This window comes from Desulfomicrobium aestuarii, assembly GCF_055385525.1.
On the sequence record NZ_AP042427.1, the window covers coordinates 1126894 to 1182625 of the forward strand.

Below are 55732 nucleotides of genomic sequence, written 5' to 3' on the forward strand. Positions count from 1 at the left end.
GCATCGGCGGCCTTACGGTTCTGAAGGCCCTGACCGACGCCCTGCCGCGGGAAAGCTTCGTCTATCTCGGAGACACCGCGCGCCTGCCCTACGGCACCAAGAGCGCCAAGTCCGTGATTCGCTACTGCCTGCAGACCACGAGCCTGCTGAAGGAGCGGGGCATCAAGCTTCTGGTCGTGGCCTGCAACACGGCCACGTCCGTGTCCCTCGAAGCACTGCAGGAGGCCTACCCGGGGCTGCCCGTGGTCGGCGTCATCCGTCCGGGGGCCGAAGCCGCGTGCCGGCAGAGCGCGAGCGGGCGCATCGGCGTCATCGGCACCGAGAGCACGGTCAGCGGCGGGAGCTATGAGCGCGAGATCCTGCGCATCCGGCCCGAGGCCAAGGTCTTTTCCCGGCCCTGCCCCCTCTTCGTGCCCCTGGCCGAGGAGGGTTGGTGCGACGGCGACATCGCCGAACTGACCGCCCGGAGATACCTCGGCGGCATGGTGGGGGAGACGGGCATCGACACGCTGGTCCTCGGCTGCACGCACTTTCCCGTCCTGGCCGAGGCCATCGGCAAGGTCGTCGGTCCCGGCGTGACCCTGGTGGACTCGGCCCGCACCACGGCGGAGTTCGTGCAGGACATGCTGGAGCGGCGCGACATCTGCTCCACGACCACGGAGCGCCGCCTGACCTTCCTGGCCACGGACGGGGCCGAACGCTTCGCGCGGGTCGGCGGGTATTTCATGCACCATGCCCTGAGCCCGGCCGACGTCGAGATCGTGGACCTCTGATGTCCGCGCTGCTGGCCGTGGACGCGGGCGTGCGCACGGGACTGGCCCTGCTGGACCGGGACGGCCGGCTCGTGTGGTGCCGTTCCCACAACCTGGGCAACACGGCCCGCCTCAAAAAAGCGGCGGCCAGGGTGCTTTATGAGTTGCCCGCGCTGGAGTATCTGGTAGTGGAGGGTGGCGGGCAGACGGCGGGCATATGGGAACGCGCCGCGGCCAGGCGGGGCCTGCCCTGCATGGTCATCCAGGCCCATGACTGGCGGACGGATTTTCTTCTTCCCCGGCAGATGGTCAGCGGGAATGCGGCCAAGGCGGCGGCCTGCGCCCTGGTGACCGCGATTCTGCGCCGGGAAGGCTGGTCTTCGCCGACCACGCCCGGCCATGATGCGGCCGAGGCCGCCCTCATCGGGCTGTGGGCCGCCGTGCGGCTCGGCTGGCGGGCCATGCCCATGCTCAATACGTGAAGGCGGAAAACATGGAATCTCTCAGCTTCGACCTCCCGGGCATCAGTCCCGTCGGCCTGGACCTCATCGCCATGCTCAACTCGCCGCAGACCACGGTCAAGCAGATCGCGGCCCAGGCCAAGCTCGACCCGGTCATCTTCGGCAACATCATCGCCTGCGCCAACTCGCCCCTTTTCCACGAGGTCAACAACACCACGGACATCCTGACGTCCCTGGTCCGCCTCGGTCAAAGGGAGATCAAGCGCATCGTCTACCAGGTGGTCCTGCGGTCCGCCTTCTTCCACGAGTCCACGGAGATCAACGCCATCCTGCGGCGCGTCTGGCAGCAGAGCCTCACGGCCAACGTCTTCATGCAGAAGTTCGTTTCGGCGGTGCCCGAGGCCTACGTGCTGGAAAGCGAGGGGCACGACCATCTCGAATGCCTGGGGCTGATCCACAACATCGGATACGTGGTGCTGCTGGTCAACCACCAGGACCGCTTCCTGAAATTTTTCACGAGTAGTGCGAACCTTCCCCTGACGGAGTTTTTCGCCAGGGAGCGCAGCTGGTTCGACGGCCACGACCATTTTTCCGCGGGTAACGAGGTCCTTGCAGCCTGGAACTTCCCGGTATCCATCCGGGAGATCGTCGGGCAGTACGCCCTGCACAGCCGGGATTTTTGCGGGACGTATCCGGCCCTGCACAATCTGCTGCGGCTCTCACGGCACGTCATCATGATGACGGACTACAACTTCCACCCGCGCAAGCCGGCCGACTTCTGGCTCGAAGGGACGGAGATCCCGTCGGCCGAGGTGGATTACGACCAGATCATCAGCGACGTGCGCGAAACCGTCCGCAGCATCGAGGGGTCCTTCGCATGATGCTCGACCGCAGGGAGTTCCCGACCCGCCTGCGCTGCAGGAAATGCAGGGCCATGCTGCAGGTCCGCCGGCACTGACGCGCCGTGGAGCTGCGCTGCAGGTCGTGCGGCGCCGTTTACGGACTTCAGGAGTACAGCGCGAACCTCGACGACCTGTTGGAGGAGTTCCTGGCCCACGTCCCCTGCGACAGGGTCTAGGCCCCGCGCGCCGGACATGCGCAGCGCGGAGCCCGGGTCTTGCCTTTCCGACACCATGAGAATTGAGAACAGGATTTTTTTCGACCTATGACTTCAGTCATCATTTCCCGATCAGAACACACCGTCTCGCGGCAGAACATCCACCCCGACGCCCTGAAGGTCATGTACCGCCTGGTGCGCAAGGGTTTCACCGCCTATCTCGTCGGCGGCAGCGTGCGCGACCTCATCCTCGGGCGCACCCCCAAGGACTTCGACGTCAGCACCAACGCCACGCCCAGCCAGATCAAGAAGATCTTCCAGAACTGCTTCCTCATCGGCCGCAGGTTCCGGCTGGCGCACATCCGCTTCGACGACCACGTCATCGAGACCTCGACCTTCCGGCGCTGTCCGGAGCAGGACGAGGAGGGCGGCGACGACGATTTGTACATGCTGCGCGACAACTGCTACGGCACGCCCGAAGAGGACGCCCTGCGGCGTGACTTCACCATCAACGGGCTCTTCTACGAGGTCGAGCGCTTCACCATCATCGATCACGTGGGCGGGCTCTCGGACATCCAGAACCGTCTCATCCGCTGCATCGGCGACCCGAACATCCGCTTCCGCGAAGACCCGGTGCGCATGATCCGGGCCGTCCGCTTCGCCTCGCGCCTGGATTTCCACATCGAGCCGGCCACCTACAACGCCATCCTGCGGCACCACGAGGAGATCCTCAAGGCCTCGCCGCCGCGCGTCTTCGAGGAACTGCAGAAACTCTTCGCCTTCGGGGCCGGCGAGAAGGCCTTCCGCCTGCTGTACAAGACGGGACTGCTGCATGTGCTGCTGCCCGAGATCGCCGATTTTCTGGACCACGACCACGGCCAGGACTCGGTCCTGTGGACGTGGCTCGAAAACCTGGACGAGCGCATCCGGACCGTGGGCAAGGTCGAGCCGGTCCTGGTTTTTTCGGCCCTCTTCTCGGCCCCGGTGCGCCACGTGGCCGAACGCTACGAGGCGGCCGGGGAGCGGGTGGTCTACAACGCACTGCTGGCCGACCTGCTGCCGCCCATCTGCACGCGCATGAGCATGCCCAAGTGGATGTCGACGCGCATGATCCAGATCATGGCCAACCAGAGCCGTTTCGAGCCCGACAAGAAGAAGCGCTTCTCCAAGCGCGGCTTCGTGGCCCAGGACTGCTTCCCCGAAACCCTGGCCCTGTACCAGCTGGGCCTGCTCGTGGCCGGCGAGGACCTCGGCCCGGCCGAGATATGGGGAAGCCTGCGCAGCGAGGTTGAGGCCGAGACCCCGCAGTTCGTGCGCGGCGAGGTCAGGACAGAGCAGGGGCGGCCGCCCCGCAAGAGGCCCCCGCGCAGGCGAAGGAGATGATCTCCCGCGACGTCCTGACCACCTTCCCGACCTGCCCGGGCGTGTATCTGATGAAGAACGCCGCGGGCAGAATCGTTTACGTGGGCAAGGCCAAGCAGCTGCGCCGGCGGCTCGCCTCCTATTTCCAGCCCGAACACCGCCTGCCGCCAAAGGTGCGGGTCATGATGCCCCGGGTCGAGGCCATCGACTTCCTGTGCACGGCCACGGAGAAGGAGGCGCTGCTGCTTGAGGCCAGCCTCATCAAGAAGCACCGGCCCAAGTACAACATCGTCCTGCGCGACGACAAGCAGTACGTCCTCTTCTGCCTGTCCCGAAACCACCCCTTCCCGGCCCTGCGCCTGACGCGCAAGGTCCTGCGCGACGGGTCCGTCTATTTCGGCCCCTTCACCTCGGCCCTGGCGGCCCGTGAGACGAGGCGCGTCATCGACCGCCTCTTCCCCCTGCGCAAGTGTCGCGACACGGTCTTCGCCAACCGCACCCGGCCCTGCCTGCAGTACCACATCGGCCGCTGCCTGGGGCCGTGCTGCCTACCAGTGTCCGAGGAGGACTACCGGCAGGTGGTGCGGCAGGTTGAGCTCTTCCTGTCCGGGAAGTCGGGCGAGCTCCTGGACGGGCTGCGCGCCGAGATGCTGCGCCGTTCCGACGCCCTGGACTTCGAGGGTGCGGCGCGCCTGCGCGACAGCATCCGCGCCGTGCAGGAAACGGTGGAGCGGCAGGCCGCGGTGTTGTCCGACGGGCGCGACCTCGATGTGCTGGGGATCGGCGGGGGAGAGCAGGGGGCGGCCCTGTCCGTGGTCTTCGTGCGCCAGGGGCGGATCATCGATGGCCAGAACTTCTGGTTCGCCGGGGAGGCGCTCGAGACCCCCGAGGACGGGGTACGACTCGTGGAGTCCTTCCTGTCGCAGTATTACACGGCCGAGCGCTTCATCCCGGCCCGCATCGTCACGGCCACGGGTGGGGTGGACCCGGCCCTGGAGGAACTCCTGGGCGACATGCGCGGCGGAAGGGTCCATGTGGCCAAGGCGCGCGGCGACCAGGAGCGGCGGCTGGTGGACATCGCCTCGGCCAACGCCGCGGCCCACGCCGCCGGGCGCAGGCGGGCCCAGGCCGGCCCGGCAGAACTGGCCCGCGCCCTGGGGCTCGACGGCGAGGTGGAACGCATCGAGTGCGTGGACGCGTCGCACATCCAGGGCGAGGGCATGCGCGTGGGCATGGTCGTCTTCGCCGACGGCCGGGATGAGAAGGAGTCGTATCGGCTCTACAGCTTCCCGGAGCTGGAGGGTTCGGCCGACGACTATCTGGCGTTGGCGTCCTTCGTGCGCCGTCGTCAGGCCTCGGGCCCGCCCTGGCCCGACCTGCTGCTCGTGGACGGGGGCAAGGGGCAGCTGGCCGCCGTGGAGCGGGCCATGGCCGAGCACGGCCTGGATGGCGTCGCCCTGGCCGCCATCGCCAAGGGCGAGAGCCGCCGCGCAGGCGAACTGGGCGACGCTATCTTCCGCCCCGGCCGCAAGAACCCCATGCCGCTCAAACCCGGCAGCCCGGAACTTCTGTTCCTGCAGCACGTGCGCGACACCGCGCACCGCTTCGTCATCTCCCGCCTGCGCCGCCACAAGCGCACGGCCCAGCTGTCATCGGGCCTGGACGCGCTGCCAGGCGTGGGTCCCAAGACTTCCCGCCTCCTGTGGGAGCGCTTCGGCAGCCTGGAGGCCATGTTCGCCGCCGACGTCGAAGACCTCGCCACGATGCCCGGCTTCGGACCGCGCAAGGCCGCCGCATTACACGATACCCTGAGGACGCTCCAAAACGCAGGCGGGCCCGAACCGTCGTCTGAGCCGACCATTCTTCCGTAACGCCGCCGTTGCGGCTCCTTTCACGATTCGCCCGGAATGCGTCCGAAATGTTGTTTTCGGAGCGCAACAGTCCAATTTTCTAGGAATAAATGCCGGTCCTGATTGCATGAATTCGATGTTGTGGTATGCAATGGCAAACATGCATTCCATATTCATCAATCTTCGACCGCATGGAGGGTTTATGGACAAGACCTGTTGGAAGGCGGCCCTGGTACTGGCCCTCTGGCTGTGGCCCCTGTCGGCCATGGCCGCCACGGAGGAGGCACCGGGCAGGCAGCTGGCCCGGCAGACAGTCAAGGATGACGCGACCAGGTGGATCACCACGGACCACTCGAAGCACCCCATCCTCAAGCAGCCCTTCGAGAAACCCGAGGACGTGACCAAGGCCTGCCTGTCCTGCCACAGCGAGGCGGCGACGCAGATCCACAAGACCATCCACTGGACCTGGAAGGACCCGGCCGACCCCTCGGGCGAGACCGGCAAGGGCGGCCTGTCCGTCAACAACTTCTGCATCGCCGTGGGCTCCAACGAGCCGCGCTGCACCTCCTGTCACATCGGCTTCGGCTGGAAGGACAAGGACTTCGACTTTTCCAAGGCCGAGGCCGTGGACTGCCTCGTCTGCCACGAGACGACCGGCACCTACAAGAAGTTCCCGTCCAAGTCCGGCTACCCCGTGACCAACGCCACCATGTTCGAGGGCAAGACCGAGTTCCTGCCGCCCGACTACAACGCCGTGGCCCAGTCCGTGGGCCGGCCGGACCGCAACAACTGCGGCACCTGCCACTTCTACGGCGGCGGCGGCGACGGCGTGAAGCACGGCGACCTGGACTCGTCCATGGCCAAGCCCAACAAGCAGCTCGACGTCCACATGGGCGTCGACGGCCAGAACTTCCACTGCAGCCGCTGCCACACCACCGACGCCCACAACATCGCCGGCCGCATCTACGCCACCCCGGCCTCCAAGGACCGCAAGAGCCTGCTGGAGGACGACCTGACGCCCAAGATCATGTGCGAGTCCTGCCACGGCGCGCAGCCGCACAAGACCAACCAGAAGGCCAACGACCACGCCGACAAGGTGGCCTGCCAGACCTGCCACATCCCGACCTACGCCCGCGTCAACCCGACCAAGATGCACTGGGACTGGTCCACGGCCGGCGACAAGAAGCGCGAGGCCAAGAAGGACGAGTTCGGCAAGCCCGATTACGACCCCAAGAAGGGCGACTTCACCTGGGGCAAGAACGTGGTCCCGCGCTACGAGTGGTTCAACGGCTCCATCAAGGGCACCACGGCCAAGGACGTCATCGACCCCTCGGCCCCGGTGCGCATGTCCTGGCCCATCGGCGACGTCTCCGACCCTGCCTCGCGCATCTTCCCCTTCAAGGTGCATACGGGCAGGACGCCCTACGACAAGGTGCGCAAGACCATGGTCATCCCCAAGCTGTTCGGCCCCAAGGACTCTGGCGCCTACTGGGCCGACTTCGACTGGGACAGGGCCATCGCCGTGGGCCAGGCCTACAACGGGCTGCCCTACAGCGGCGAGTACGACTTCGTGGACACGGAGTACGTCTTCCCCATCACGCACATGGTGGCGCCCAAGGAGCAGGCCGTGGCCTGCGTGGAATGCCACGCCAAGGCCGGGCGCCTGGACCATCTGGGCGGCTTCTACATGCCGGGCCGCGACTCGGTGCGCCTGCTGGACATGGGCGGCTGGGCCATGGTCGGGGCGTCGGTCCTGGGCGTGGTTCTGCACGGCCTGGGGCGTTTCCTGAGTTCCGCCGGACGTCGCAAGGAGTAAGGACATGAAAGCCAAGAAGAAGATTTACCTGTACACGCGTTTCGAGCGCTTCTGGCACTGGGTGCAGTCGCTGCTCATCTTCCTGCTGCTGCTGACGGGCTTCGAGGTCCACGGGACCTTCACCCTGTTCGGGTTCCAGAAGGCGGTGGAGTACCACAACTTCCTGGGCCTGACGTGGATCGTGCTGTTCGTCTTCATCGTCTTCTGGGTGCTGACCACGGGCGAGTGGCGGCAGTACATCCCGACGACGAAGAAGCTCTTCGAGGTCATCGGTTACTACAGTTCCGGCATCTTCAAGGGCTTGCCGCACCCTGTGCAGAAGTCCAAGGAGGCCAAGCACAACCCCCTGCAGCGCCTGACGTACCTGGGCCTGACGGCGATCCTCTTGACCCTGCAGATGGGCACGGGCCTGCTGTACTGGCTCTACAACGACTGGGCCGTCTGGAACCTGACCTTCCTGAACCTGCGCCTGCTGGCGCTCATTCACCTGGCCTGCGCCTTCGCCATCCTGGCCTTCGTGGTGGTCCACGTCTACATGACCACCACCGGCCACACCCTGACCAGCCACATCGCGGCCATGTTCAGCGGCTGGGAGGAGGTCGAGGAAGGCGAGGTGGCCGAATGGGAAGTGCACGAGAAACGCTGAGTCATCCTCCCCTCCCGATACGGGGCCGCGGTCCGTCGCCTGACGGGCCGCGACTTTGCATCTTCTTGCTTTCGACATGAAGCGCAGGGGGGCGGACAATTCAATTTTCAAGGTCCGGTCCTTGTCCCGTGCAGTCATGCCTGTGGAATGTCGGTCATCATCGGTTCTTTGGTGCAGGTATGGACGAAAAATTATTCGCCCCTACGCGGAACGCCCGGAACGGTTGGATCTGCGGTGCATTTGGAATGGGCGGACACATAGGTTCGTCATTTGGAATGGGCGGACACATAGGTTCGTCGTTTGGAGTGGGCGGACACATAGGTTCGTCGTTTGGAGTGGGCGAACACATAGGTTCGCCCCTACGGGATGTGGCGCGGCGGTTCAAAACGATGTCTACCGGTCTGCGTTCGTGCCTCTCATGGCCGGCATGATGCCGGAAATCTCGGCAAATGATCAGGATCGAATGGCGACGGTAGGGGCGGACCTACGTGTCCGCCCTCCCATCGTCTGGAAATGGGCGAACACATAGGTTCGTCGTTTGGAGTGGGCGAATACATAGGTTCGCCCCTACGGGGTGTGGTGCGGCGGTTCAAAACGATGTCTGCCGGTCATGCATGGCCGGAGGGCTGGGCAGGTTCAGATCATCCCCGTCTTCCTGAGGGCCTTGGCGGCGAAGAAGCCGCCCACGGCGCCGCCTACGGCCTGGATCACGTTGGCCAGGATCTCGGCCGCCGCGCCCTGCAGGCCGATGTTGGGCATCAGCGTCTCCCCGATGAAATACGTGGCGATCATGGCCAGCCCGCCCAGGGCCAGCATGGCGTACTGCGTCGCGCCGGTGCGGCTCGCGGCTACGGCTGCCAGGGCTCCCTCGGCGCCCTTGGCCAGGAAGGTCAGGGGGGCGAAGACGGCGAAGCCGCCCAGGACGTCGGCCAGGGCCGAGCCCACGCCGCAGGCGGCCAGGGCCCAGAGCGCCCCCTGGCGCGGGTTCATGAAGCCCAGCACCAGGCCGCCGAAGACCACGGCCACGTCGCCGACGTTGAAGTAGCCCCGGCTGGGCAGGGGGATGCGCACGAAGAGGGTGGTCAGGCAGGCCAGGGCCGTGATGGACAGGGCGGCGATGCGGATATTTTTCATGGTTCCTTCCTCAGATGACGGGTTCGGTGGTCAAAAAGCTCCAATGTCTTCTCGGTCTGCTGGTAGATGCTGATGTAGGCGGCCACGATGACCCCGCACAGCCGCAGGAACCTTCCGCTGCGGCGGCCGGCGAAGTGCGGCGTCAGGTCCATGAAGAAGCGGTAGCGGTGCAGCAAAGGAGTACATTTTTCCATGACGGCCTTCAAGACGATGGCGTTGCGGCGGGCCCCCGGACGGAGCGGCAGGCCCATGATGTCGCGGAAGGTGATGGATTCCAGGCCGAGCTTCACGATCAAAAACGAGTTGGGGAAAACGAGGGCCTTGAGCAGGGAGTCGCTCAGCCAGTCCGTGCGACCCATGAGGCCCGCCCATTGAAAGGCCGCTCCGAAGGCCAGCAGGGAGAGAACGAAGGGCAGCACGAAGAGGATCGACCGCCATGCGGAGCGCAGGCCTCCCCTCCAGGCCGCGGTGGCCAGCAGCACGGCCAGCAGCGCGGCCTGCAGTCCCATCTTTCCGTACCATGGGCCGAAGACGAAGAGTCCGAAAAAGGCCGACAGCAGGGCGAGGATCGTCGCGACTTTCAGACCGGCCACAAGCGCTCCATGCCGAGGTGAACCTCCGGCCTTCCGGCGTCGGGCCGCTCGAAGGTGAGTTCGAAGCCGTCCGGCAGGTCCGGCCTGACTCCCGGCCTCTCCAGGTGCGAGACCTGCACGACCCAGCCGAAACGGCCCAGGCCCAGGGCGTCGAGCTGGGGGGCGGTCAGGTATTTGTCGAATTCGTCAAGAATCACGACCTCCCGGCAGCCGCAGGCCTCGATCCAGGCCGAGGCCAGTTCCCCCAGGCCCTGCGGCGCTTCGAGGCCCATCAGGGCCAGGGTGGCGCGCATGGTGTTCTGCTGCAGGTCCATGTCCTGGGCCAGGTACAGCAGGCAATGCCGGTCCCGCAGGTTTGGGATGAGCACGTGTTCGAGGAAGGTCGTCTTGCCCGCGCCGTTCTCCCCGCGCAGGCGCAGCCAGCTTCCGCGGGGTAGCCGCAGGTCGCGGGCGAGCTCATAGCGCAGGCCAGCGTTGGGGACGGGGTAGGTTCCGGCGTCAAGTTCAAGCATGGCTACCTGCCGGTAGCGGTTCTTTCCCGACCAGGGTGAAGAGGTCGGCCTCGGGCAGGACGGTCGCGAAACGGTCCAGGAGCAGTTCGCGGTTGCGCGGCGAGAGGGTTTCGAGGACGTGCACAAGCAGGATGCGCAGAGGGCGGCGCGGCAGCAGGGCCATGAGGGTCAGGCAGCAGATGATGGCCTGCTCCCCGCCGGAATAGGACGAGAGCAGCCGGCCGGGTTCGAGGCGGACGCCGAACAGGGCGCACTCCCGGCCGATGTCCGCGAGGGCTCCTTCCCCGGCGCCCAGGAGCAGGAGTTCGTCCTCCAGGGTGGTGCCGACGAAGAGGTTGTGCATGTCGATGACGCAGTGGTCGCGGCCGTGCAGGGTCAGGGGCGAGGCGTTCACGGGCGTCCTGCGCTCCTCGGATTTGTTTTGCTTGACTGGCTCGGGCGGTGATGCAATGGACATGCTCCATGATCAAATACAGTATCGAATGCTGGCTCTACAACGATCTCCAGGACCGCTTCCTGCTGCTGCGCTGTCCCGTGACGCACCGTCATGATGAATACTGGCAGCCTGTGACCGGCGGCCGCAACGCCGAGGAACCCTGCGTCGAGGCCTGCCTGCGCGAAGTGGAGGAGGAGACGGGGGTGAAGCTCGCCGTGGAGATGCTCGAAACCGTCATCCCGGAATTCTGCTTCTGCATCCCCGAAGCCCGCATCGAACTGCGCAAGCCCGTCTATCTGGCGAGGGTGCGCAGCGAAAAGGTCGTCCTCTCGTCCGAGCACATCGGCTACTACTGGTTCGACGCCACGGAAGTGGAGAGCCACCTGCACTGGGACTCCAACAAGGAGTCCTTCCGCCAGGTCCTGGCCTTCACCCGCCGTCAGTTCGCTCCCGCCCCCAGCAGCCCTTCCAGATAGGCGACGATCTCGTCGCCGTCCCAGCGGGCCATGCCCGTGTGCCCGAAAACCACCCTGCCCTGGCGGTCGAAGATGTACGTCGTCGGCAGCCCCTCGGCCTGAAGTTCCGGCGGGACGGGCGGGTCGAACACGTACAGCGGCATGTCGAGTTCCCTGGACATCGGGTGGGCGCGCACTTCATCCGCGGTCTCGGTGCTGATGCACAGCACGCGCAGGCCGTCGTTCCCCTCGAATTTCTTCCACAGATTCCGCAGGTACGGCATCTCGGCCCGGCAGGGCGGGCACCACGTGGCCCAGAGGTTCACGACCACGACCTTTCCGCGCAGGTCCGCAAAGGACGTGGCGCGGCCGTCCAGATCCGAGAAGGTCCCCTGCAGATCGCCCAGGCGGGTCATGGCAGGAAGTTCCGGCTGGCCGGCGTCGGCGTCGACGAAGCCGCCCATGATGACAAGGGCCGAAGCGGCTTCCAGCAGAAGCAGGGCGACGGCGGCGAAAAGGGCGCTCAGAGCCGGGTGTCGTTGGGTATTCATGCGGTTCCCCCGCCCTGGGTCAGGCCAAGGCTCGTTTTCAGGCTGCGGATTTCTCCGGGGCTCAGGTGACGCCATTTCCCGGACGGCAGGTCGCCCAGGGTCAAGGGCCCAAGCCCCACCCGCTTGAGGCGCAGGATGGTCAGCCCGAGGTCGCGGCACATGCGCCGGATCTGACGGTTGATCCCCTGGCGCAGGGTCATGCGCAGCAGGGTGCCGCCGCTGCGCAGCGTCCGCGCCTCGACGTCCACCGGGGCAAGCGTTTCCCCCTCCTCAAGCCGCATGCCCCGGCGCATGACGTTCAGGGCATCCTCCGGCACGGCCTCCCGCACCACAGCCTCGTAGAGCTTGGGGTGCTCGTGGCTGGGGTGGGTCAGGCGCAGGGTCACCTCGCCGTCGTTGGTCAGCAGCAGCAGCCCTTCGGACATGAAGTCCAGACGCCCCACGGGAAAGAGGCGCAGCGCACGTAACTCGCGCGGCAGCAGGTCGAGGACCGTCTGCCGGCCCTGGGGGTCGCGGACCGTGGTCACCGTGTGCGCGGGCTTGTGCAGCATGATGTACACGGGCTCTGCGCTCTGGCTGCCTCGCACGGGCTTGCCGTCGCAGGCCACCTCGTCGCGGCCCGGGACGACCCGCGTGCCGGGCTCGCGCTGGACCGCGCCGTTGACCTTCACCCGGCCGGCCTGGATCAGGGCGTCGGCCCCGCGGCGCGAGGCGATGCCGGCATCGGCCAGGTATTTGTTCAGACGCACTTCACTGTTTTCGGACATGGGCGAAGCAATAGGGAGAAGCCTGCCGCAGGGCAAGCAAAAAGGCGGCCGGCTTCCGGCTCAGTCCGTCTTTGCGGGGCGTTTCAGGTCGATATGCTCGGGTTCCTGATGCCGGCCGCCGCGCGTAATGCACAGGTCGTGGATGAGACCGTTGGAGATTGAGTAGATCCAGCCGTGCAGGTAGAGGGAGCGGCCCCGTTCCCACGCCTTGCGCACGATGCTGTTCAGGGCCAGGTTGCGGACCTGGAGCTTGACGTTGAGTTCGCACATGTCGTCCAGGTTCGGGGTCTGGTTGCGCTCCATGAGATCCTTCACGTTCTCCAGCCAGTGAGCCAGCAGGCCCGGCGTCTGGTCCTTGAGGACGGCGTCGATGCCGCCGCAGCCGTAGTGGCCGCAGACGATGATGTGCTTCACCTTGAGCACGTCCACGGCGTACTGAAGGACGCACATGAGGTTGATGTCGGTGTTGATGACCTGGTTGGAGATGTTGCGGTGTACGAAGACCTCGCCGGGCATGACGCCGATGAGCTGGTCCGCGGGCACGCGGCTGTCGGAGCAGCCGATCCAGAGGAACTTGGGCTTGTGCTGGTTCTCCAGCTTGCTGAAGAAGCCCGGGATGTTCTTTTCGACATTCTGGGCCCAGATCCGGTTGTTATCGAGCAGCTTGGCTATTTCTTTCATGTCTTTCATCCATTTGGGGTTTGGTCCGTACTGATTGTTTACTCATTTTGTCCGGATCGCGCAATGCATCTCACATAGCCGGAAACGATCGGGCCGCTCGGGTGGACCTGAATCGCGGGTTTGGCTAGAATGGCTCTCCGCCGGCCGGAACAGTCACCCGGCCCGGCAGCGCAGACGCCTCACCGCAGGCCGGCGCATCCCCTCCACGCCTTTGCATCATGCTCCCTTCCGCCGGCATCGGGCGTGGAACCCGTTCACTCCAATCCCTGTGAGGTAGCAATGATCCTTGACAGCTCACGCTGGTGCGCGCGCACCTTCGCCGCGGAACACGCCGGCATCCTCGACGTGGTCAGGACCGCCGACGACCTCGACGCGGCGCGCAAGGCGCTCTACCTTTTCGTGACCGAGCGTCAGTATCTGATCCTTTTCGACGACCGCGAGCATACCGCCTTCGAGATGACCGTGGCCCGTGACTGCGCACGCGTCCTGCGCGCTGTTCTGGCCAGAGGCTCCGACGCGCGCGCCGGCTTCAGCGTGGCCCAGGCCCTGTGGGACCTGGCCCGCGGCGTGGAGCGCGAGGACCTGACGGCCGGCTTTTTCGCCGAGCTGTCCCACCTTTTCCACGGCCTGAAAGGCACGCCCCTGGGTGTAACCCCCGAACCCTCGGCCCTGGACGAGGTCAGCGGGCGCGAGGCGGCCGTGGCCAGGTCCCTTGAACTCGACCGCATCTGGGAGGGCATCGAGCAGACCATGGCGCGCTACGAATCGGGTCTGGAACCGGCCTCCATGGACCGGCGCAGGCAGCGCAGGCAAGAGCTCCAGGCACTTTTCGGGGTCTCGGACCGCGAGTGGGATGACTGGCACTGGCAGGTGCGCAACATCATCGAGGACGCCGAAGGCCTGGCCGGGGCCGTCACCCTGCGCGATGACGAGCGGACCGCCGTCATGCAGGCGGTCCGGACGAAACAGCCCTTCGGGATCACGCCGTATTACGCCTCCCTCATGGACAACGACCCCGCAACCGGCCGCGACCGGGCCTTGCGCGCCCAGGTCATCCCACCGGCCTCCTACGTGGAGTGCATGGCCGCCCATGGCGACAGCCGGTCCAAGGCCTTCGACTTCATGCGCGAGGCCGACACGTCGCCCATCGATCTCGTCACGCGGCGATACCCGGCCATCGTCATCCTCAAGCCCTTCAACACCTGCCCGCAGATCTGCGTCTACTGCCAGCGCAACTGGGAGATCGAGCGGGCCATGGCCCCCGGCGCCATGGCGTCCCGGGCCGACCTGGAGCGCGCCGTGGAGTGGATCAGGCGCCACCCGGCCATCAAGGAAGTCCTGGTCACGGGGGGCGACCCGCTGGCCATGGGCGACGGGCCCCTGGAGCGCATCCTGAAAAGCGTCGCGGACATACCCCACGTGGAGCTCATCCGCATCGGAACGCGCACGCCCGTGACCCTGCCCATGCGCATTACGCCGGGGCTGGCCCTCATGCTCGGCTCGTTCCGTGAGCCCGGGGTGCGCGACGTCTGCCTGGTCACTCACGTGGAGCATGTCTCGGAAGTGACGCCGGAGTTCGTGACCGCCGTGGACAGGCTGAAGCGGCAGGGGGTGAGCGTCTACAACCAGCTCGTCTTCACCTTCCACGTCTCCCGGCGCTTCGAAGCCGCGGCCCTGCGGCGTCTCCTGCGCAGATGCGGGGTGGAGCCCTATTACACCTTCGCGCCCAAGGGCAAGGAGGAGACCGAAGCCTACCGCGTGCCCATCGCCCGCATCCTGCAGGAGCAGCAGGAGGAGGCGCGCCTGCTGCCGGGAATGCGCCGCACCGACGCGCCCGTCTTCAACGTGCCTGGCCTGGGCAAGAACCATCTGCGCGCGGCCCAGAACCGCGACGTGGTGTCCATATTGCCCGACGGTTCGCGGGTCTACGAGTTTCACCCGTGGGAGAAGAACATCGTCGAGCGCGATTCCTACATCGGGCAGGACGTGCCGATACTGACGTATCTTGAGCGCCTGGCCGCCATTGGTGAGGATACGGACGAGTATTCGAGCATCTGGTACTATTATTAGGGTGAAAAAAAGCCTCCCCGGCGAGGGGGAGGCTTCGGCTCGTCTCTGACGACTCCGTTGGTCACTTGGCCAAGACGAACTTGCCGTCCTTGACCTGGACCATGACCATGGAGTCCACGCCCAGGCCATTGTGGTCCTCGGGGGTCAGGTTGTAGACGCCCGAGATGCCTACGTAGTTCGTGGTGGCCTCGATGGCCGCGCGCAGGGCCTCGGGCTCGGTGCCGGCCTTCTCGATGCCCTTGACGACGAGCATGATGGCGTCCCAGGCGTAGCCCGAGTGGGTGTTGATGGGGAACTGCTTGGCGTAGCCCTTCTCGGTGTAGAGCTTGATGAATTCCTGGATGACGGCCTTCTGCGGGTCCGTGTCCGGGAGCTCGTCCGCGACCATGAGCTTGGTGGCGGGCATGCGGTTGCCCTCGGCGGCGGGGCCGGCCAGCTCGACGTACTTGGGGTCGGGCAGGCCGTGGCACTGGAAGAGGGGCAGGTCTATGCCGAGCTGGGCCACGTTCTTGGCCGAGATGGCGCCGGCCGGGCCGGTTGTCCAGACCACGAGGGCCTGGGGCGCGGCGTTCTTGGCCTTGGTCAGCTGGGCGGTCATGTCCGTGTCGCGGGCGCCGAAGGATTCCTTGATGAGGATCTCGATGCCGAACTCGGGACCGAGCTGCTCCATCCAGCGCAGGCCGTCCTTGCCGAAGCCGTCGTCCGCCGAGAGCAGGGCGATCTTGGTCAGGCCCTTGTCCTTCAAATAGGTGAAGAGGCGCTTGACCGCGATTTCCGAGCGTTGGGGGGACTTGAAGACCCAGTCGAAGGGGCCGAACTTGCCGCCCATGATGACCGGGTCGCCGCCCACCGTCATGACCGTGGGCGTCTTGCCGTCGTGGACGATCTTCTTCACGTTCATGCCCGTGTCCGTCAGCGTAGGCCCGATGATGGCCACGACCTTGTCCTTGTGGATGAACTTGGTGGCGATGTTGGCCGCCTTGGCCGGGTCGCCCTCGGTGTCGGCGACGATCAGCTCGATCTTCTTGCCGCCGATGCCGCCTTCGGCGTTGATCTTCTCCACGAGCATCTCCGCCACCAGCTTGCTCGGCGTGCCGATGAAGGACGCGCGGCCCGACAGGTCGAAGAACCCGCCCAGCTTGATGGTGTCCTCGGCCAGGGCCGGGGCGGCCAGCAGCATGAGGCCGGCCAGAAGTCCTATGATCCTGCACATGTCGTCTCTCCTCTGGAAAATGGTTGTTGCCGTTGTGGGAACGCCCTTGAAATTACACGATCTCGTCCTGGATGCGGCTGTCGAAGACCCGCTGGCTCTTGCGCTCCGAGCGGGGGAGGCTGCCGTAGTCCACGATGTCCAGATCCACGGAGACCATGAGCTGCCGCTTGATCTGATGCACGGCCTCGTGGGCCATCTCCGGCGCGCGGGACGCCCCCACGCCCTCGGCCCGCTCCACCACCAGGCGCAGGTTGTCGCGACCGCCCTCGCCGCGGGTCAGGTGGATCTGGTACTCGGAGCCCAGTCCCGGCACGGCCGAGAGGATGGTGTCGATGGAGCTGGGGTAGATGTTCACGCCGCGGAACTTGATGGTGTCGTCGGAACGGCCCTTGATGCGCGAGTGGCGGGGCATGACGCTGCCGCAGGTGCAGGGGCCGGGGATGATGCGCGTGATGTCTCGGGTGCGGTAGCGGATGAGCGGCGCGCCCTCCTTGCATAGGGTCGTGACGACCATCTCTCCCCACTCGCCGTCGGGCAGGGGCTTGAGGGTCTCGGGGTCCAGGATTTCGAGCAGGTAGTAGTCGCTCCAGTAGTGGATGCAGTCGTGGTCCGGGCATTCGATGCCGGCGCCGGGCCCGTAGAGCTCCGTCAGGCCGGTGATGTCGAAGAGTTCGGCTCCGCCGAAGAGTTCCGAGATCTTCTTGCGCATGGAGCGGCTGGAGCGCTCGGAGCCGTAGATGATCTTCTTCACTGCGATCCTGTCGGCGATGCCGCGCTTGTGGATCTCCTCGGCCATCAGGAGTGCCATGGAGGCCGTGGAGCAGAAGACCGTGGACTGGAAGTCGAGCAGGAACTGGATCTGCATGTCGATGTTGCCCGGCCCCACGGGCACGGCCAGGGCCCCGACCCTCTCGCAGCCGAGCTGGAAGCCCATGCCCGCGGTCCACACGCCGTAGCCCACGGCGATCTGCACGCGGTCCAGGGGCGTGATGCCGGCCGTCTGGTAGCAGCGGGCGAACATGGAAATCCAGTCGTCGAGGTCCTTCTGGGTGTAGCACATGACCTTGCGCTTGCCCGTGGTGCCGGAGCTTGCGTGCACGCGCACGAGCTGCTCGAAGGGCACGCTCTTCAGGGGGAAGGGGTATCCGTCGCGCAGGTCCTCGGTGGTGGTGAAGGGCAGGCGGCGCAGGTCGTCCAGGCTCTGGATGGAGTCGGGCGTGACGCCGGCGGCCTCGAGCTTGGCGCGGTATGCGGGCGAGCCCTCGTAGGCGTGGCGGACGGTCCACTTGAGTCCTTTGAGCTGGTGGGCCTGGAGGTCCTCGGCGGAGGCGAAGGCGGGCATGAAATCGGTCTGCATGGGCGGTTTCTCCAGTCGGATATTGGTCAGCCCGGCCGCGCCGAGGCGGCTGGCCGAGGGGTTGTCGTGGCTGGCCGCGCCGAGGAAGGCGGCGCGCAGGGCCGGGTCCAGGAGCAGGTCGCGGCTCTTGCCCTGTTCGACGATCCTGCCGCCGGCCAGCAGGTAGGCCGTGTCCGAGGCCGACAGGGCGCGGGCGGCGTTCTGCTCGACGACGAGAATGGTCGTGCCGGCGCGGGCCAGCTGGTGGATGATGGCGAAAATCTCGTCGGTTATGATGGGCGCCAGTCCCAGGCTCGGTTCGTCCAGGAGCAGGAGGCGGGGCCTAGCCATCAGCGCCCGGCCCATGGCCAGCATCTGCTGCTCGCCGCCGGACAGGGTGCCGGCCAGCTGGGTGCGGCGTTGCCCCAGCTTGGGGAAGCGGGCGAAGACCTCGTCCATGCGCCGCCTTTCCTCGGCCTTGGGCAGATTCAGGGGGATGGCGCCGAGCTGGAGGTTCTCCAGGACCGGCAGGTCGGCGAAGACCTCGCGGCCTTCGGGCGACATGGCCAGCCCCAGGCGGACCATGCGCGCCGGCGTGGCGCCGGTCACGGGCTTGCCGTCGAGGAGGATCTCCCCACCCGAGGGTTTGAGCAGGCCCATGATGCATTTGAGCAGGGTGCTCTTGCCCGCGCCGTTGGCCCCGACCAGGGCCACGGTCTGCCCGGCCGAAACGGCCATGTCGATGCCGAAGAGGGCCTGGGCCGCCCCGTAGTGGGCCGTGAGGTTCGAGATGGTCAGCATCAGGCCGTGGCCTCCATTCGTCCGAGATAGGCTTCGAGCACCAGCGGGTTGCGGCGGACTTCGTCGGCCGTGCCCGTGGCGATGCATTTTCCGCTGTCCAGGACCACGACCAGGTCCGCGATGTTCATGACCAGGTCCATGTCGTGCTCGACCAGCAGGATGGTGTGGCCGGCCCGGCGCAGGTTGCGCAGCTGCTCGCCCACGGCGGCCGTCTCCTCGGCGTTGAGGCCGGCCACGGGTTCGTCCAGGAGCAGGAGCTTGGGGCGCCCGACGATGGCCCGGGCCAGCTCCACGCGCTTCTTGTCGCCGTAGGCCAGGACTCCTGCGGGCCATGAGGCCTTGTCGGCCAAGCCGAAGGCGTCCATGGCTTCGAGTGCCCGCAGGCGCAGCTGTCGCTCGCGGTGGCGCAGGTACGGCAGGCGCAGCATGGCCATGAGCATGGAGTCCCCGCCCTCGCAGGTCAGGCCCGTGAGCACGTTGTCCAGGACCGAAAGGCGCGGGAAGAGCCGCAGGTTCTGAAAGGTGCGGTGGATGCCCAGGCGCGTGACCTTGTGGGTCGGCAGCCCGGCGATGTCCGAGCCCTGGAAGAGGACCGCGCCGCTCGTGGGCGGGTTGACGCCGGTGATGCAGTTGATGAGCGTGCTCTTGCCCGCGCCGTTGGGCCCGATGAGGGCGGTGAGCCGTCCCACGGGTACGGCGAAGGACACGTCCTGCAGGGCTGGAAGCCCCCCGAAGTTCTTGCCCACGTCCTCAAGCCGCAGCATGGTCGCGCCTCCTCAGGGCCAGGCGGACCCGGACCATGTCCGTCAGGCCCGTGATCAGGCCCTGGGGCAGGAACATGAGGACCAGCACGAGGATGCCGCCGTGCACGAAGTCCTTGTAGGTGTCGAAGAACTCCACCCACTCGGGCATGAGCGTCAGGAAGGCCGCGCCGAAGACCGAGCCCCAGATGGAGCCCATGCCGCCGACCACGACCATGATGACGAAGTCCGTGGAGGCGAAGATGCCGAAGGTGTCGGGGCTGACGTAGGCGTAGCAGTGGGCGAAGAGGCTGCCGGCCAGGGATGCCAGCACGGCCGAGAGCACGAAGACCTTGACCTTGGTGGCGCGCGTGTCGACGCCCAGGCAGGCGGCGGCCGTCTCGTCCCCGGCCAGGGCGGCCATGCCCCGGCCCACGCCGCTGCGCACGAGATTCAGGCACAGCAGCAGGCAGGCCATGGCGAAGCCCCACAGCAGGTAGTGCAGGCTGACGGGGTCGTCGACGGCCGCGCCAGGCACCGAAAGGCTCGGGATGCCGGCGAAGCCGCTGGGCCCGCCCGTGACCTCGTCCCACTGCAGGAGCACCGTGTGCACGACGTAGTTGAGACCCAGGGTGGCCATGGCCAGGTAGTGGCCCGAAAGACGCAGCACCGGGATGCCCACGGCCAGGGCCACCACGGCCACCAGGGCGGCCACCAGGAACATGGCCGGCCAGGGGGGCAGTCCGAAGGTCACCGTGGCAACGGCCGAACCGTAGGCGCCCAGCCCGAAGAAGGCCGCGTGGCCGAGGGATATCTGTCCCGTGTAGCCGATGAAGAGGTTCAGGCCCAGGACCACGATGGCGTTGATGGCGATGAGGTTGGTCAGGCCCAGGGTGTAGGGGTTGTCCTCGACGAGGGGGAAGAGCAGCAGGGCCGCGGCCATGAGCGTCACTGCCAGGCCGGTGCGGTGGAGGGTCAGGAAGTAGAGGAGTTGTTGTCTGCCGGTCATGGAAATCCTTATTGCCGGTCATCGGCCGGGAGGGCCGTCGGGTGCGGCGGTGCCGGGAAAGTATAATCGATTTGGCCGGGGGTAAAGTTCGGAGATGAGCATTTCAAAAGTCAGGAAAAGCGCATTTCATATGAAGGACGGTTTGCCGGGGTGAGCTTTCCGCCCGCCGAAACTCCTTCGCCGGCTTCGTAACGTTGAACCATTGCCTGCAGCGCGTAAGACTGCATCAACGCGCCAGGCAATGGTTCAACGAACGATGCCTGGCTCAGTCAGACAGTCGGCGACCGAAAAGCCCACCCCGGCAAACCTTGAGCATGCTCCGTCAATGGCGTCCTGTCAGAAGAAGGAACACAGAGGATTTCTTCGCAAACATTCGCGGGAGAGCCTGTGCGTCGTTTTTCCAAATAACCGTAAAAGAACGTTCGCTATTTTCCCAGCAACCCCTTGGGCCTGACGAAGAGCACCAGCAGCAGGACCACGAAGGCCACCACGTCCTTGTAGGCGCTGGACACGTATCCGGCCGAGAGGGACTCCAGGAGCCCCAGGCCCAGGCCGCCGAGAATGGCCCCCGGGAAGGAGCCGAAGCCGCCGAGGATGGCGGCGGCGAAGCCCTTGAGGCCCAGGAGCACGCCCACGTCGTAGTTGAGGGTCGTGATGGGCGTGACCAGCACCCCGGCCAGACCGCCCAGGGCACCGGCGATGGCGTAGCTCGTCAGGCGGATGCGCCCCGTGCTGATGCCGACCACGGCCGCGGCCGTGGGGTTGGAGGCCACGGCGCGCATGGACAGGCCCAGGGGCGTGCGGTGGAAGAACCAGGTCAGCACGGCGATGGCGACCACGGTCAGGCCCAGGATCCACAGGGCCTGGGGCAGGACGCTGGCGCCCAGGATCTGCACGGGCACGTCGGGGGTCAGGGGCGGCAGGGCCATGCGGTTCTTGCCCCAGACCAGCTTGATGATGCCGCGCACGATGATCGACAGGCCCACGGTCAGGAAGATGAGGACCAGGTGGTTGTCCGAGCGTGCCGGGCGCAGGCCGAAACGCTCCACGAGCATGGCCGCCAGGGCGACCAGGAGCACGGCCAGGCCCAGGGCCGGGACCGTGGGCAGGCCCAGGGCGAAGAGGGCCGAGAACATGAACATGCCGCCCAGGGTAACGAAGTCCACCTGGATGAAGTTGACGATGCCCATGGTGTTGCTGACAACGCAGAAGCCCAGGGCGATGAGGGCGTAAATGGCCCCGCTCGTAAGGCCGCCGAAAACGTATTGCAGGAGATCGGTAAGCAAGATGACTCCAACTGCTTGATATGCGGTACTATGCACACGTAGTCGAGACAGTCGGGAATTTCAAGGACGAGAGGTCCACCGGCCGTCTTGCGCGTACGCATTCAGCCCGGTTCCGGTCCCGAGGCATTGACGGTCGATGGCCGGGCGAAATTCCCGGCCCGGCGGCGCGGTTGCCCGGCGAAGCCGATTCAGCCGGTCCCGGCCAGCCATCCGCCAGGCGACAAAAAAGGCGGCCCCCGTTGCGGCAGCCGCCTCTTTTTCCGTCATGTGAAGTCGGATTACTTCTTCTTGTAGACGCCCTTCAGCACGGCCTCGATGCGGCGGTTTTCGGCGCGGCCGGCGTCGGTGTCGTTGCTGGCCACGGGCTTGGACTCGCCGAAGCCCACGGCGGTGAGCTTGGAGCCGTCCATGCCGAGCTTCTTGACCAGGTACTCACGCACGCTGTTGGCGCGGCGCTGGGACAGCTTCTGGTTGTATTCGTCGGTGCCCTTGGAGTCGGTGTGGCCGTCGATCTCGACGGACACGCCGGGGTACTGCTTCATGAAGGTGGCGAAGTCGGCCAGTTCCTGGTGGTACTGGGGCTTGATGTCGGACTTGTCGAAGTCGAAGTTGACCTTCAGCTTCACGACCATGGGGATCGGGCAGCCGGAGGCGTCGACGGCCAGGCCGGCGGCGGTGCCGGGGCAGGTGTCCTTGCAGTTGTCGACGCCGTCGGCGTCGTCGTCCAGGGCGCAGGGGTCGGAAGCGACGGCCTCGTCATAGAACACGGCCTTGACGAACTGCTTCATGGCGGCGTCATCGGCCAGCTGGGCGGCGGAAGTGGCGACGCCGCAGGACTTCAGGGCGGTGATGTCGTCCAGCAGCTTCTGGTTGCCGCTCACGGTGTCGGCGAAGCTGATGGTGTGGAAGCAGACGTTGTATTTTTCGGCCATGGCTGCGGCGACCTTCAGGGAGCCTTCGCCGGCGTTTTCCTGGCCGTCGGACAGGATGATGACGGCGTTGCGGCCGGAAGCGCCCTGCAGGGCGGGCTCAAGGGCCTTGAGGCCGACGCCCAGGGGGGTGGGGTTGGCACCGATGAGGGTCGGGACCTTGGCAACGGAGGCGCCGTAGGAAGCGACGGTGAACGGGGCCAGGGCCTGGATTTCGCCGGCCGGGGCGGCGGTGTTCAGGCCGCCGTTGTAGCCCAGTTCGGGGATCATGGCGTTCATGCGCTCCAGGAGGGCCTTGGCCAGGACGATCTTCTTGTCCTTGGTGTCTACGTACTTCTCATCCATGGAACCGGAACGGTCGACCAGGATGATGAAGTTGTCGACCTTCTTGACCAGGTTCTGGGCCGCCATGGCGCCGGTGGCGACAGACAGGGCCAGGAACATCAACAGTACCAATGTGCATTTTCTCATTCTCGACTCCTCAGGTTGATATGTGATCTGTAAAAATGTCGTGAAAGACGAAGCGGCCCACCTATAAAGCAAAATGCCCGCCAATGACGAGCATATTTTTAAAAATTTCTATTTGATTGAAAATACAGGATATTCAACGCCATGTCCCGCCGCTTGCACGGCGGTGGCCAGACCCTGGGACCATACCGCGACCGGCGGGATGACATGTCGTCTTTCGTATATTTTCAGGCGCATATTCGCTTCGTCCCTGTCAGCGAAGCCGGCCGGCGATGCGCTCGGCCTGAATTGTTTTCAGGGCGTGGGCCCTGGAAAGCAGAATATGGAGGCAGGATTCTACCGTTTCATCCGTATCGATACGTAGGTATGTATCTTCGGGGTGTGAGTCGAACCCTTCGTAGCGCTTCTGCATTTCGTCCAGATGGAACAGCCGGGCGTCGGATGCGCCCGGAGACGTGTCGCGCATGGCCAGTCGGCGCTTGAGGGTTGCGGTGGAACAGACGCAATGCGCGAAGACGATGTCCGTCTTGAGGTCGTCGGCCAGTTGGATAGCGGACCGGCGCCATCTGGATTCGGAAAAGGTGGCGTCCAGGACCACGGACGACCCGTTCCGGAGCCGCTCCATAGCCAGGTTGAGGAGTCGGGCGTAGATGCGGCCGCGCAGCAGGGGGCGGTACGGGCCGGCGTCGATGGGAACCACCGATGCGCCAGGCATCTCCCCGTCCTCCTTGCGGACGGCGTCAGAGGAGAAGAGGGGCATGAACAGCGCCGCCGCGGTCCGTTCGGCCAGGGTCGATTTGCCGGAGGATGGAAGGCCGCAGAAGACCCACAGCGTCGGCCGTCCGAAGGACAGGGCGTAGCGGAAGGCCAGATCCAGGTAGGCTCGGCTGTCGCTTTGCAGGAGGGCGCGTCGATCCTCGTCCGCCTGGTCCATGGACATGCAGGAGACCTTGAGCCTGACCAGGGCGCGGTATGCGGCGTAGAAATCCAGCAGCGCGTAGACCTCGGGGTCGGACGCCGCCCGGGCGTAGAACGCGACGAGGCTGCGGGCGGCCTCCGCGAACCCCAGGCGATCCAGGTCCATCTTCAGGAAGGCCAGGTCCAGGGCCGTGTCGCCGTACCGGAAGCGGTCGTTGAACTCGATGCAGTCGATGATCTGAATGCCTTCGTGAAGGTAGACGTGGTCAGCGCGCAGGTCCCCGTGGCCGTCCCTGATCCTACCGCTGCGCACGCGGTGCCGGAAGAGGTCCTGGTGGTCCTGCCAGAACGCGCGGCTGACCTGCCGGATGAACTCCCATTTGTCCGCGTCCAGTAGACCGGGGACATATGGACCGATCTGCTCGAAGTTCTCCTCCATGTTGAAGCGGATGAGTTCCGGGTCGCCGAAGCCGTCGATGTCCGGACTGCGCAGGGCTCCGGCGTGGAAGGCCGCCAGGACCCGGCCGAGGTCCTCCAGCCGGTCGTCATTGAACGTCCCCGATTCCAGGAGGTGCGCCAGGTTCGCCTCTTCGGGCAACTGCCGCATCTTCACCGCGTACTCGACGACGCGTCCCCCGGGCCCGAAGGACAGCCTGCCGTCGTCCTCGTGGATGTCGACCACACCGGCATAGACGCCGGTGCTCAGGCGGCTGTTGAGTTCGGCCTCGCGTAGGCAGAAACGCCTGCGTTCCCCGAGGTCGCGGAAGTCCAGAAAACCGAGGTTTTTGGGTTTCTTCAGCTTGTAGGCCCACTGTCCGGTCAGGAGGACCGAGGAAATGTGCGTCTGCCTGATTTCGATCCCTGACACCTCGTGGGGGTAGAAAGCGGGATCGGACATGGCCAGCACGATGGCGTCGAGTCTGGAGGGTGGGTTCATTGCGGTCTCCCTTTTGGGCGAGCATGCCACGAATGGCGGTTTCGGTGTACCACAAATACCGCTGCGCGCAAAATTTTCCATGTTCTCCTTCCGGACGCGCAGTCTGTCGTTTCAGGCATTTGACAGCGCAACGCCCGGCGTGCATAGGCTGTGCGGGTATCATCCCAGGCGGCCGGAAAATTCGGCGGTTCGAGATTTTTCGTTGCCCGTTCGGCACGTTGAAACTATTGTCATACATATGTCCTACAGTCCGTTCGCCAGCCTGCGCATCCGCACGACCATCGTCCTGACCGCCATTTTCACGGCCATGGGGCTCGCCTGCGTGCTCATGGCCGGACTCATCATTTCCGACCGCGTCGACGGTTTCGAGCGGGAACTGGCCGCGGCCAACGCGCGTCGCGCCCGCAACGCCCTGCAGCAGGACATGAACAGGATCGACGCCCTGCTCAAGGACTGGGCGTGGTGGGACGACACCTACGCCTTCATGCACGAGCCGACGGAAGAGTACGTGGCCAGCAACGTCACCCCTGACGTTTTCCGCAACCAGCGGCTGAATGCCATGATCTTCGTTTCCGTTTCCGGGGAGATTCTGCACGCGTCCTTCAAGGACTCCGAGAACGGTGAATTCGGCGCTCCCGTGCCGGGCCTCATCAGATACGTGCAGGAGGCGGTCCGGATGGAAGCCGCTGGGCGTGGATCTGGCGGAGGCACCGCCGTGGCGCAGATCGACGGGAAGCTCTGGATAGCCGGGAGCAAAACCGTCCTCACCTCTCAAGAGAGCGGGCCGTCCAGGGGCTGGCTGTGGATGATCCAGGAGATCGACACGCCGTACATGCTCGAACTGAAGCGCCGCACGGAGCTCGATCTGGGCCTCATGGTCGCCTCCGAGAGGGCCCTGCCCGAGGCCATGCGTCCGCTGCACGGGGCTGCGGAAGCCTTCGACAAGGCCGTGGTTGTTCCGGAGCGGACGAGAATCTGGAGCGGCCTGCTGATCCCCGACGCCGCCGGCGGCGAACCCATCGCCATCATCGCCAACGCCCCGCGGGAACTCGCGGTGTATGTAAGTTCGGCCATGAGAAACAGCCTGGCCGTGGTCATCTTTTTCGGGGTCGTCGGCTTTTTCGCCGGTCTCTTCTTCCTCGACAAGAGCATTCTTTCCCGACTCGCGGACCTGCGTTCTCGTTTGGTGCGGGACGCCCCGGACGCGCAGATCTGCGCCCTGGACGCCAGTTGCGACGAGATCGACCAGCTGAGCATGATCACGGACGCGGCCTTCCGGTCCGTGCGCGAGAACGAGCGCTTCCTGGCCGAAGTACTGGCCGTCCTGAAGGTCGGCGTGATGCTCATCCGCAAACGGGACAAGGTCATCGTCATCGCCAACCGTTACGCCTGCGAACTTCTCGGCAAGACCGAGGAGGAGGTGCTCGGAAGGTCCTGCCACAAGTTCGTCTGCCCGACGGAATCGGGAAAATGCCCGGTCATCGACCTGGGGCAGGTCTGCGACAACTCCCGGCGGGTGCTGATCGGCCGCGGCGGGGAGCGCATCGACATCCTCAAGTCCGCCACCACCGTGACGCGCAGCGACGAGGAGTACCTTCTGGAGACGTTTCTGGACATCCGGGAGATGGAGCAGACGCGGCGGCTGCTGGAACAGTCCGAGGCCCGTTACCGAGCCATCTTCATGAACACCGGGACGCCCGGCATCCTGATCAACGACGACACGACCATCGCCGTGGCCAACACGGAGTTCCTCCATCTGGTCGGGGCCACGGAGGAAGACGTTGCCGCGCACCCGTCCTGGATGCGCTTCTTCGTGGAGGAGGACGCCCGGCGCATGCTGAACTACCACGTCCGGCGCCGCGAGAGCGAGGACTCGGCCCCGCGCTCCTACGAAGCCCGCCTTGTCGACGCTTCCGGGGGCATGCATTTCGTTCGCGTCACCGTGGCCCTCATCCCGCGCACGAAGCAGTCCATCGCCTTCTTCCTCGACATCACCGACATGCGCCGCGCCGAGGCCAAACTGCAGGAACTGGCCTATACCGACGCCCTGACGGGGTTGCCGAACCGGCTCTGCGCACTGGACCGCCTCTCGAGGACCCTGGAGAGCCTGCGCCCCCATTCCGGCAGCCTGGCCGTGCTGCTCCTGGACCTCGACGACTTCAAGATCGTCAACGACTCCTGGGGCCACGCCGCCGGCGACGTGGTGCTCATGGAGGTCGGACAGCGCCTGGCCTCGGTGCTGACCACCTCGGAAATGGTCGGCAGGCTCGGCGGCGACGAGTTCATCATCGTTTCGGCCGTGGGCGCCGGGGAGGAAGACTGGGCCGACCTGGCCAGGCGCCTCATCGAAACCCTGAGCAAGCCCTTCCATCTCGAAGACTCGGAGATTCATCTCGGCGTGAGCGTCGGCATCGCCGTCTTCCCCCGGGACGGGGAGACGGCCGGGCAACTGGTGCGGTGCGCGGACCTGGCCATGTATCATTCCAAATCGGCGGGAAAGAGCATGTTCCAGTTCCACTCCCCGGAGCTGACCCTGCACGTGCAGCAGCGCATGGAGATCGAGCGGGAATTGCGCCTGGCCCTGGACGCGGGGGAGATCGAGGCCTTCTATCAGCCCATCATCGACCTGGAGAGCGGCCGCATCGTCGGGGCCGAGGCCCTGGCGCGCTGGCGCAAACCCGACGGGACGCTGATTCCGCCGGCGGCGTTCATTCCGGTGGCTGAACAGACGAACCTCATCACCGACATCGACCTCGTCGTGCTCTCCCAGGCCTGCCGACAGGCGCGGTTCTGGAGCGACGAGGGGCACGGCGACCTGCGCGTCTCGTGCAACATCTCGGCCCGCCATTTCCAGCGCGGCAACCTGCTGTCGGAGGTGCGCAGGATCCTGGGCGCAAGCGGCCTGCCGGCGGTGCGCCTGACCCTCGAGGTCACGGAGACGGTCTACATGGAGAACATCGAGCAGGCCCGGACGATCCTCGATTCCCTGCGCGGTCTCGGGGTGTCCACGGCGCTGGACGATTTCGGGACGGGGTACTCGTCCCTGTCCTACGTGCGGTCCCTGCATTTCGACGTGCTCAAGATCGACCGGGCCTTCGTCAAGAACCTGCCCGACGAGTCATCCCTGGCCCTGGTGCGTGCCATGCTCGGCATCGCCGACAGCCTCGGCATCACGCCCCTGGCCGAGGGCATGGAGAACACCGGCCAGTTCGACCTGCTCAAATCCCTGGGGTGCCAGTTAGGGCAGGGCTACCTGTTCTCGCCCCCGGTCCCGGCGGACACGTTCGTGGGCCTGCTCGCGCGCCAGGCGCCGACGGACTGAATCAGGCCGGGCGCCGCACCCATTCCAGCGCCTTATCGAACACGTCGCGTGAGTGCAGCATGGCCACGTGGCTCACGGGCCGCGTCTGCCGCTCATCCCAGCCCTGCAGCCCGCAGCGCAGGGCGGAATTGGGCAGGACCATGTTGTCGGCCGGGGAATAGAGGGCCAGGCAACGCACGTCGGCCGGGGTCGGCAGGGTGGCGACCCGCATCACGGTTTCGCCCCTGTAGGTCAGGTAGCGCCCCAGGGATGAAAGGGCGAATGGGGAGAGCTTGCTGCCTCCGTAGGGCGTGCCGAGGGTGACCAGCGTGCGGATGCGCGGGTCGGGCGACTGGGCCAGGGCGCAGCGCAGCAGCAGGCCGCCCAGGCTGTGGCCGACGAGGTGCACCGGCCGGTCGGGGTTTTCTTCCAGAATTTTCGCCAGGTATGTCGTGAGGTCGGCTACGGTCTCCTCCCACCGCGAGCCCCAGCTGGCGTAGCGGAAGCAGGCCGTGCCGAAGCCTTGGGCGTGCAGTCGGCGCCGGAACAGAATCCAGGCCCCCGGGTTGTGGAAGAGCCCGTGGACCAGGACGACCAGCGAACTGCCCGGGGTGGGCCTGGACCACAGGCCCGGCCACAGGCCCAGGGGATGCAGGGCGACGATGACCAGTTCGCTGGCCACGCTGCGCAAGGCCGTCCGCCCGGCCATGGCCAGGAAGGGCGCCAGCGGTCTTCCCGACTGGTTCGTTTCCTCGTAGCAGTAGAGGGTGTAGGTCAGGAGGGTGACGATGCCGACGAAGCCGACCAGGGCGAGGAGCAGGAAGGTGATCACGGCCGCACCCCCGCCAGAAACTTCACGTCCGCGTCGAGGTGCCTGACGAGCTTGCGGTGTCCGGCCGGGAAGGCCAGGGCCCTGATCTGCGACCATGTGGCCCAGCGGTGTTCCTGTGCGGCGCGCAGTTCAATCTCGGCAGGGTCCGAGAGCAGGGTCACGGCGTAGGCGTACAGGGTCACTCGGTACCTCGTGAAGGAATGCCTGAACGAGCCGATGGGTTCGGGGTGGTTGACGGCCAGGCCCGTCTCCTCCAGATATTCTCGGATGACGGCCTGCTGGGGGCTTTCGCCGTCCTCGACGATGCCGCCGGGGAATTCCCACAGGTTGGCCCAGATGTCGTCGGGCATCCGTTTCTGGGCCAGGACGAGCCCGTCGTGGACGAGCACGCCCGTGGCCATGGTCAGGTAGACGGGCTCGGGGGGCACCGCCGTGACCGGCCTGTCCTCCTGCACGCCGAGGGCCCTGGCCCGGCACCATCCGGCCAGGGGGCAGGCGACGCAGGCCGGGTTGCGGGGCGAGCAGACCAGGCTGCCCAGCTCCATCATGGCCTGGTTGAAGTCCCGGGCCCGTCCGGGGGGCAGCAGGGCGGCGCAGCGGCGTTCGATCTCCGCCCTGGCCTGCCGGGACTTGACGGGGACGTTGATATCGTACAGGCGGCTGGCGACCCGCTCGACATTGGCGTCGATGACGCAGACGTCGCGGCCGAAGGCGATGCTGGCCACGGCCCGGGCCGTGTAGGGGCCCACCCCCGGCAGGGACTGCAGGCCCTCCACCGTGTCGGGCAGGCGACCGCCGAGGCGCTCGTGGACCTCGCGCGCCGCCTTGTGCAGGTTGCGCGCGCGGGAGTAGTAGCCCAGGCCCTCCCAGTGCTTCATGACCTCGTCCTCGTGGGCCTCGGCCAGGGACGCCACGTCGGGGAATCGCTCCATCCAGCGCGCGAAGTAGGCCACGCCCCGCTCCATCTGGGTCTGCTGGAGCATGATCTCCGAAACCCAGACATGGTAGGGCTCGTAGGTGCGTCGCCAGGGCAGGTCGCGGCGGTGGCGCGAGAACCAGTCGAGGAGGGCGTCGGCGAGGCCCTCATCGGGCGCTTCCGCCAACGGGCGGGTCGAGGGCATGGTGGTGTCCGTCTGCAGGTTGAGGGTGTTCATCGTTTTGTTCTGGAATCGGTTCCGGGTGCGTCCTGCTTCGGTCAGCGCCTCGGGTGCTGTCAAGACCGGCGGGGAGGGGAGAGTGTCGTCGATGATCGTCTTGTGTCCGGCGTTCTGCCGCGTGCTCCCGTACGGGGGCGCGCAATGATCTCCGTGGTGCTGCCGTGCTTCAACGCCGAGGCGGGCCTGACCCGTTGCATGGAGAGCCTGCTGGGCCAGAGCTGGCGGGACTTCGAGCTCGTGGCCGTGAACGACGGCTCCTCGGACGCCACCCTCGACGTGCTGCGGGCCTTTGCCGGCCTGGACGACCGCGTGCGCGTCTTCGACCGCCCCCACGGCGGGGTGGTGCAGGCCATGAATTTCGGGCTCGAACAGTGCCGCGGGGAATACGTGGCGCGCATGGACGCCGACGATGTCTGCCTGCCGGACCGCCTGGCCCTGCAGAAGGCGCACCTGGACCGCCACCCGCACATCGGCCTCGTGGGCGGGCGGGTGCGCTTCGGCGGGGACCCGGAGGCCGGGCGCGGCTACAAGGCCTACGTGGACTGGACCAACACCCTGGTCGCGGAGGAGGACATCCGCCTGCACCGCTTCGTCGAATCGCCCCTGGCCAACCCCAGCGTCATGTTCCGCAAAGAGCTTGTCAGCCGCCACGGCGCGTTTTATGACGGCCCGTTTCCCGAAGACTACGAATTTCTGCTGCGCTGGATGGACGCGGGCGTGCGCATGGACAAGGTGCCCGAGGACGTGCTGGTCTGGAACGACCCGCCGACCCGCCTGACCCGCAACGACCCGCGCTACGACCCCGACGCCTTCCACCGCGTCAAGTCGGGCTACCTGGCCGGATGGCTCAGGGCCCGCGGCGTCGACCGGGTCTCGGTCGTGGGCGGAGGCCGCGTGACCAGACGGCGCGCGCTGATGCTCGAAGAGCACGGCGTGGACATCGAGCGCTGGCTCGAGGTCGATCCGGACAAGATCGGCCAGACCGCCAGCGGCCGCCCGGTCTGTTCCTGGCACGACCTGGGGGCGCCGGACGGGGAGTTCCTGCTGTCGTACGTCGGCAACCGTGGAGCCGGGGCGCGCATCGCCAGGGAACTCGCGGAGCGCGGATGGCGCATGGGTACGCATTTTCTGCTGGCCGCGTGAGGGCCGGCATCACACAGTCACCCCAGGAGGTGAGGCATTATGGATATGATCAAGTTCGCCAAGGATATGGAGACGGTGCTGCGCAAGGTGGCCACGGAATTCGAACCCATTTCCGAACCGGCCGAGGACGGCGCCCTGTGGGGCTTCGAGCTGGGCGAGGACGCCAGCGGCTTCCTGTCCCTGGAATCCAACCAGGGCACCCTCGACGTGCCCACGGTGACGGTGTCCCTGTCCCTTGGCTCCATCGAGGAAGTCACCAAGGAGGATCTCATGGACCTCCTGACCATCAACGGCGACCTGCTGGGCGCGTCCCTGACCATCACGCCGCCCCTGGGCGAGGAGCAGGAGGAGTTCCTCATGCTGCAGACCAAGTTCGTGGCCACGGAGTTCTCCGAGGACATGTTCAACAAGTCCGTGACCTCGCTCATGACCCAGATGTCCATCTTCTTCGAGACGGAGTAGGCCGGGCCGGGGATCAGCCGGAGTGCCCCGCCGGAGCGGCCGGAAAGTCGCCGCTCCATGACGACGAGGGCGGCCCGCGTCCATGGGTTCCCGCTTCCGCGGGAATCCATGGCGTTGTCATGCCGTGACCTTGCACAACCGCCAACCGCATCAGACCAATGTCCAAAATCACAGTTCAAGCCGTTTCCAAGGCCTATTCCGGCGTCGACCTCTTCCAGGGCCTGTCAATGGAGGTCCATGCCGGGACGCGCCTCGCCCTTGTCGGACCCAACGGGTGCGGCAAGTCCACGCTGCTCAAGATCATGGCCGGCGACATCTCGCCGGATTCGGGCAAGGTGACCGTCCCCAAGGGCTCCCAGATAGGCTTCGTGCAGCAGGAGCTGGGCGGGGCCGACCTGTCCAAGACCCTGCACGACTTCGTGCTGGAGGTCCTGCCGTCCTGGAGCGAGTTCTGGCGCGAGTGGCGCGCCGCCCTGGACGCCGGCGACGACGCGGCCCTGGTGCGCCTGCACCGGCGCCAGGAGGAGCTGGAGCACCAGTACGGGTACAACCCGGAGCACCGCGCCCACGCCATCCTGTCAGGCCTGGGCTTTTCGCAGGCCGCATTCCCGCGGCCCGTGGGCGAGCTGAGCGGCGGCTGGCGTGAACGGGCCAAGCTGGCCCGCGTGCTGGTGGCAGGGGCCGACATCCTCTTCCTCGACGAGCCGACCAACCATCTCGACCTGGAAGCCGTGGAGTGGCTCGAATCGTATGTCCTGGGCTTTCCCGGCGTCCTCGTCTTCGTGGCCCACGACCGATATTTCCTGGACCGCTGCGCCAACAAGGTGCTTTTCCTGGGCGGGGAGAAGCCCGTGCTGCGCGACGGCAATTTTTCGCAGTTCCTGGAGTGGAGCGCCGAGCGCAGTGAACAGGCCCGCCGCCAGGCCGAGAAGCTGCGCACCGAGATCGGCCGCAAGCAGGCCTTCGTGGACCGATTCAAGGCCAAGGCCACCAAGGCCCGACAGGCCCAGAGCCGCATGGGGCAGATCAGCAAGCTGCAGAGCGAGCTGGAGACCCTGACCCCCGAGGTCAGGAGCCGCAGCTTGTCTTTTTCCTGGCCCGAGCCCGAGCGTGGCAACCAGACCGTGCTCTCGGCCGTGAACCTGTCCTTCTCCTTCCCCGACGCGCCGCTCTTCTCCGACCTGAACTTCAACATCTACCGCGGCCAGCGCATCGGCCTGGTCGGGCCCAACGGCCGCGGCAAGTCGACCCTCATCAAGCTCATCAACGGCCAGCTCCAGCCCACGGGAGGACGGATCGTCACGGGGTCGAGCATCGTGACGGGCTATTTCAGCCAGCACCAGACCGACATCGTGCGGCCGGCCTTCACCGTCATGTCCGAGATCAGGCGCCTGGCCGCGCCCCAGGCCTCGGACTTCCAGCTCAAGAGCGCCCTGGGCCTGTTCATGCTCGGGGAGCGCTACTGGGAGAAGAAGGTCGAGGAGCTGAGCGGCGGCGAGAAGAACCGTCTGGTGCTGAGCACCCTGTTCCTGAGCCGGGCCAACTTCCTCATTCTCGACGAACCCACCAACCACCTGGACATGGAGAGCCGCGAGGCCCTCATGGACGCGCTTTCGGCCTACACGGGCACCATGCTCGTGGTGGCCCACGACCGCTATCTCCTGTCGGAGGTGGTGACCGAGATCTGGGAACTCACCCCCCACGGCATCGAGGTGCACAACTGCGGTTTCGACGAGTACCACGCTCGCAAGAAGGAGCGGGAGGCCCAGGCAGAGCGCGTCCAGCCCGAGGACGTCAAGGCCGTGCGCCAGGAGCAGAAGCAGAAGAAGCGGGAGGAGGCGGAGCTTCGCAACCGCATCTACCAGCAATTGCGGCCCCTGAAGAAGAAGTTCGAGAAGCTCGAGGCAGAGCTGGAATCCAACCTGTCCGAACAGGAGGAACTGGAGACGCGTCTGGCCGACCCGGCAACCTACGAGGACCAGAACCTGTCGCGGGAGCTCGGGCAGAAGTTTTCGGCCCTGCAGTCCCGGGCCGAGGACATCATGTCGGACCTGGCCTACCTGGAGAAGGAAATGCAGGAACTCGAAATGCAGAGGGATGCGTGACGCACCACCCGTCCTCGTCGTGGCCGGCGTGATTGTCCGCGACGGTCGCTTCCTGCGGCCAGGCGCTCGGAAACCATGGCCTGGGCCGGCTCCCGGGAATTCCCGGACGGCAAGGTCGAGGCGGGCGAGACCCTGGAGGAGGCGCTGAAGCGGGAACTCCATGAAGAACTTTCCATTGCAATAGATGCTTTTTCCCTCTGGAAAGTAAAGGAAAAAAAGGTTACAGGGGGTGCAATTCGGCTGTTCTTCCATCTGGTGACGGAGTTTTCCGGCACACCAACGCCGCGGGAAGGGCAGGAATTGGCCTGGCTCACCTGTGAAGAGGCGAAGGATTACTCCTTTCTGCCGGCCGACGCGGAAGCTTTGTCCGAACTTCCCGGTTGTCTGCAAGGACGGTGAGGCCCACCGGGATTCAAGGCGACGCAGGACTGCATTTCATTCCGACTCAATTTCCGGAGGACGTTCATGCCTATCTTCATTTACAGGGCGAAATCTCGCGCAGGCAGATCGGTCAAGGGTGATCTCGACGCACCGGCCCTCGAATTTGCCGAGAACATACTGAGACGAAAAGGCTACACCAACATCAGGGTCAAGCCGAAGCCCAAGGATCTGCTGGAAGGCACCTTCCTCGAAGGGGGGGTCGCGGACCGCGACATGGTCGTCTTCAGCCGCCAGTTCGCCACCATGATCAACGCCGGCGTGCCCATCCTGCAGGCCCTGCAGATCATGTGCGAGCAGACAGAGAACCCCAAGCTCCGGCGCAAGCTCTACAACATCCGCAACGACATCGAGGGCGGCAGTTCCCTCTACGAGGGCCTGAAGAAGCACCCCGACGTGTTCGACGCCCTCTACTCCAACATGGTCAACGCCGGCGAGACGGGCGGCATCCTGGACCAGGTGCTTCTGCGTCTGGCCGACTACATCGAAAAGGCCGCCAAGCTGAAGGCCAAGATCAAGGGCGCCATGATCTACCCCGGCGTGGTCGTGACCGTGGCCGTGGCGGTCATCGCGGTCATCCTCATCTTCGTCATCCCGACCTTCGAGATGATGTTCCGCGAGGCGGGCAGCGCCCTGCCCCTGCCGACGCAGATCGTCATCGCCATGAGCAATTTCGTCATCAACAACTTCCTGCTGCTGCTGGGCTGCATCGTCGCCTTCATCGTCGGCTTCAAGTTTTTCTACAAGTGGGAGAAGGGCCAGATACTCGTCGACCGCTGGGTCCTGTTTCTGCCGGTTTTCGGACCGCTGCTCAGGAAGGCCGCCGTGGCCAAGTTCAGCCGCACCCTGTCGACCATGGTCTCAAGCGGCGTGCCCATCCTGAACGCCCTGGACATCGTCTCGCGCACCTCGGGCAACAAGACCGTGGAGCGCGGCGTCCTGGAGGCCAAGAAGTCCATCGCCGAAGGTCAGAGCCTGGCCGAGCCCCTGGAGGAGACCGGCGTGTTCCCGCCCATGGTCATCCACATGATCTCCATCGGCGAGACCACGGGCGCCCTGGACGCCATGCTCAGCAAGATCGCCGACTTCTACGACGACGAGGTGGACGTGGCCGTCGAGGCCCTGACGTCCCTCATCGAGCCCATCATGATCGTCTTCCTGGGCGTGGTGGTCGGCGGCCTGGTCATCAGCATGTACCTGCCCATCTTCTCCATCGCCGAGACGGTGGCGTAACTTCTCAAGGAGATTCAGTGCGCATCGCAGATCTGCTCCGGCGACAGGAACCCTTCCTGTCGCTGGAGTTCTTTCCCCCCAAGGACCGGGCGCAATGGCCCGGTTTTTTTGACGTCGTCAGGCAGCTGAAGGTTCTGGAACCGCTTTTCTGTTCCGTGACCTACGGGGCCGGCGGGAGCACCCAGCACAACACCCTGGAGATCGTGACCCGCATGAAGCAGGAGTACGGTCTCGAACCCCTGGCCCACCTGACCTGCGTGGGCGCCGACCGCGACCGGCTCGGCGTCTTCCTGCAGGGGCTGCGCGAAGCCGGGGTGGACAACGTCCTGGCCCTGCGCGGCGACCCGCCCAAGGGGGAGACGGAGTTCCGGCCCGACAGCGACGAGTTCCGCCACGGCAGCGACCTGGTATGCCACATTCATAGCGAGTTCGCGAACCTGAGTATCGGCGTGGCGGGGTACCCCGAGAAGCACCCGGAGGCCGTCAGCCTGGAGGCCGATCTCGAACACCTGCGCCACAAGGTGGCCTGCGGAGCCGACTTCGTCATCACCCAGCTCTTCTTCGACAACGACCTCTATTTCGATTTCGTGGACCGCGCCCGCGGGGCCGGCATCGACGTGCCCATCATCCCCGGCGTCCTGCCCGTGCAGAACCTGGCGGCCCTGAAGCGCATGCTGGCCTTCTGCGGCGCCACCGTGCCCGAGGGATACATGCGCGACTTGGAGCACGTGCAGGCGGTCTACGGTGACAGCGGGGTGCGGGGCCTGGGCCTCGGGTACGCCAGGAGCCAGGTCCGAAATCTGCTTGACCGGGGGGCCCCTGGCGTGCATCTGTACACTCTCAATAAAGCCGATACCTGCCTGGAAATCTGGAAGGATTTCGCCGGCAGGCAAGGACGGCGGTAACCATATTTGGAGGCGACGATGAAGAAGAATCCAGTAGTGGCCGTGGTGGGCGCGACAGGCGCCGTGGGCAGGGAGATGCTCGATACGCTCCTGCGCCGCAATTTTCCTCACTCCGAAGTGCGGGCCCTGGCCTCGTCGCGTTCCGCCGGCACCACCGTCGAGTTCGGTTCCAAAAAGCTGACGGTGCAGGAACTGACCGAAGATTCCTTCAAGGGCGTCGATCTGGCCCTTTTTTCCGCCGGCGGCTCCACTTCCGAGAAGTTCGCGCCCTGTGCGGCCAAGTCGGGCTGCGTGGTCGTTGACAACTCCAGCGCCTGGCGCATGGACCCGGCGGTGCCGCTGGTCGTGCCCGAGGTGAACCCCGACGACCTGTCCTGGCACAAGGGCATCATCGCCAACCCCAACTGCTCGACCATCCAGATGGTCGTGGTCCTGAAGCCCCTGCACGACGCCGCCCGCATCAAGCGCGTGGTCGTGTCCACGTACCAGGCCGTGTCGGGCACGGGCCAGAAGGCCATCACCGAGCTCGAGACCCAGGTCCGCCAACTCTACAACGGCCAGGACGCCGAGTGCAAGGTCTACCCGCACCGCATCGCCTTCAACTGCCTGCCGCAGATCGATGTCTTCCTGGACAACGAGTATACGAAAGAAGAGATGAAGATGGTCCTCGAGACCAAGAAGATCCTGGGCGACGACTCCGTCCGGGTCACGGCGACCACGGTGCGCGTGCCGGTCTTCTACGGACACAGCGAGAGCGTGAACATCGAGACCGAGAAGAAGCTCACGCCCATGGAGGCCCGGGCCATCCTGTCCCAGGCCCCGGGGGTGCGCGTCTACGACAACCCCGGCGAGAAGATCTACCCCATGCCCATCGTGGCCGCGGGCGAGGACGACACGTTCGTGGGGCGCATCCGCGAGGACGAGAGCATCGACAACGGGCTCAACATGTTCATCGTGGCCGACAACATCCGCAAGGGCGCGGCCCTGAACGCCGTGCAGATCGCCGAGGTGCTCCTCCAGCGCGACCTGCTGCGCGTTCCTTAGAACCGCCGTTTTCCGCCGCCTTCACGCCCCAACCGGAAACGGCTTGGGGCGTGTTTTCTTTGGGGCGCAACCTTCCGATCCGGAGGTGGAGATGATCGAAATCGGAAACGAAGAACTGTACTGGGAACGTCTGCGGACGCTGCCCCGTCCCGGCGAGGAGAATTTCCTTGCCTTCTACGATCACCGTCTGGGGGCGGTCTTCACCAACCCCAGGCTCATGCTCATCCCCCTGGACGACCACCTGGTCCACCGCGGCGACGGGGTCTTCGAGGCCATGCGCTTCGAGGACGGCGCCATCTACCAGTTGGACGAGCACGTGGGCCGTCTCATGCGCTCGGCGGCGGCCATCGACCTGCCATGTCCGGTCAGCGCGGAGGCCCTGGCGGTCCTGGTCCGCCAGGTCTGCGTCGTCAGCGCCGCTGCCGAGGGCAATGTCCTGGTCTTTCTGGGCCGCGGCCCCGGCGGTTTCACCCTGGACACCCGGGAATGCCCCGAGCCGAGCCTCTACGTCGTGGTCAAGCGCTTCCCGCGCAAGGCCGAGTCCTTCTGGGAGAACGGCGTCAGCGCCGTGCGCACGCGCATCCCGGCCAAGCAGGGCTGGATGTCCCAGATCAAGAGCGTCAACTACCTGCCCAACGTGCTCATGAAGAAGGACGCCATCGATCAGGGCGCCGACTACCCCCTGTGCTTCGACGACGAGGGTTTCCTGGCCGAAGGCTCCACCGAGAATGCGGTGCTGGTCGACCGGGAAGGGGTGTTCGTGGTGCCCGAACTGCGCAACGCCCTCATGGGCACGACCCTCAAACGGGCCATGAACCTGGCGGCCGGTTTCGTGCCGGTGGCCACGCGCCCCGTGCCCGAGGACGAGCTTTACGACTGCCGCGAGATCATTCTGCTGGGCACGAGCATCGATGCCGTCAGCGTGGTGCGCTACAACGGGCAGGTCGTCGCCGACGGCAGGCCCGGCCCCGTGAGCCGGCGTCTGCGTGAACTGCTGGTGGACGACCGCAAGGCCCATGGCCGGCCCCTGCGGGACGCATGAACGGGGTCGCACCGGAAAAGGAGACGCCGCGGGTCGTGACGCATCTCGATCTGGGGTGCGAGTTCCGCGGCGGCCAGAGGCAGGTCCTGTACCTGGCTTCGGAGCAGGCCGGGGCCGGCATGGACGTGCGCGTCTGTGCGCCCGCCGGTTCGCCGATCCTGGCACGGGCTGCGGACCTCGGCCTTGAAACGCTGGCCCTTCCGGCCCGTCGCGATTTCGATCCGCGCAATCTGGCCGCGATGGCCGGAGCCCTCGCACCCCGCGAGATTCTGCACACCCACGACGCCCGGGCCGCCTCCCTGGGCGCGCTGGTCCGCCTCCTGCGCCGCAGCGTGCGGCTGGTCCACACACGCCGCGTGTCCTATCCCCTGGGCCGGGGCTGGAGTCGGCTCAAGTACCGGCTGGCGGACCTGGTGGTCTGCGTCAGCCGGGAGGTGGAGGAGGCCGTGCGCGTGGCGGGCGTGGACAGAACCGCGGTCATCCCGAGCGCAATCGTCCTTCAGCGCTACTCGCCGAGGCTGCCCGGCAACGGCGGGAGAGTTGGCATCATCGGGGCCCTTTCGCCCCAGAAGGGGCACGGGCAGTTCTTCGAAGCCCTGGCCCTCATGACCGATCCGCCCGAGGTCTGGATCGTGGGAGGGGGGGCGCTGGAAGGGGAGCTCCGGGCCCTAGCCGACCGGCTCGGCATCGGGGGGCGGCTCGTCTGGAAGGGGGAAGTGGAGAGCCCGCAGGTGCTGCCCCATTTCGATGTTCTGGTCGTGCCCTCGGCCCACGGCGAAGGTTCGAGCGGCGTGGTCAAGGAGGCCTGGGCCGCCGCCGTACCCGTGGTCTGCTCTGACCTTCCCGCCAACCTGGAGCTGGTCCGGGATGGGGAGAACGGTCTCATCTTCGCCAACGGCGATCCTTCCGACCTGGCCCGCCAGCTGGACAGGCTGCGCGTCGATGCCGGCCTGGCACGCCGCCTTGTGGACGCCGGCCGCGTCGACGTGCTGGCCTACGATGCGTCGGGCATGCGGCAGGCATACGACCGGGCCTACGAGCGCATCTGAAGAGATGCGGCGGCCGTAAGGGAATGCACCCCGCACGTTTGTCCCGCGTCCGCCTTGCCGCCGAGAGGCCGAATCCATCCATCACCCGCCCAGTTCCCGCAGCCCGCATTTGCGGCCGCAGTTTGCGGCCGGCATGCTCCGTCCAGCTCCGCTGCGGAGTGACAATCGCACCGCAACCATCCTTTGCGCTTTGACAATTTCGCCTCAGGCGTTACAGAAGAAAATCGCGATCCGCCTTTCACGACCAACTTTCCGGAGGTTCCCCATGGCCAAATCAGCACACGAAACCGAATGGTTCCTGCCCGAAGACCAGCGCAAGGCGCTTGGCGAATATCTGCGTGAATTCAAGGAAACCGTGCCCGTCCACCTCTTCGTCAAGCCGGGCCGCAACGACGCGTACGCGGATTTTGCCCGCAAGCTCATGCAGGACATGGTCCGGTTGACGGACAAGCTCACCCTGCACCTGCACGAGGACGAGGCCGCGGCCAACGAGAAGCACGGCGTCACGCGCTTCCCGACCCTGCTCATCGACCCGGAGCGCTATTCCATACGCTTTACCGGGGCTCCGGCCGGCGAGGAGGGGCAGGCCTTCCTGCACGGCCTGATGATGGTCTCCACCCGGCGCAGCTTCCTGTCGGAGAAATCGAAGGAGATCCTTGCTGGACTCGACGAGAAGCGGGTGGTCAAGGTGTTTGTCAGCCCGACCTGCCCATACTGTCCGGGCCAGTGCGTCAACGCCATCAAGGCCGCCGTGGAGCGGCCCGACCTGATCGCCGTCGAGTGCGTGGAGACGGGGGAAAACCCCGACTACGCCGAGGAATATTCCGTGGGATCCATCCCGCACACTGTCTACAACGAGAAGCTGTCCACCGTGGGACTTGAGCCGGAGCCGTCCTTCGTGGCCCAGCTCGTGACCCTGCAGGCCGCCCGGGAACACGCCCATGAAGCCGGCGAAGTCGGCGGGCAGGGCGTCAGCTACCACGACCTCGTCATCATCGGCTCGGGCCCGGCCGGCCTCACGGCCGGAATCTACGCCAAGCGCGCGGGGCTCGACGCCGTGGTCCTGGAGAAGGGCATCGTCGGAGGCCTGGTCAGCATCACTCCCGAGGTCGAGAACTATCCGGGATTCATCAACATCGGCGGCAAGATGCTCATGGACATGATCCACGAGCAGGCCAAGCAGTATGTGGACGTGGTCACGGGACAGAAGGTCGAGGAGATCAAGATCGGCCGCAACCTCGAGGTCTACACCCAGGACAGGGTCTATGTGGCCGACGCGGTCATCTATGCCGCCGGGGCGTCCTGGAAGAAGCTCGGCGTGCCCGGCGAGGACCGCTTCATGAGCAGGGGCGTGTCCTTCTGCGCGTCCTGCGACGGGTTCATGTTCAAGGGCAAAAAGGTGGCGGTGGTCGGCGGCGGCAACACGGCCCTGACCGACGCCCTGCACCTGAAGAACCTCGGGGTGGACGTGATGATCGTGCACCGCCGCCAGGGATTCCGGGCCGAGCAGCATCTGGTCGATTCCGTGCTGCGCGAGCAGATTCCCGTGCGCTGGAACTCCGTCGTGGAGGAAATCGGCGGGGACAAGGCGCTGGAGTACATCGCCGTGCGGGACGTGAAGACGGGCGAGACGGAGCGCGTCAAGGTGGACGGGGTCTTCCTGGCCATCGGCATCGTGCCCAACGTCGAGGCCGTGTCCCATCTCGGCCTGGCCGTTGAGCCCGGAGGGTACATCCGGGTCGACAGGATGGGACGGACAAGCCTGCCCCGGCTCTACGCGGCCGGGGACATTACCGGGGGGGTGCAGCAGATAGTGACCGCGGTCAGCGAGGGCGCCTCGGCGGCCATGGCCGTGTTCGAGGACCTGACCAGGCGCAAGGCCGAGCAGGCCGCCCGCGCGAGATGAGGGGAGCCCGCAGGGACCGTCACGACCGAACCGCCGCCTCCGCGGCGGTTCTTTTTTGGGGTGGCGACGGATGACGCCGTTCAGGCCATGGACAGGTAGCGCAGCCCCACGCCGTAATGTCTGTCTGATTCGGGCAGGTTTTTCTTCCAGATGACCTGGGCGTAATAGCATCTGCGCGGGACGCTCCCGTCGCCCCACATCGCGTCGTCGCCGTCCTCGAGAACTTCTATGAGCAGGTTCGCCCCGAGTTTGGGCGGCGGGAATTTCAGTTCGAGGTACATTCCCGTGCTGCTGAAGTTGAACATCCTGGCCGGCTGATATTCATCCATGCCGCCGACGGAGAACCGCACGACGGCCTTATGCGGCACCCGCCCTGTCTGCCGCTGTCCGGCCGTGTTTCCGTGTTTCATGCTGACCTCTCTTGCGTTTCGATGCGCTTCGGCAGGACGCACCGTTTCGCGCAGCCTATAAAAGAAATTTTTGTGCCATATCAGATATAATTAATTTTTACAGCATGTTGGGTCTGATAAGGCTGCTTGCGAGGAAGCAGGGGTGTGCAATAATCCGTATTTTCCGGACAACGTCGTCTCGTCCGACGATACACTGGGAATGATTCGGGTTTTGAAACGATGGCGGGATCGAGGCCCCGGAAAGCGGAGGGCGGCTGTCCGAAATTCCGGGATTGTCAGATGCGTTCGCGTCGGGAAAAGCGGATGCCTCCCGATTCGACGCAGGCGATCTTGTCTCCCGGGAACTGGATCCGTCTCCCCACCTTTCTTTCTTCCCAGGCCCGGTCCAGGAGAAGGAGGTGGGCGGCCAGGGCCTGTCCCGGGCCCATGCCGTCCAGGACATGCTTGTAGAGGCGCAGGCGTTGGGCGGGGTGGGCCTCCAGGAGTCGGGATTCGATGAGGAGACTGTCGGAGCGGGCGGGAAGGTGCGCGAGGCTTTTCTGCCAATAGTCCTCGTCGATGCGGGCCAGGGCCCAGGTCTGCCGGAGCGTCTTCGACAGGCCGGGGTTCTCCCGGCGCAGCAGGGGAAGGATGTCGGCCCGGATGCGGTTGCGGGTGCGGTCCGCCTGGGCGTTGCTGCGGTCTTCCCGCCACGGGACCCCGAGGGTTTCGAGGAGGCCCTGCAGTTCGTTCTTTTCCCAGTCCAGCACGGGGCGCAGGAGGCGGCGCACAGGGTCCGCGCCCGTCATGCCGCCAAGCCCGGGCCAGCCCGTGCCGCGCACCAGGCGCATGAGGATGTCCTCGGCCAGGTCATCGGCGTGGTGGGCCGTGACCACGAAATCCGCCCCGCACTGCGTGCGGACCGACTCCAGGAATGCGTAGCGCAGGTTCCGGGCGCACTCCTCCAGTCCTGGCCCGCCGGGACGCATGGCCGAGGGCACGTCCAGCCGGGCCGTCTCCAACGTGACGCCGAGTCTGGAGCAGGTCGTGCGGGCGTGTTCGAGTTCCTCGTCGGATTCCGGGCGCAGGCCGTGATGGGCGTGGGCGGCCGTGAGGGTCAGCCCGAGCGGTCGGGACAGCAGATGCAGGATGTGCAGCAGCGCCGTCGAGTCAAGCCCGGTGGAGTAGGCCACGACCAGGCTCTTCCCCCGGATGTCCACGCCGAGGCTGTCCCGGCAGAAGCGCGGCAGGCCAAGGCAGCGCCGGGCCAGGGGGCGGGGGAGGTCCTGCAGACGCACGGCGGCCTCAGAGGGGGATGTTCAGGTCTTTGAGCAGGTTTTCCAGATAGGAGATCATGTGCTCCTGCTGTTCGGGCGTGGCGTAGGCGATGCACGCGCAGCGCAGGATACGCTTGGCCCGCACCAGGAGCTCGAGCTTGACCCAGTCCCGGCCAGTCTCCACGGCCATGTAGAAGGGGCCGCACTGGGGCTCGTGCTCCTGCTGCGTGGGGGTCAGGAGCCGTGGGGGCAGGTTGAAGTGATAGAGGTGCTCGATGCTCTGCAGCTCCTGTTCCTTGAGCCAGTTTTCGAGCTTTTCCATGTCCTGCGGCGTGATTTCTTCGATGAGGAAGGAGCGCATGCGATGAATCCTTATTTGCCGCCGCTCTTGCGGTCCAGGTGGGCCTCCGCGGGCACGGTCTCCTCGTCGAGGTTGAAGATGCGGCGGGCGTTGTGGATGAAGCGCTGGGCCGAGCCTTCCTCCTGGGAGCGGCGTTTGAGGTAGCTGATGGGTTCGTGGTAAATCTTGTGGCACAGGGACAGGGCCAGGCGTTCGAGGACCGCGACCATCTGCGGGTCAGGGTCGGGTCCGAGCTGCTTGATGGATTTGCGCAGCTCCTTGCGGGCGATGCGCTCGCCCTGGTCCAGCAGGGCGACGATGGTCGGCTGCAGGGCCAGGCCGTCGCGCCAGCGCATGAAGGCCCCGACCTCCTCGGCCACGATGCCGCGGGCCTTGTTGGCCTCCTGCTGGCGCCCGGCCAGATTCTCCTCCACCACCTCCTTCAGGTCGTCGATGTCGTAGAGGTAGACGTTGTCGAGGCCGTTGATGTCCGGGTCGATGTCGCGGGGCACGGCGATGTCGATGAAGAAGATGGGCCGGTTGCGGCGCAGGCGCAGAACCTCCTTCATGTCCCTGGCGCGGATGATGGCCGTGGGGGAACCCGTGGAGCTGATGACGATGTCCGTTTCCAGCAGGGCCTGGTGCAGCTCCTCGAAGGGCATGGACCGGCCGTTGAACTGCTTGGCCAGTTCCGCGGCGCGGGCCTGGGTGCGGTTGACCACGGTGATGTCGCGCACGCCGGCCGAGAGCAGGTGCGTGGCGGCCAGCTCGGCCATCTCGCCGGCGCCGATGAGCAGGGCCCGGTGGTTGGTCAAGTCCGAGAAGATCTTTCGGGCCAGCTCAACGGCCGCGTAGCTGATGGATACGGCGCTGGAGGCGATGGCCGTCTCGGTGCGGACCCGCTTGGCCACGGAAAAGGCCTTGTGCAGGAGGCGGTTGACGATGACCCTGGCCGCGCCGTTCTCCACGGCCTTGCGGTAGGCGGTCTTGAGCTGTCCCAGGATCTGGGGTTCGCCCAGGATCATGGAATCGAGGCTGGAAGCCACGGTGAAGAGGTGGTCCACGGCCTTGTCGCCGACGTGGCAGTAGGTGTGGTTCTCCAGATCGGCCTGGGGCTGCCCGCAGTGGTCGGCCCAGAAGCGCAGCACCTTGGCGCGGATGTCCGCCGCGCTGTCGCCGACAACGAGGAACTCCACGCGGTTGCAGGTCGAGAGGATCATGGCTTCGGACACGGCGCCCGTGTCGCTGACCAGGCCCGTGGCCGCGGGGTCGCAGTCGGTCAGGGCGAAGCGCTCACGGATGTCCACGCCTGCGGTCTTGTGATTGAGTCCGACGAGATAGATTTCCTGATTCATGTTCGGTTGCGGTCTTTCCTGATGATTACGGGCGGAAACTGTGGTGCGTGGGCAGCAGGAAGTTGACCCCGACCAGAGACACGAGACACAGCGCGAAGAGGACGATGGCCGTCCTGGCGGGCTTCCGGCCCCTCCAGCCCAGCGCCGTGCGCTGGTGGAAGAGCACGGCGAAGATGATCCATATGACGATGGTGATGAGTTCCTTGGGGTCCCAGCTGATGATCTTCTTCCAGGTGAAGGAGGCCCACAGGAAGCCGGACATGACGCTGATGGTGTAGAGCGGGAAGCCGACGGACACGGCCCAGTGGTTGGCGCGGTCGAAGGTCTCCAGGGAGGGGAGGTCCTTGGAGAAGCCGGGCATCTTGGCCTTGGTCTTGATGATCTTCTCCAGGTGCAGATAGGCTACCCCCGCGCCGAAGGCCATGGTGATGAGGCCCAGGGAGACGAAGATGGTGCCCACGTGCAGGCTGAACCACAGGGCGCTGAAATGTTCGGGCACGGCCAGGACCTGGGTGCGCACGGCCAGGGACGAGGAAAAGAGGACTAGGGCCAGGGGCGCGGTGATCATGGCCAGGAAGTCGTGCTTGAGGCGCCGCCAGAGGATGAAGAAGATGAGGACCACGAACCAGGCCAGCAAGCTCATGTAGAACTGGCCGTGCTGGAGGCTGGCCGCGCCGATCTCGACGAAGCGGACCCCGAGGTCCACGGTATGCAGGGCGAAGGCGGCCACGGAGGTCCAGACGGCCGCTTTCTTCAGGATCGGGCGTCGCAGGACCAGGCCCAGCGGGTAGCTGACGGAGCCGGTCAGGTAAAGGAGCGCAATGAGCAGGTCAAACAGTCGGGATGCAGTCATCGCACCATTCTCCGATTCTGGGGTGCAGGGGGGCGGGCAGCACGGCCCGGAGCAGTTCCAGGCATGCGTCCCGGTCCTTGGCCTTGATCAGCGACGCCAGGGGGGAGGTGGCCAGGGCCCTGAAAACCTCCCGGTTCTCGTTGCTGGGGCGGCCCAGTTCCAGCAGCTCGGCCCTGATCCCAGCCATCAGGCGTGTCAGGGCGTCGTATTCCTCTCCGTATCTGGCTTCCAGGTCCTGACGGATGACCCGGGACAGGGCCGGGCTCGCGCCGCCCGTGGATACGGTGATGGTCAGGTCCCCGCGCGTGACGCTGGCCGGCAGGACGAAGCTGCCCGCCTCGGGGGCGTCGGCCATGTTGCACAGCACGCCCTTTTGCCGGCAGACCTCGCCGACCAGGGCGTTGACCTCGCGGCTGGAAGTGCAGGCGAAGACGAGCTGCGCGCCCTGCGCATCCGACTCGGCGAAGGGGCGTCGTTCATACGTCAAGTTGCCGTGGCTGGCAAGGAGGGCCGCCAGCTCGGGGCCGGGCCCGGCCGGGTCCACGACGGTCACGGCGGCCGGGGAGCAGGGCAGCAGGCCCTGGACCTTGCGCAGGCCCACCTCGCCGCCGCCTACCACCAGGCAGCGCATTCCCGTCAGATCGAGGAGCAGGGGATAATACCGCATGCAGGCCGTCTAGCAGAGGCGGACCCGCTTGTCCAAGGTCGTCGGGTGACGGGCCGGGAGGGCCTGATAATCCGGGGAGTTCTGGACTTTTTGTCGATTTTCCCGGATGAAGGGGAATGAACTCTCGCGCTCCGGGTGCCCCCGCCGGCCCCGACTTTCTCGTCATCCAGCTGGCCCGTTTCGGGGACCTGATCCAGACCAAGCGGCTCGTGGCGTCACTCTTGGCCCAGGGGCGCGTACACCTGCTCGTGGACCGCTCCCTGGCCGCTCTGGCCCGCCTGGCCTATCCTGGCGTCACGGTTCACGGGCTGGCCGCCCACGGCACCCACGGGCCGGACATCCTGGCCCGGGTGCACGACGATCTGGGGGGGCTGGCCGGCATCTGGTTCCACCGCGTCTACAATCTCAATTTCTCCGGCCTGAACTTCGCCCTGGCGGCCATGTTCCCGGCCCGCGCCGTGCGCGGCTACCGGCAGGAGGCGGGGCAGCGGTTCATGGACGCCTGGCCGTCGCAGGTCATGCGCTGGACGCGGTCGCGTGCGACGGCCGGTCTCAATCTCGTGGACGTCTGGGGCCTGTACGCCGACGAGCCCCTGCCGCCCGACTGCGTCAACCCTCCGGCCAGGCCGCGCGGCGGCGGGCTCGGGGTGGTCATGGCCGGGCAGAACGCCAGGCGCTCCCTGCCGGCGCAGGTGCTGGCGCCCCTGGTCCAGGCGGCCATGGGCCGCACGGGAAAGGGGCCCATCACCCTGCTCGGGGCCGGGGCGGAACGGCGGGCGGCCAAGGAACTGGCCGCATTGCTGCCGGCAGCCCTGCGCGGGCAGGTCCGGGACCTGGTGGGGCGGACGGACTGGAGCGAGCTTGTGGACGTAGTGGGCGGCCTGGACCTGGTCCTGACCCCCGACACGGGCACCATGCACCTGGCCGCCTATCTCGGCGTGCCCGTCATGGCCTTTTTCCTGTCCTCGGCCTGGTGCCACGAGACAGGCCCCTACGGCCTGGGGCACCATGTGCTGCAGGCCACGCCCGACTGCGCCCCCTGCCTGGAGACGGCGCCGTGCCCCCACGACATCGCCTGCAGACGGGTTTTCGCCGACCCGGCGGTCCTGCGCCGCGTCAGCGGTCGCGCCACGGGGGAGATGCCCGCAGGGTGCGCCCTCATGGCCAGCGGCTTCGACGGGCTGGGTGTGACCTTCACGGCCGTGGCCGGGGATGACGTCGGCGCCGTGCGGCGACGGGCCTTCAGGGCCATGGCCGCGGCCTGCGCCGGGGTGCAGGGGCCCGGGGACGGCGAGCGCGTAGCGGATGAATTCTGGATGATAGAGAGGGACTGGATGCTGCCCCAAACACTGCGAGGTCGGGCCCATGAATGAGAGCCGGCGAATCCTGCTGGTGCTGCCCATGTACGGAGGCTCCCTGCCCGTCGGCAGGTACTGCGAAAACGCCCTGCGCGAGCTCGGGCACATGGTGGAGACCTTCGAGGCCCCCGGGTTTTACGGCGCGTTCTCGGCCCTGAAGACCCTGCGCGTGGGCACGGACCGCCTGGACTACCTGGAGAACAGCTTCCTGCAGGTCGTGTCCCAGGCCGTGCTGGCCAAGGTCGAGGCCTTCTCCCCGGACCTGGTGCTGGCCATGGCCCAGGCCCCGCTTTCGCGCCAGGCATTGAAGCGTCTGAAGCGGGACAAGGTGGCCACGGCCATGTGGTTCGTCGAGGACCACGAAGTCTTTCCCTACTGGCAGGCCTTCGCGCCCCTGTACGACCTCTTCGCCGTCATCCAGAAGGGCGACTTCCCGCGCAAGCTGGCCGAAGCCGGGCAGCCCAACTCCATCTATCTGCCTCTGGCGGCGGACCCGTCCGTGCACCGCCCCCTGGAGCTTTCGCCGGTGGAACGGCGGAGGTACGGCAGCGATCTGTCCTTCGTGGGCGCGGGCTACCCCAACCGCCGCCTGGCGTTCCGGCAGCTGGCCGGATTCGACCTGCGCATCTGGGGCAACGACTGGGACGGGGAGACGGTGCTGGCGCCGTTCCTGCAGCGCCAGGGGGAGCGCATCGAGACCGACGAGGTGGTCAAGATCTTCAACGCCACGGCCATCAACCTGAACCTGCACTCATCGGTGCGGCCCGGGGTGCTGGTCGGCGACGGGGACTTCGTCAACCCGCGGACCTTCGAACTGGCCGCCTGCGGGGTCTTCCAGCTCGTCGACCGGCGCGGCCTGTTGCCGGAGCTTTTCGACGAGGGCGAGTTGGCCCTCTTTTCGGACATGGAGGAACTGCTGCGGGCCATCGAGCATTTCCGCGCCCACCCCGGGGAACGGGCCGCGGTGGCGCAGCGGGGCAGGGCGCGGGTGCTGGCCGAACACACCTACGTTCACCGCATGCGCACCCTGCTGCAGCACGCCGAAGCCCTCATGCCGGAACGGGCGGCCCTGCCTTCGCAGTGGCGAGAGGAGATACCCGAGAGCCTGCGGGACCAGCTCGATGCCCTCCTGTCACGGCTGGGGCTGTCCCCTACGGTTGCTTTCGACGATCTGGTCTGGGCCGTGCGCAGCCGCCAGGGCGAACTGGACCGCCTGGAGACGGCCATCCTCTTTCTGGACGAGTGGAAGAAACAGTATTCCGGCGAGCGCCCCGGCAAGGAAGGCTAAATTAGCGCTTGCCTCGTGTTGGACCCGGCGGTACAAATTCAGGTTCCTTACGCGCATCAGATAATTTCGGAGTTTTCATGCATAAGCCATCCATCGGCCTCTCCCTGGAGGGGATGCCCTTCATCTTCCTGACCACGGTCGCCACCCTGACCTTCGCCATCCTGGACTGCTGGTTCATGGCCACGCTGCTCCTGGCGGTCCTCTTCCTGGTCCTCAACTTCTTCCGCGACCCCGAGCGCGTCGTGCCCCAGGAGCCCGGAGTGGCCGTGTCCCCGGCCGACGGCAAGGTCATCAAGGTCGAGACCATGCGCGACCCCCTGACGGGCGAGGACCGCACTGCCGTGTGCGTGTTCATGAACGTCTTCAACGTGCACGTGAACCGCATGCCCGTGGCCGGCCGCATCGCCCGCATTTCCTACTTCGGCGGCAAATTCCTGAACGCCTCCTTCGACAAGGCCTCCACGGACAACGAGCGCAACGCCGTGCTGGTGGAGGACGCCGAAGGGAAGACCTGGACCGTGGTCCAGATTGCCGGGCTCATCGCGCGCCGCATCATCTGCTGGGCCGAGGAGGGCGACAGCCTGGCCCGCGGCCAGCGATTCGGACTGATCAAGTTCGGATCCAGAGTTGACCTTTACCTGCCGAGTGACTATGAGTCGACGGTCCGCATCGGAGAGAAGGTCTTCGCCGGCCAGACCGTCCTGGCCCGGAAAAAGCGGTAGTAACAGTTTTTCAGGATACGATGGACCACCCAAAGCCCAAGCACAAGGGATACTACCTGCTCCCGAACATGATGACCATGGCCAGCCTGCTGACCGGGTTTCTGGGCATTTTGTGGTCCATCGACGGCCGTTTCGAGATGGCGGCCGTGGCCATCATCGTCAGCTGCGTCTTCGACGGCCTCGACGGCAAGCTGGCCCGCCTGACCAACTCCGCCTCGGATTTCGGCGTGCAGTTGGACTCCCTGGTGGACCTCGTCGCCTTCGGCGTCGGTCCGGCCGTCATGATCTACATGTGGAACACCTTCGAGTTCGGCCGCCTGGGCATCATGGCCTCCTTCCTGGTCATGGCCTGCGGAGCTCTGCGTCTGGCGCGCTTCAACATCCAGACGGGCAAGATCAGCAAGAAGTTCTTCATCGGTCTGCCCATCCCGGCGGCGGCCTGCACCCTGGCCACTTTCGTCCTGTTTTCGTCCTACATCCCCGAAGCCATCCATGACTGGGTTCCCCGCATCACGCTGGGCCTGGCCTTCCTGGTTTCCATCCTGATGGTCAGCAACGTCCGCTACGCGTCCTTCAAGGACGCCGAAGTCATCCGCGCCCATCGCTTCAGCGCCACGGTCACGGCCCTGCTGGTCTTCGTCCTGGTCGCCTCCGAGCCGAAGCTCCTGAGCTTCGTCTTCTTCATTTGCTACATCATTTCCGGCCTCATCTACTCCTACTTCATTCTGCCCCTACGCGGGAAATCCTTCCTACGAGAGTCTTCTCAAAAGATCTCGTAAAGGAACACGCAACCCCCTCAGCATCGTTTGCAGGAAACGGCAATTCAGGGCGCAACAGCCGCCCCAAAACAGTATTTATCATCAATCGATTATCGAGTATTAAAAAAGGAGAACAGCCATGTCCGACAGAATTTTCATCTTCGACACGACCTTGCGCGACGGCGAGCAGTCTCCGGGCGCGACCATGAACGCCAGCGAAAAGGTGCGTCTGGCGCGCCAGCTGGAGAATCTGGGCGTCGACATCATCGAGGCCGGCTTTCCGGCGGCCAGCCAGGGCGACTTCGAGGCCGTGCAGCAGATCGCCGCGGCCGTGCAGAACTGCCAGGTGGCCGGTCTGTGCCGGGCCCTGCCCGCGGACATCGACCGGGCCTGGGAGGCCGTCCGGGGCAACCCGCAGGCGCGCATCCACACCTTCCTGGCCACCTCTGACATCCACATGAAGTACAAGCTGCGCAAGGAGCGGCACCAGGTGCTGGAGATGGCCGAGGCCGCGGTCAAGTACGCCGTGTCCAAGACCTCCAACGTCGAGTTCTCGGCCGAGGACGCCTCGCGCTCGGACTGGCCCTTCCTGGCGCAGGTCTTCGAGCGCGTCATCGCGGCCGGGGCCACGACCATCAACGTGCCCGACACCGTGGGCTACACCCAGCCCCAGGAGTTCGCGGAGCTCATCAAGTACCTGCTCGAAAACGTGAAGAACAGCCACAAGGCCGTATTCTCCGTGCACTGCCACAACGACCTCGGCCTGGCCACGGCCAATACTCTGGCGGCCCTGAAGGCCGGGGCTCGGCAGGCCGAGGTGACCCTGAGCGGCATCGGCGAGCGCGCCGGGAACGCGGCCCTGGAAGAGGTGGTCATGTCCATGGACGTGCGCAAGGACTTCTACCAGCTGACCACGAACATCAAGAAGGAGCAGATTTTCCCGTCGACACGGCTCTTGTCTTTGATCATCGGTCAGCCTATACCACCTTACAAATCGATTATCGGTTCCAATGCCTTCGCCCACGAGTCCGGCATCCATCAGGACGGCGTGCTCAAAAACCGCCAGACCTACGAGATCATGACTCCCGAGTCCGTGGGCCGCAAGGAAGAGGACATGGTGCTCGGCAAGCATTCGGGCCGGGCCGCCTTCGACAAGCGCCTGAAGGACCTGGGCTACCGCCTGGACGAGGAGCAGCTGGGCATCGTCTTCACCGCCATGAAGAAGCTGGCGGACCGCAAGAAGGAGATTTTCGTCGAGGATCTCGAAGCCGTGGTGCTGGACGAGATCTTCCGCATCCCGGACAAGTACCGGCTGGAGTACCTGAGCGCCATCAGCGGCAACATGGCCATTCCCAACGCGGTGGTCAAAATGTACGTGGACGGTGAGGAGCGCATCCTGTCGGACTTCGGCACGGGCCCCATCGACGCCGTGTTCAACACCATCGGCAAGGTCGTGGGCCGCAGCCCCAAGCTGGTCCGCTACGCCGTCAACGCCATAACCGGCGGCACCGACGCACAGGGCGAGGTGACCGTCAAGATCGAAGAGAACGGAAGAACCTCGGTGGGCCGCGCATCCGACGCGGACATCATCGTGGCCAGCGCCAAGGCGTATCTGAACGCCCTGAACCGTTTGGCCAAAAGACAGGAGGATACGATATGCGACAGACTTTAGCCCAGAAGATACTGCAGCGCCACACGGACCAGCCCATCACGGCCGACGGACAGATCGTCCAGTGCCGGGTGTCCCTGGTCCTGGCCAACGATATTACGGCGCCCCTGGCCATCAAGTCCATCCGCGGCATGGGCGTGAAGAAGGTCTTCGACAAGGACAAGGTGGCCCTTGTCTGCGACCACTTCACCCCGAACAAGGACATCGACTCGGCCGAGCAGGTCAAGGTGGTGCGCGATTTCGCCCGCGAGATGGACATCACGCATTACTACGAGGGCGGCAACGTCGGCGTGGAGCACGCCATCCTGCCCGAGTACGGACTGGTGGGCCCCGGTGACATCATTGTCGGCGCCGACAGCCACACCTGCACCTACGGCGGCCTGGGCGCCTTCGCCACGGGCCTGGGCAGCACGGACGTGGCCGCGGCCATGGCCCTGGGAGAGACGTGGTTCAAGGTGCCCGAGACCATCCGCGTCAACTTCACGGGCAAGCTGCCCGAGCACGTGGGCGGCAAGGACCTCATCCTCTTCACCATCGGCCAGACCGGCGTGGCCGGGGCCCTGTACAAGGCCCTGGAGTTTGGCGGCGAGGTCATCGACGATTTGTCCGTCGAGGCGCGCATGACCATGGCCAACATGGCCATCGAGGCCGGCGGCAAGGCCGGGCTCTTCGCGGCCGACGAGAAGACCCTCGAATACTGCCGGGCCCACGGCCGCATGGGCGACGAGCCCATCGCCGCCGACCCCGGCGCGGCCTACTGGAAGGAGATGACCTTCGACGTTTCGTCCTTTTCGCCCCAGATCGCCTGTCCGCACCTGCCGGACAACGTCAAGCCCGTGGAGGAAGTCTCGGACGTGCGCGTGGATCAGGTGGTGCTCGGCTCCTGCACCAACGGCCGCATCAGCGACCTGCGCGAGGCCGCGGCCATCATCAAGGGCCGCAAGGTGGCCAAGGGCGTGCGCTTCATCGTCATCCCGGCTTCGCCCGGCGCCTATTCCATGGCCCTGGACGAGGGCCTTCTGCGCATCTTCCTCGACGCCGGGGCCATCATCAGCCCGCCGACCTGCGGGCCGTGCCTGGGCGGCCACATGGGCATCCTGGCCGGCGGCGAGCGCTGCCTGGCCACGACGAACCGCAACTTCAAGGGCCGCATGGGCAGCCTGAAGTCCGAGGTCTACCTGGCAGGTCCGGCGGTGGCCGCGGCCACGGCCGTGACCGGCTTCATCACGCACCCGGGCAAACTGTAGGAGGACGCCATGACATTCAAGGGAAAGACCCACGTGGTGGGTGACCATATCGACACGGACGCCATCATCCCGGCCAGGTTCCTGGTCACGGCCGACACGGCCGAGCTTGGCAAGAACTGCTTCGAGGGCCTGGAGGAGGGCTGGGTCAAACGCGTCACCCCCGGCGACATCCTGGTGGCCGGGGAGAACTTCGGCTGCGGCTCGTCGCGCGAGCACGCGCCCCTGGCCATCATCGGCGCGGGCATGCCCGTGGTGCTGGCCAAGAGCTACGCGCGCATCTTCTATCGCAACGCCTTCAACATGGGCCTGCTGCTCCTGGAGCTGGGCGACGACATCGCCCGCATCAAGGACGGCGACGAGCTGGAGATCGACGTGGCGGCCGGTAAGATCGCCAACCTGACCAGCGGCGAGACCATCGGCTTCAACCCGGTCCCGAAATTTATGATGGACATGCTGTCCGGGGGCGGCCTGGTGGAGTACGTCAAACGCAAAGTGGCGCAATAGCCTCATTCGGCAAGCCCCATCGCGAGGGCCGGGCTTCCCCCTACCCCCTGAATGGGGTGCAGGGGGCGTGCCCCCTGCCCGCCGGAGGCATGCTTAAATATATAGGAGCTCACAATGAACATGAAGATATGCCTCATGCCCGGCGACGGCATCGGTCCGGAGATCGTGACCCAGGCCGTTCGGGTGCTTGAGAAGGTGGCGGTGAAGTTCGGCCATACGGTCGAAACAACGGAGGCCCTCATCGGCGGCGCGGCCATCGACGCCGTGGGCAACCCTCTGCCTGATACGACGGTGGCGGCCTGCAAGGCGGCGGACGCGGTGCTTCTGGGGGCGGTGGGCGGACCCAAGTGGGACACCATCGACCCGGCCATCCGGCCCGAGAAGGGGCTCTTGGGCATCCGCAAGGCGCTCGGGCTGTTCGCCAACCTGCGTCCGGCGGCGCTGTTCCCGGAGCTGGCGGGGGCGTCGTACCTGCGTCCGGACATCGTGCGGCAGGGGCTGGACATCATGGTCGTGCGTGAGCTGACGGGCGGCGCCTATTTCGGCGAGCCCCGGGGCGAGACCGTGGTGAACGGCGAGCGCGCGGCCTTCAACACGATGATCTACTCCGAGTCCGAGGTGGAGCGCATCGTGCGCGTGGCCTGCGAGATCGCGCGCAAGCGCGGCAAGCGCCTGTGCTCGGTGGACAAGGCCAACGTGCTCGACGTGTCGCGACTGTGGCGCGAGGTGGCCATCCGCACGGCGGCCGAGTACCCGGACGTGGAGCTGTCGCACATGTACGTGGACAACGCGGCCATGCAGCTCATCCGCGACCCGTCGCAGTTCGACGTCATCGTGACCGAGAACCTGTTCGGCGACATCCTGTCGGACGAGGCCTCGATCATCACGGGCTCCATCGGCATGCTGCCTTCGGCGTCCATGGGGTCGGGCGGCCCGGCCCTGTTCGAGCCCATCCACGGCTCGGCGCCGGACATCGCCGGGAAGGACGTGGCCAACCCGCTGGCGACCATCCTGTCCGTGGCCATGATGCTCAGGTTCTCCTTCGGCCTGGAGGCCGAGGCAGCGGCCATCGACGCGGCGGTCAAGGGCGTGCTGGCCGGGGGCTACCGCACCGGCGACATCTATGTCGGCGAAGGGACGAAGGTCGGCTGCACGGAGATGGGAAGGCTGGTGGCGGACGCCGTCTGAAGTTCGCGGGGCGCGGCCTGTTGTGCAACGCCCTGAAATGTGGAAATGTCGGGCAGGTCATGCGTGACCTGCCCATTTTTTTTGCAAGGAGCCCCATGTGATCGAGGAACTGCTGGCGGACAACGGCTATGCGCCGGACATCGACGACGACGCCCTGGGCGGGGCATACGACCGCTGCCCGGCGGTGCACAAGTCGGTCATCAAGAACGCGGTGGCCTTTGCCTGGGCCCTGGCCCAGGAGGGGAGCGAACCCGTGACGGAAACGCGGCGCTTCGCCCACGTGGACCGCACGGTAGGCCGCGAGCGCCTGGACTGGGCCTTCTTTGCCGTGGACCAGCGCCGCTTCCCGCTGCCGGCCGTGTTTTCGGCCATGGTCCAGGCATTGGCTGCGCGGGTGGACAGCCTCGTGGTCCATGTGAGCGGCCCGGTCACGGACGCGCTCTTGTTCGGCTGCGACCTGCTCTCGGCGAACCAGATCTTCACCCGGGAGCCCGGCCCGCTGCTGAGGCTTCTGGCCGGTGCGGGGGAGGGCGTGTGCATCGACCTGGCCGGCATCGCCATGGAGCATCACCGTGTCGTGCGGCCCGACCCGCAGGCCTACGGCACGGTCCTGGAACTGGCGGACAGCGAGTATGTCCAGGCCTACCGGGCCGTGACGGCCGAGGCCGCGGTCCAGGGGCGGCCGTACATCGCGTACGGCGGCGAGGCCGGATCGGCGCC

52 protein-coding genes (2 of these 52 running past the window's edge) are annotated in these 55732 nt (G+C 66.0%); 30 read left to right on the forward strand and 22 right to left on the reverse strand.

Going from position 1 to position 55732, the window contains the following annotated elements:
* From murI to ACZ5AC_RS05265, 8 genes are all read left to right on the forward strand, one after another.
* Positions 1–773 carry the 3' portion of a glutamate racemase gene (gene murI / locus ACZ5AC_RS05230; protein WP_464249897.1) on the forward strand. Its footprint begins 46 nt before the window's first position, so 773 of the gene's 819 nt are visible here — the last part of the coding sequence; its start codon lies off the left edge, out of view; it ends in the stop codon at positions 771–773.
* Complete coding sequence (locus ACZ5AC_RS05235) at positions 773–1234, forward strand: hypothetical protein (protein WP_464249898.1); 462 nt, start codon at positions 773–775, stop codon at positions 1232–1234. Before murI ends, ACZ5AC_RS05235 begins: the two co-directional genes overlap by 1 nt.
* A gap of 11 nt (positions 1235–1245) precedes the next feature.
* Positions 1246–2094 (forward strand): HDOD domain-containing protein, encoded by an 849-nt coding sequence (locus ACZ5AC_RS05240; protein ID WP_464249899.1) that lies wholly within the window; start codon positions 1246–1248, stop codon positions 2092–2094.
* Positions 2094–2291 (forward strand): dual CXXC motif small (seleno)protein, encoded by a 198-nt coding sequence (locus ACZ5AC_RS05245; RefSeq protein WP_464250598.1) that lies wholly within the window; start codon positions 2094–2096, stop codon positions 2289–2291. Before ACZ5AC_RS05240 ends, ACZ5AC_RS05245 begins: the two co-directional genes overlap by 1 nt.
* An 87-nt stretch (positions 2292–2378) precedes the next feature.
* Positions 2379–3653 carry a polynucleotide adenylyltransferase PcnB gene (gene pcnB, locus ACZ5AC_RS05250; protein WP_464249900.1) on the forward strand — a complete coding sequence of 425 codons (1275 nt, stop codon included), beginning with the start codon at positions 2379–2381 and terminating at the stop codon, positions 3651–3653.
* Complete coding sequence (uvrC, locus tag ACZ5AC_RS05255; RefSeq protein ID WP_464249901.1) at positions 3650–5503, forward strand: excinuclease ABC subunit UvrC; 1854 nt, start codon at positions 3650–3652, stop codon at positions 5501–5503. The genes pcnB and uvrC overlap by 4 nt, the downstream gene beginning before the upstream one ends.
* 181 nt (positions 5504–5684) lie before the next feature.
* Positions 5685–7298 (forward strand): tetrathionate reductase family octaheme c-type cytochrome, encoded by a 1614-nt coding sequence (locus tag ACZ5AC_RS05260; RefSeq protein ID WP_464249902.1) that lies wholly within the window; start codon positions 5685–5687, stop codon positions 7296–7298.
* 4 nt (positions 7299–7302) lie between these two features.
* Positions 7303–7944: a cytochrome b/b6 domain-containing protein gene (locus tag ACZ5AC_RS05265; RefSeq protein ID WP_464249903.1), complete on the forward strand. Its 642-nt coding sequence runs from the start codon at positions 7303–7305 to the stop codon at positions 7942–7944.
* A 636-nt stretch (positions 7945–8580) separates the two neighbouring features.
* Here ACZ5AC_RS05265 and ACZ5AC_RS05270 read toward each other — a convergent pair.
* From ACZ5AC_RS05270 to ACZ5AC_RS05285, 4 genes are read right to left on the reverse strand one after another with little or no spacing between them, the layout of a single operon-like run.
* Positions 8581–9078, reverse strand: coding sequence for an ECF transporter S component (locus ACZ5AC_RS05270; RefSeq protein WP_464249904.1), 498 nt, complete (start codon positions 9076–9078; stop codon positions 8581–8583).
* The gene (locus tag ACZ5AC_RS05275) at positions 9075–9671 is read right to left on the reverse strand and encodes a hypothetical protein (protein ID WP_464249905.1); all 597 of its coding nucleotides are present in this window, start codon (positions 9669–9671) and stop codon (positions 9075–9077) included. Before ACZ5AC_RS05275 ends, ACZ5AC_RS05270 begins: the two co-directional genes overlap by 4 nt.
* Positions 9659–10183, reverse strand: coding sequence for a P-loop NTPase family protein (locus ACZ5AC_RS05280; protein WP_464249906.1), 525 nt, complete (start codon positions 10181–10183; stop codon positions 9659–9661). The genes ACZ5AC_RS05275 and ACZ5AC_RS05280 overlap by 13 nt, the downstream gene beginning before the upstream one ends.
* Complete coding sequence (locus ACZ5AC_RS05285; RefSeq protein WP_464249907.1) at positions 10176–10640, reverse strand: hypothetical protein; 465 nt, start codon at positions 10638–10640, stop codon at positions 10176–10178. Before ACZ5AC_RS05285 ends, ACZ5AC_RS05280 begins: the two co-directional genes overlap by 8 nt.
* A 5-nt stretch (positions 10641–10645) precedes the next feature.
* Here ACZ5AC_RS05285 and ACZ5AC_RS05290 point away from each other — a divergent pair, with 5 nt between their 5' ends.
* On the forward strand, positions 10646–11095 hold the full coding sequence (locus ACZ5AC_RS05290) for an NUDIX hydrolase (protein ID WP_464249908.1): 450 nt from the start codon (positions 10646–10648) through the stop codon (positions 11093–11095).
* Here ACZ5AC_RS05290 and ACZ5AC_RS05295 read toward each other — a convergent pair.
* Genes ACZ5AC_RS05295 through ACZ5AC_RS05305 form a run of 3 tightly spaced genes read right to left on the reverse strand, consistent with a single transcriptional unit; the run spans position 11059 to position 13073 of the window.
* Positions 11059–11625: a TlpA family protein disulfide reductase gene (locus ACZ5AC_RS05295; protein WP_464249909.1), complete on the reverse strand. Its 567-nt coding sequence runs from the start codon at positions 11623–11625 to the stop codon at positions 11059–11061. The two genes, ACZ5AC_RS05290 and ACZ5AC_RS05295, sit on opposite strands and share 37 nt — an antisense overlap.
* Positions 11622–12392, reverse strand: a complete 771-nt coding sequence (locus ACZ5AC_RS05300; RefSeq protein ID WP_464249910.1) for a pseudouridine synthase — start codon at positions 12390–12392, stop codon at positions 11622–11624. Before ACZ5AC_RS05300 ends, ACZ5AC_RS05295 begins: the two co-directional genes overlap by 4 nt.
* Positions 12393–12452: 60 nt before the next feature.
* Positions 12453–13073, reverse strand: a complete 621-nt coding sequence (locus ACZ5AC_RS05305; RefSeq protein ID WP_464249911.1) for a carbonic anhydrase — start codon at positions 13071–13073, stop codon at positions 12453–12455.
* A 279-nt stretch (positions 13074–13352) separates the two neighbouring features.
* On the opposite strand from ACZ5AC_RS05305, the gene ACZ5AC_RS05310 reads away from it, so the two are divergent.
* Positions 13353–15143: a KamA family radical SAM protein gene (locus tag ACZ5AC_RS05310; RefSeq protein ID WP_464249912.1), complete on the forward strand. Its 1791-nt coding sequence runs from the start codon at positions 13353–13355 to the stop codon at positions 15141–15143.
* Between the two features lie 61 nt (positions 15144–15204).
* Here ACZ5AC_RS05310 and ACZ5AC_RS05315 read toward each other — a convergent pair whose 3' ends face one another.
* From ACZ5AC_RS05315 to ACZ5AC_RS05345, 7 genes are all read right to left on the reverse strand, one after another.
* Positions 15205–16356, reverse strand: coding sequence for an ABC transporter substrate-binding protein (locus ACZ5AC_RS05315; protein ID WP_464249913.1), 1152 nt, complete (start codon positions 16354–16356; stop codon positions 15205–15207).
* Between the two features lie 52 nt (positions 16357–16408).
* The gene (locus tag ACZ5AC_RS05320) at positions 16409–18493 is read right to left on the reverse strand and encodes an ATP-binding cassette domain-containing protein (protein WP_464249914.1); all 2085 of its coding nucleotides are present in this window, start codon (positions 18491–18493) and stop codon (positions 16409–16411) included.
* Positions 18493–19257 carry an ABC transporter ATP-binding protein gene (locus ACZ5AC_RS05325; protein ID WP_464249915.1) on the reverse strand — a complete coding sequence of 255 codons (765 nt, stop codon included), beginning with the start codon at positions 19255–19257 and terminating at the stop codon, positions 18493–18495. The genes ACZ5AC_RS05320 and ACZ5AC_RS05325 overlap by 1 nt, the downstream gene beginning before the upstream one ends.
* Positions 19244–20242, reverse strand: coding sequence for a branched-chain amino acid ABC transporter permease (locus ACZ5AC_RS05330; protein ID WP_464249916.1), 999 nt, complete (start codon positions 20240–20242; stop codon positions 19244–19246). Before ACZ5AC_RS05330 ends, ACZ5AC_RS05325 begins: the two co-directional genes overlap by 14 nt.
* Before the next feature lie 425 nt (positions 20243–20667).
* On the reverse strand, positions 20668–21528 hold the full coding sequence (locus ACZ5AC_RS05335; protein WP_464249917.1) for a branched-chain amino acid ABC transporter permease: 861 nt from the start codon (positions 21526–21528) through the stop codon (positions 20668–20670).
* Between the two features lie 278 nt (positions 21529–21806).
* A complete protein-coding gene (locus tag ACZ5AC_RS05340; protein WP_464249918.1) occupies positions 21807–22928 on the reverse strand; it encodes an OmpA family protein in 1122 nt (373 codons plus the stop codon).
* A gap of 250 nt (positions 22929–23178) precedes the next feature.
* Positions 23179–24780 (reverse strand): bifunctional aminoglycoside phosphotransferase/ATP-binding protein, encoded by a 1602-nt coding sequence (locus ACZ5AC_RS05345; RefSeq protein WP_464249919.1) that lies wholly within the window; start codon positions 24778–24780, stop codon positions 23179–23181.
* 238 nt (positions 24781–25018) lie between these two features.
* On the opposite strand from ACZ5AC_RS05345, the gene ACZ5AC_RS05350 reads away from it, so the two are divergent.
* Positions 25019–28102 (forward strand): EAL domain-containing protein, encoded by a 3084-nt coding sequence (locus ACZ5AC_RS05350; protein ID WP_464249920.1) that lies wholly within the window; start codon positions 25019–25021, stop codon positions 28100–28102.
* Between the two features lies 1 nt (position 28103).
* Here ACZ5AC_RS05350 and ACZ5AC_RS05355 read toward each other — a convergent pair whose 3' ends face one another.
* Both ACZ5AC_RS05355 and mutY read right to left on the reverse strand, forming a co-directional pair.
* Positions 28104–28913, reverse strand: a complete 810-nt coding sequence (locus tag ACZ5AC_RS05355) for an esterase/lipase family protein (protein WP_464249921.1) — start codon at positions 28911–28913, stop codon at positions 28104–28106.
* Positions 28910–30067, reverse strand: coding sequence for an A/G-specific adenine glycosylase (gene mutY, locus ACZ5AC_RS05360; RefSeq protein ID WP_464249922.1), 1158 nt, complete (start codon positions 30065–30067; stop codon positions 28910–28912). The genes ACZ5AC_RS05355 and mutY overlap by 4 nt, the downstream gene beginning before the upstream one ends.
* Positions 30068–30211: 144 nt before the next feature.
* On the opposite strand from mutY, the gene ACZ5AC_RS05365 reads away from it, so the two are divergent.
* The 10 genes from ACZ5AC_RS05365 to ACZ5AC_RS05410 all read left to right on the forward strand — a co-directional run bounded on the left by ACZ5AC_RS05365 (position 30212) and on the right by ACZ5AC_RS05410 (position 41397).
* Positions 30212–31213, forward strand: a complete 1002-nt coding sequence (locus tag ACZ5AC_RS05365; RefSeq protein ID WP_464249923.1) for a glycosyltransferase family 2 protein — start codon at positions 30212–30214, stop codon at positions 31211–31213.
* Positions 31214–31252: 39 nt separating this feature from the next.
* Positions 31253–31675, forward strand: a complete 423-nt coding sequence (locus ACZ5AC_RS05370; protein WP_464249924.1) for a hypothetical protein — start codon at positions 31253–31255, stop codon at positions 31673–31675.
* 158 nt (positions 31676–31833) lie between these two features.
* On the forward strand, positions 31834–33780 hold the full coding sequence (gene abc-f, locus ACZ5AC_RS05375) for a ribosomal protection-like ABC-F family protein (protein ID WP_464249925.1): 1947 nt from the start codon (positions 31834–31836) through the stop codon (positions 33778–33780).
* Positions 33781–33855: 75 nt separating this feature from the next.
* Positions 33856–34179: a (deoxy)nucleoside triphosphate pyrophosphohydrolase gene (locus tag ACZ5AC_RS05380; RefSeq protein WP_464249926.1), complete on the forward strand. Its 324-nt coding sequence runs from the start codon at positions 33856–33858 to the stop codon at positions 34177–34179.
* 66 nt (positions 34180–34245) lie between these two features.
* Positions 34246–35451 (forward strand): type II secretion system F family protein, encoded by a 1206-nt coding sequence (locus ACZ5AC_RS05385; RefSeq protein WP_464249927.1) that lies wholly within the window; start codon positions 34246–34248, stop codon positions 35449–35451.
* 17 nt (positions 35452–35468) lie between these two features.
* Positions 35469–36356: a methylenetetrahydrofolate reductase [NAD(P)H] gene (metF, locus tag ACZ5AC_RS05390; RefSeq protein ID WP_464249928.1), complete on the forward strand. Its 888-nt coding sequence runs from the start codon at positions 35469–35471 to the stop codon at positions 36354–36356.
* An 18-nt stretch (positions 36357–36374) separates the two neighbouring features.
* Complete coding sequence (locus ACZ5AC_RS05395) at positions 36375–37400, forward strand: aspartate-semialdehyde dehydrogenase (RefSeq protein ID WP_464249929.1); 1026 nt, start codon at positions 36375–36377, stop codon at positions 37398–37400.
* A 91-nt stretch (positions 37401–37491) separates the two neighbouring features.
* A complete protein-coding gene (locus ACZ5AC_RS05400) occupies positions 37492–38442 on the forward strand; it encodes an aminotransferase class IV (RefSeq protein ID WP_464249930.1) in 951 nt (316 codons plus the stop codon).
* The gene (locus ACZ5AC_RS05405) at positions 38439–39491 is read left to right on the forward strand and encodes a glycosyltransferase family 4 protein (protein ID WP_464249931.1); all 1053 of its coding nucleotides are present in this window, start codon (positions 38439–38441) and stop codon (positions 39489–39491) included. The genes ACZ5AC_RS05400 and ACZ5AC_RS05405 overlap by 4 nt, the downstream gene beginning before the upstream one ends.
* Positions 39492–39756: 265 nt before the next feature.
* A complete protein-coding gene (locus tag ACZ5AC_RS05410) occupies positions 39757–41397 on the forward strand; it encodes an FAD-dependent oxidoreductase (protein WP_464249932.1) in 1641 nt (546 codons plus the stop codon).
* A gap of 80 nt (positions 41398–41477) precedes the next feature.
* On the opposite strand, the gene ACZ5AC_RS05415 is transcribed toward ACZ5AC_RS05410, so the two are convergent.
* The 6 genes from ACZ5AC_RS05415 to ACZ5AC_RS05440 form a co-directional block, all read right to left on the reverse strand.
* On the reverse strand, positions 41478–41807 hold the full coding sequence (locus tag ACZ5AC_RS05415) for a PilZ domain-containing protein (protein ID WP_464249933.1): 330 nt from the start codon (positions 41805–41807) through the stop codon (positions 41478–41480).
* Between the two features lie 275 nt (positions 41808–42082).
* A complete protein-coding gene (gene tilS / locus ACZ5AC_RS05420; RefSeq protein WP_464249934.1) occupies positions 42083–43084 on the reverse strand; it encodes a tRNA lysidine(34) synthetase TilS in 1002 nt (333 codons plus the stop codon).
* Positions 43085–43091: 7 nt separating this feature from the next.
* Positions 43092–43424 carry a hypothetical protein gene (locus ACZ5AC_RS05425; protein WP_464249935.1) on the reverse strand — a complete coding sequence of 111 codons (333 nt, stop codon included), beginning with the start codon at positions 43422–43424 and terminating at the stop codon, positions 43092–43094.
* A gap of 11 nt (positions 43425–43435) precedes the next feature.
* A complete protein-coding gene (gene hemA, locus ACZ5AC_RS05430; protein WP_464249936.1) occupies positions 43436–44758 on the reverse strand; it encodes a glutamyl-tRNA reductase in 1323 nt (440 codons plus the stop codon).
* A 25-nt stretch (positions 44759–44783) separates the two neighbouring features.
* Complete coding sequence (locus tag ACZ5AC_RS05435) at positions 44784–45611, reverse strand: cytochrome C assembly family protein (protein ID WP_464249937.1); 828 nt, start codon at positions 45609–45611, stop codon at positions 44784–44786.
* Complete coding sequence (locus tag ACZ5AC_RS05440; RefSeq protein ID WP_464249938.1) at positions 45589–46278, reverse strand: precorrin-2 dehydrogenase/sirohydrochlorin ferrochelatase family protein; 690 nt, start codon at positions 46276–46278, stop codon at positions 45589–45591. Before ACZ5AC_RS05440 ends, ACZ5AC_RS05435 begins: the two co-directional genes overlap by 23 nt.
* Before the next feature lie 116 nt (positions 46279–46394).
* Here ACZ5AC_RS05440 and ACZ5AC_RS05445 point away from each other — a divergent pair, with 116 nt between their 5' ends.
* The 9 genes from ACZ5AC_RS05445 to ACZ5AC_RS05485 all read left to right on the forward strand — a co-directional run.
* The gene (locus tag ACZ5AC_RS05445) at positions 46395–47651 is read left to right on the forward strand and encodes a glycosyltransferase family 9 protein (RefSeq protein WP_464249939.1); all 1257 of its coding nucleotides are present in this window, start codon (positions 46395–46397) and stop codon (positions 47649–47651) included.
* Entirely contained in the window at positions 47644–48924 is a 1281-nt protein-coding gene (locus tag ACZ5AC_RS05450; RefSeq protein ID WP_464249940.1) for a CgeB family protein, read from the forward strand. The genes ACZ5AC_RS05445 and ACZ5AC_RS05450 overlap by 8 nt, the downstream gene beginning before the upstream one ends.
* Before the next feature lie 77 nt (positions 48925–49001).
* Positions 49002–49646, forward strand: a complete 645-nt coding sequence (locus ACZ5AC_RS05455; RefSeq protein WP_464249941.1) for a phosphatidylserine decarboxylase family protein — start codon at positions 49002–49004, stop codon at positions 49644–49646.
* 20 nt (positions 49647–49666) lie between these two features.
* Complete coding sequence (gene pssA / locus ACZ5AC_RS05460; protein WP_464249942.1) at positions 49667–50425, forward strand: CDP-diacylglycerol--serine O-phosphatidyltransferase; 759 nt, start codon at positions 49667–49669, stop codon at positions 50423–50425.
* A 118-nt stretch (positions 50426–50543) separates the two neighbouring features.
* Positions 50544–52076 (forward strand): 2-isopropylmalate synthase, encoded by a 1533-nt coding sequence (locus ACZ5AC_RS05465; RefSeq protein WP_464249943.1) that lies wholly within the window; start codon positions 50544–50546, stop codon positions 52074–52076.
* Positions 52061–53320: a 3-isopropylmalate dehydratase large subunit gene (gene leuC, locus ACZ5AC_RS05470; protein ID WP_464249944.1), complete on the forward strand. Its 1260-nt coding sequence runs from the start codon at positions 52061–52063 to the stop codon at positions 53318–53320. The genes ACZ5AC_RS05465 and leuC overlap by 16 nt, the downstream gene beginning before the upstream one ends.
* Positions 53321–53329: 9 nt before the next feature.
* Complete coding sequence (locus ACZ5AC_RS05475; protein ID WP_028578365.1) at positions 53330–53824, forward strand: 3-isopropylmalate dehydratase small subunit; 495 nt, start codon at positions 53330–53332, stop codon at positions 53822–53824.
* A gap of 114 nt (positions 53825–53938) precedes the next feature.
* A complete protein-coding gene (leuB, locus tag ACZ5AC_RS05480; protein WP_464249945.1) occupies positions 53939–55012 on the forward strand; it encodes a 3-isopropylmalate dehydrogenase in 1074 nt (357 codons plus the stop codon).
* A 97-nt stretch (positions 55013–55109) separates the two neighbouring features.
* On the forward strand, positions 55110–55732 hold the 5' portion of the coding sequence (locus ACZ5AC_RS05485; RefSeq protein WP_464249946.1) for a hypothetical protein. The gene runs 91 nt beyond the window's last position; only the first 623 of its 714 coding nucleotides appear in the window; its start codon is at positions 55110–55112; its stop codon lies off the right edge, out of view.

What these genes read in the sequence shown, in the direction of transcription:
- ACZ5AC_RS05235 (WP_464249898.1), top strand. Translation starts at nt 773, where the DNA reads ATGTCCGCGCTGCTGGCCGTGGACGCGGGCGTGCGCACGGGACTGGCC.
- ACZ5AC_RS05240 (WP_464249899.1), top strand. Translation starts at nt 1,246, where the DNA reads ATGGAATCTCTCAGCTTCGACCTCCCGGGCATCAGTCCCGTCGGCCTG.
- pcnB (WP_464249900.1), top strand. Translation starts at nt 2,379, where the DNA reads ATGACTTCAGTCATCATTTCCCGATCAGAACACACCGTCTCGCGGCAG.
- uvrC (WP_464249901.1), top strand. Translation starts at nt 3,650, where the DNA reads ATGATCTCCCGCGACGTCCTGACCACCTTCCCGACCTGCCCGGGCGTG.
- ACZ5AC_RS05260 (WP_464249902.1), top strand. Translation starts at nt 5,685, where the DNA reads ATGGACAAGACCTGTTGGAAGGCGGCCCTGGTACTGGCCCTCTGGCTG.
- ACZ5AC_RS05265 (WP_464249903.1), top strand. Translation starts at nt 7,303, where the DNA reads ATGAAAGCCAAGAAGAAGATTTACCTGTACACGCGTTTCGAGCGCTTC.
- ACZ5AC_RS05270 (WP_464249904.1), bottom strand. Translation starts at nt 9,078, where the DNA reads ATGAAAAATATCCGCATCGCCGCCCTGTCCATCACGGCCCTGGCCTGC.
- ACZ5AC_RS05280 (WP_464249906.1), bottom strand. Translation starts at nt 10,183, where the DNA reads ATGCTTGAACTTGACGCCGGAACCTACCCCGTCCCCAACGCTGGCCTG.
- ACZ5AC_RS05285 (WP_464249907.1), bottom strand. Translation starts at nt 10,640, where the DNA reads ATGTCCATTGCATCACCGCCCGAGCCAGTCAAGCAAAACAAATCCGAG.
- ACZ5AC_RS05290 (WP_464249908.1), top strand. Translation starts at nt 10,646, where the DNA reads ATGATCAAATACAGTATCGAATGCTGGCTCTACAACGATCTCCAGGAC.
- ACZ5AC_RS05295 (WP_464249909.1), bottom strand. Translation starts at nt 11,625, where the DNA reads ATGAATACCCAACGACACCCGGCTCTGAGCGCCCTTTTCGCCGCCGTC.
- ACZ5AC_RS05300 (WP_464249910.1), bottom strand. Translation starts at nt 12,392, where the DNA reads ATGTCCGAAAACAGTGAAGTGCGTCTGAACAAATACCTGGCCGATGCC.
- ACZ5AC_RS05305 (WP_464249911.1), bottom strand. Translation starts at nt 13,073, where the DNA reads ATGAAAGAAATAGCCAAGCTGCTCGATAACAACCGGATCTGGGCCCAG.
- ACZ5AC_RS05310 (WP_464249912.1), top strand. Translation starts at nt 13,353, where the DNA reads ATGATCCTTGACAGCTCACGCTGGTGCGCGCGCACCTTCGCCGCGGAA.
- ACZ5AC_RS05315 (WP_464249913.1), bottom strand. Translation starts at nt 16,356, where the DNA reads ATGTGCAGGATCATAGGACTTCTGGCCGGCCTCATGCTGCTGGCCGCC.
- ACZ5AC_RS05320 (WP_464249914.1), bottom strand. Translation starts at nt 18,493, where the DNA reads ATGCTGACCATCTCGAACCTCACGGCCCACTACGGGGCGGCCCAGGCC.
- ACZ5AC_RS05325 (WP_464249915.1), bottom strand. Translation starts at nt 19,257, where the DNA reads ATGCTGCGGCTTGAGGACGTGGGCAAGAACTTCGGGGGGCTTCCAGCC.
- ACZ5AC_RS05330 (WP_464249916.1), bottom strand. Translation starts at nt 20,242, where the DNA reads ATGACCGGCAGACAACAACTCCTCTACTTCCTGACCCTCCACCGCACC.
- ACZ5AC_RS05340 (WP_464249918.1), bottom strand. Translation starts at nt 22,928, where the DNA reads ATGAGAAAATGCACATTGGTACTGTTGATGTTCCTGGCCCTGTCTGTC.
- ACZ5AC_RS05345 (WP_464249919.1), bottom strand. Translation starts at nt 24,780, where the DNA reads ATGAACCCACCCTCCAGACTCGACGCCATCGTGCTGGCCATGTCCGAT.
- ACZ5AC_RS05350 (WP_464249920.1), top strand. Translation starts at nt 25,019, where the DNA reads ATGTCCTACAGTCCGTTCGCCAGCCTGCGCATCCGCACGACCATCGTC.
- mutY (WP_464249922.1), bottom strand. Translation starts at nt 30,067, where the DNA reads ATGAACACCCTCAACCTGCAGACGGACACCACCATGCCCTCGACCCGC.
- ACZ5AC_RS05365 (WP_464249923.1), top strand. Translation starts at nt 30,212, where the DNA reads ATGATCTCCGTGGTGCTGCCGTGCTTCAACGCCGAGGCGGGCCTGACC.
- ACZ5AC_RS05370 (WP_464249924.1), top strand. Translation starts at nt 31,253, where the DNA reads ATGGATATGATCAAGTTCGCCAAGGATATGGAGACGGTGCTGCGCAAG.
- abc-f (WP_464249925.1), top strand. Translation starts at nt 31,834, where the DNA reads ATGTCCAAAATCACAGTTCAAGCCGTTTCCAAGGCCTATTCCGGCGTC.
- ACZ5AC_RS05380 (WP_464249926.1), top strand. Translation starts at nt 33,856, where the DNA reads ATGGCCTGGGCCGGCTCCCGGGAATTCCCGGACGGCAAGGTCGAGGCG.
- ACZ5AC_RS05385 (WP_464249927.1), top strand. Translation starts at nt 34,246, where the DNA reads ATGCCTATCTTCATTTACAGGGCGAAATCTCGCGCAGGCAGATCGGTC.
- ACZ5AC_RS05395 (WP_464249929.1), top strand. Translation starts at nt 36,375, where the DNA reads ATGAAGAAGAATCCAGTAGTGGCCGTGGTGGGCGCGACAGGCGCCGTG.
- ACZ5AC_RS05400 (WP_464249930.1), top strand. Translation starts at nt 37,492, where the DNA reads ATGATCGAAATCGGAAACGAAGAACTGTACTGGGAACGTCTGCGGACG.
- ACZ5AC_RS05405 (WP_464249931.1), top strand. Translation starts at nt 38,439, where the DNA reads ATGAACGGGGTCGCACCGGAAAAGGAGACGCCGCGGGTCGTGACGCAT.
- ACZ5AC_RS05410 (WP_464249932.1), top strand. Translation starts at nt 39,757, where the DNA reads ATGGCCAAATCAGCACACGAAACCGAATGGTTCCTGCCCGAAGACCAG.
- ACZ5AC_RS05415 (WP_464249933.1), bottom strand. Translation starts at nt 41,807, where the DNA reads ATGAAACACGGAAACACGGCCGGACAGCGGCAGACAGGGCGGGTGCCG.
- ACZ5AC_RS05425 (WP_464249935.1), bottom strand. Translation starts at nt 43,424, where the DNA reads ATGCGCTCCTTCCTCATCGAAGAAATCACGCCGCAGGACATGGAAAAG.
- hemA (WP_464249936.1), bottom strand. Translation starts at nt 44,758, where the DNA reads ATGAATCAGGAAATCTATCTCGTCGGACTCAATCACAAGACCGCAGGC.
- ACZ5AC_RS05435 (WP_464249937.1), bottom strand. Translation starts at nt 45,611, where the DNA reads ATGACTGCATCCCGACTGTTTGACCTGCTCATTGCGCTCCTTTACCTG.
- ACZ5AC_RS05440 (WP_464249938.1), bottom strand. Translation starts at nt 46,278, where the DNA reads ATGCGGTATTATCCCCTGCTCCTCGATCTGACGGGAATGCGCTGCCTG.
- ACZ5AC_RS05445 (WP_464249939.1), top strand. Translation starts at nt 46,395, where the DNA reads ATGAACTCTCGCGCTCCGGGTGCCCCCGCCGGCCCCGACTTTCTCGTC.
- ACZ5AC_RS05450 (WP_464249940.1), top strand. Translation starts at nt 47,644, where the DNA reads ATGAATGAGAGCCGGCGAATCCTGCTGGTGCTGCCCATGTACGGAGGC.
- ACZ5AC_RS05455 (WP_464249941.1), top strand. Translation starts at nt 49,002, where the DNA reads ATGCATAAGCCATCCATCGGCCTCTCCCTGGAGGGGATGCCCTTCATC.
- pssA (WP_464249942.1), top strand. Translation starts at nt 49,667, where the DNA reads ATGGACCACCCAAAGCCCAAGCACAAGGGATACTACCTGCTCCCGAAC.
- ACZ5AC_RS05465 (WP_464249943.1), top strand. Translation starts at nt 50,544, where the DNA reads ATGTCCGACAGAATTTTCATCTTCGACACGACCTTGCGCGACGGCGAG.
- leuC (WP_464249944.1), top strand. Translation starts at nt 52,061, where the DNA reads ATGCGACAGACTTTAGCCCAGAAGATACTGCAGCGCCACACGGACCAG.
- ACZ5AC_RS05475 (WP_028578365.1), top strand. Translation starts at nt 53,330, where the DNA reads ATGACATTCAAGGGAAAGACCCACGTGGTGGGTGACCATATCGACACG.
- leuB (WP_464249945.1), top strand. Translation starts at nt 53,939, where the DNA reads ATGAACATGAAGATATGCCTCATGCCCGGCGACGGCATCGGTCCGGAG.